This window comes from Tildeniella sp. (assembly GCF_059505325.1).
The window spans coordinates 114,495-169,201 of record NZ_JCACKI010000077.1 but is presented as its reverse complement, the minus strand read 5'-3'; the positions used below and the strand labels follow the sequence as shown (position 1 = coordinate 169,201).

52 protein-coding genes (1 of these 52 only partly in view) are annotated in these 54,707 nt (G+C 50.9%); 24 read left to right on the top strand and 28 right to left on the bottom strand.

All coding sequences use genetic code 11. The features are described from left to right. Nucleotides 1-104 precede the first annotated feature (104 nt). The 5 genes from AC5JO6_RS29660 to AC5JO6_RS29640 form a co-directional block, all read right to left on the bottom strand. Nucleotides 105-509 (bottom strand): NIL domain-containing protein, encoded by a 405-nt coding sequence (locus AC5JO6_RS29660; RefSeq protein ID WP_496084644.1) that lies wholly within the window; start codon nt 507-509, stop codon nt 105-107. A gap of 195 nt (nt 510-704) precedes the next feature. Then, the gene (locus AC5JO6_RS29655; protein WP_496084643.1) at nt 705-1,118 is read right to left on the bottom strand and encodes a hypothetical protein; all 414 of its coding nucleotides are present in this window, start codon (nt 1,116-1,118) and stop codon (nt 705-707) included. Nucleotides 1,119-1,233: 115 nt separating this feature from the next. Continuing rightward, complete coding sequence (locus AC5JO6_RS29650) at nt 1,234-2,808, bottom strand: carotenoid oxygenase family protein (RefSeq protein ID WP_496084642.1); 1,575 nt, start codon at nt 2,806-2,808, stop codon at nt 1,234-1,236. A 121-nt stretch (nt 2,809-2,929) separates the two neighbouring features. Beyond that, nucleotides 2,930-4,387, bottom strand: coding sequence for a folate/biopterin family MFS transporter (locus AC5JO6_RS29645; RefSeq protein ID WP_496084641.1), 1,458 nt, complete (start codon nt 4,385-4,387; stop codon nt 2,930-2,932). A 223-nt stretch (nt 4,388-4,610) separates the two neighbouring features. After that, entirely contained in the window at nt 4,611-5,171 is a 561-nt protein-coding gene (locus AC5JO6_RS29640) for a nucleotidyltransferase family protein (protein WP_496084640.1), read from the bottom strand. Nucleotides 5,172-5,511: 340 nt separating this feature from the next. Here AC5JO6_RS29640 and AC5JO6_RS29635 point away from each other — a divergent pair, with 340 nt between their 5' ends. From AC5JO6_RS29635 to AC5JO6_RS29605, 7 genes are all read left to right on the top strand, one after another. Then, complete coding sequence (locus AC5JO6_RS29635; protein ID WP_496084639.1) at nt 5,512-7,059, top strand: ferredoxin--nitrite reductase; 1,548 nt, start codon at nt 5,512-5,514, stop codon at nt 7,057-7,059. A gap of 139 nt (nt 7,060-7,198) precedes the next feature. Next, nucleotides 7,199-8,533 (top strand): CmpA/NrtA family ABC transporter substrate-binding protein, encoded by a 1,335-nt coding sequence (locus AC5JO6_RS29630; protein WP_496084638.1) that lies wholly within the window; start codon nt 7,199-7,201, stop codon nt 8,531-8,533. Between the two features lie 137 nt (nt 8,534-8,670). Continuing rightward, complete coding sequence (ntrB, locus tag AC5JO6_RS29625) at nt 8,671-9,498, top strand: nitrate ABC transporter permease (RefSeq protein ID WP_496084637.1); 828 nt, start codon at nt 8,671-8,673, stop codon at nt 9,496-9,498. A 107-nt stretch (nt 9,499-9,605) separates the two neighbouring features. Further along, nucleotides 9,606-11,612 (top strand): ABC transporter ATP-binding/substrate-binding protein, encoded by a 2,007-nt coding sequence (locus AC5JO6_RS29620; protein WP_496084636.1) that lies wholly within the window; start codon nt 9,606-9,608, stop codon nt 11,610-11,612. 81 nt (nt 11,613-11,693) lie between these two features. Further along, nucleotides 11,694-12,536: a nitrate ABC transporter ATP-binding protein gene (locus AC5JO6_RS29615; RefSeq protein ID WP_496084635.1), complete on the top strand. Its 843-nt coding sequence runs from the start codon at nt 11,694-11,696 to the stop codon at nt 12,534-12,536. Between the two features lie 196 nt (nt 12,537-12,732). Further along, a complete protein-coding gene (locus AC5JO6_RS29610) occupies nt 12,733-13,038 on the top strand; it encodes a DUF1830 domain-containing protein (RefSeq protein ID WP_496084634.1) in 306 nt (101 codons plus the stop codon). Beyond that, on the top strand, nt 13,031-15,340 hold the full coding sequence (locus AC5JO6_RS29605) for a molybdopterin oxidoreductase family protein (RefSeq protein ID WP_496084633.1): 2,310 nt from the start codon (nt 13,031-13,033) through the stop codon (nt 15,338-15,340). Before AC5JO6_RS29610 ends, AC5JO6_RS29605 begins: the two co-directional genes overlap by 8 nt. 307 nt (nt 15,341-15,647) lie before the next feature. Here the strand turns inward: AC5JO6_RS29605 and rbp are convergent, their stop codons facing one another. The 3 genes from rbp to AC5JO6_RS29590 all read right to left on the bottom strand — a co-directional run bounded on the left by rbp (nt 15,648) and on the right by AC5JO6_RS29590 (nt 17,987). Next, nucleotides 15,648-15,947: an RNA-binding regulator gene (gene rbp, locus AC5JO6_RS29600; protein WP_496084632.1), complete on the bottom strand. Its 300-nt coding sequence runs from the start codon at nt 15,945-15,947 to the stop codon at nt 15,648-15,650. A 397-nt stretch (nt 15,948-16,344) separates the two neighbouring features. Next, a complete protein-coding gene (locus tag AC5JO6_RS29595; protein ID WP_496084631.1) occupies nt 16,345-16,551 on the bottom strand; it encodes a hypothetical protein in 207 nt (68 codons plus the stop codon). A 491-nt stretch (nt 16,552-17,042) separates the two neighbouring features. After that, the gene (locus AC5JO6_RS29590; RefSeq protein ID WP_496084630.1) at nt 17,043-17,987 is read right to left on the bottom strand and encodes an alpha/beta fold hydrolase; all 945 of its coding nucleotides are present in this window, start codon (nt 17,985-17,987) and stop codon (nt 17,043-17,045) included. A 129-nt stretch (nt 17,988-18,116) separates the two neighbouring features. On the opposite strand from AC5JO6_RS29590, the gene AC5JO6_RS29585 reads away from it, so the two are divergent. Continuing rightward, nucleotides 18,117-18,992: an SDR family oxidoreductase gene (locus tag AC5JO6_RS29585; protein WP_496084629.1), complete on the top strand. Its 876-nt coding sequence runs from the start codon at nt 18,117-18,119 to the stop codon at nt 18,990-18,992. A 114-nt stretch (nt 18,993-19,106) separates the two neighbouring features. Here the strand turns inward: AC5JO6_RS29585 and AC5JO6_RS29580 are convergent, their stop codons facing one another. Together AC5JO6_RS29580 and AC5JO6_RS29575 are read right to left on the bottom strand one after the other, a co-directional pair. Then, complete coding sequence (locus AC5JO6_RS29580) at nt 19,107-19,589, bottom strand: glutathione peroxidase (protein WP_496084628.1); 483 nt, start codon at nt 19,587-19,589, stop codon at nt 19,107-19,109. Between the two features lie 139 nt (nt 19,590-19,728). Then, the gene (locus tag AC5JO6_RS29575) at nt 19,729-20,778 is read right to left on the bottom strand and encodes a potassium channel family protein (protein ID WP_496084627.1); all 1,050 of its coding nucleotides are present in this window, start codon (nt 20,776-20,778) and stop codon (nt 19,729-19,731) included. A gap of 369 nt (nt 20,779-21,147) precedes the next feature. Between AC5JO6_RS29575 and AC5JO6_RS29570 the strand changes: the two genes are divergently transcribed. Next, nucleotides 21,148-22,533: an S-layer homology domain-containing protein gene (locus tag AC5JO6_RS29570; protein ID WP_496084626.1), complete on the top strand. Its 1,386-nt coding sequence runs from the start codon at nt 21,148-21,150 to the stop codon at nt 22,531-22,533. 142 nt (nt 22,534-22,675) lie between these two features. Here the strand turns inward: AC5JO6_RS29570 and apcB are convergent, their stop codons facing one another. Continuing rightward, the gene (gene apcB, locus AC5JO6_RS29565; RefSeq protein ID WP_496084625.1) at nt 22,676-23,185 is read right to left on the bottom strand and encodes an allophycocyanin subunit beta; all 510 of its coding nucleotides are present in this window, start codon (nt 23,183-23,185) and stop codon (nt 22,676-22,678) included. Nucleotides 23,186-23,946: 761 nt separating this feature from the next. Here apcB and glnA point away from each other — a divergent pair. From glnA to AC5JO6_RS29540, 5 genes are all read left to right on the top strand, one after another. Then, nucleotides 23,947-25,383: a type I glutamate--ammonia ligase gene (gene glnA / locus AC5JO6_RS29560; protein WP_496084624.1), complete on the top strand. Its 1,437-nt coding sequence runs from the start codon at nt 23,947-23,949 to the stop codon at nt 25,381-25,383. A 232-nt stretch (nt 25,384-25,615) separates the two neighbouring features. Then, nucleotides 25,616-26,737, top strand: coding sequence for a class I SAM-dependent methyltransferase (locus tag AC5JO6_RS29555; RefSeq protein ID WP_496084623.1), 1,122 nt, complete (start codon nt 25,616-25,618; stop codon nt 26,735-26,737). A gap of 21 nt (nt 26,738-26,758) precedes the next feature. Further along, nucleotides 26,759-27,676 carry a ferritin-like domain-containing protein gene (locus AC5JO6_RS29550; RefSeq protein ID WP_496084622.1) on the top strand — a complete coding sequence of 306 codons (918 nt, stop codon included), beginning with the start codon at nt 26,759-26,761 and terminating at the stop codon, nt 27,674-27,676. A 3-nt stretch (nt 27,677-27,679) separates the two neighbouring features. Further along, nucleotides 27,680-27,889: a hypothetical protein gene (locus AC5JO6_RS29545; RefSeq protein ID WP_496084621.1), complete on the top strand. Its 210-nt coding sequence runs from the start codon at nt 27,680-27,682 to the stop codon at nt 27,887-27,889. A 326-nt stretch (nt 27,890-28,215) separates the two neighbouring features. After that, nucleotides 28,216-28,920: a PHP domain-containing protein gene (locus AC5JO6_RS29540; protein ID WP_496084620.1), complete on the top strand. Its 705-nt coding sequence runs from the start codon at nt 28,216-28,218 to the stop codon at nt 28,918-28,920. 43 nt (nt 28,921-28,963) lie between these two features. Here the strand turns inward: AC5JO6_RS29540 and AC5JO6_RS29535 are convergent, their stop codons facing one another. The 3 genes from AC5JO6_RS29535 to AC5JO6_RS29525 form a co-directional block, all read right to left on the bottom strand. Beyond that, a complete protein-coding gene (locus tag AC5JO6_RS29535) occupies nt 28,964-29,479 on the bottom strand; it encodes a nuclear transport factor 2 family protein (protein WP_496084619.1) in 516 nt (171 codons plus the stop codon). Nucleotides 29,480-29,711: 232 nt separating this feature from the next. Continuing rightward, complete coding sequence (locus tag AC5JO6_RS29530; protein ID WP_496084618.1) at nt 29,712-29,867, bottom strand: hypothetical protein; 156 nt, start codon at nt 29,865-29,867, stop codon at nt 29,712-29,714. A gap of 117 nt (nt 29,868-29,984) precedes the next feature. Then, a complete protein-coding gene (locus AC5JO6_RS29525; RefSeq protein WP_496084617.1) occupies nt 29,985-30,674 on the bottom strand; it encodes a hypothetical protein in 690 nt (229 codons plus the stop codon). Nucleotides 30,675-30,865: 191 nt separating this feature from the next. Between AC5JO6_RS29525 and AC5JO6_RS29520 the strand changes: the two genes are divergently transcribed. The 6 genes from AC5JO6_RS29520 to AC5JO6_RS29495 all read left to right on the top strand — a co-directional run bounded on the left by AC5JO6_RS29520 (nt 30,866) and on the right by AC5JO6_RS29495 (nt 36,843). Next, on the top strand, nt 30,866-32,011 hold the full coding sequence (locus tag AC5JO6_RS29520; protein ID WP_496084616.1) for a glycosyltransferase family 2 protein: 1,146 nt from the start codon (nt 30,866-30,868) through the stop codon (nt 32,009-32,011). Nucleotides 32,012-32,153: 142 nt separating this feature from the next. Next, the gene (locus AC5JO6_RS29515) at nt 32,154-33,008 is read left to right on the top strand and encodes an ABC transporter permease (RefSeq protein WP_496084657.1); all 855 of its coding nucleotides are present in this window, start codon (nt 32,154-32,156) and stop codon (nt 33,006-33,008) included. Nucleotides 33,009-33,208: 200 nt separating this feature from the next. Next, nucleotides 33,209-34,807, top strand: coding sequence for a 2,3-bisphosphoglycerate-independent phosphoglycerate mutase (gene gpmI, locus AC5JO6_RS29510; protein ID WP_496084656.1), 1,599 nt, complete (start codon nt 33,209-33,211; stop codon nt 34,805-34,807). Nucleotides 34,808-34,983: 176 nt separating this feature from the next. Further along, nucleotides 34,984-35,217: a preprotein translocase subunit SecG gene (secG, locus tag AC5JO6_RS29505; RefSeq protein ID WP_496084615.1), complete on the top strand. Its 234-nt coding sequence runs from the start codon at nt 34,984-34,986 to the stop codon at nt 35,215-35,217. Nucleotides 35,218-35,261: 44 nt separating this feature from the next. Continuing rightward, nucleotides 35,262-36,182, top strand: coding sequence for a peptidase (locus AC5JO6_RS29500; RefSeq protein WP_496084614.1), 921 nt, complete (start codon nt 35,262-35,264; stop codon nt 36,180-36,182). 22 nt (nt 36,183-36,204) lie between these two features. Continuing rightward, on the top strand, nt 36,205-36,843 hold the full coding sequence (locus tag AC5JO6_RS29495; RefSeq protein ID WP_496084613.1) for a Uma2 family endonuclease: 639 nt from the start codon (nt 36,205-36,207) through the stop codon (nt 36,841-36,843). A gap of 17 nt (nt 36,844-36,860) precedes the next feature. Here AC5JO6_RS29495 and malQ read toward each other — a convergent pair whose 3' ends face one another. Continuing rightward, the gene (gene malQ, locus AC5JO6_RS29490) at nt 36,861-38,396 is read right to left on the bottom strand and encodes a 4-alpha-glucanotransferase (RefSeq protein ID WP_496084612.1); all 1,536 of its coding nucleotides are present in this window, start codon (nt 38,394-38,396) and stop codon (nt 36,861-36,863) included. Nucleotides 38,397-38,487: 91 nt separating this feature from the next. Here malQ and AC5JO6_RS29485 point away from each other — a divergent pair, with 91 nt between their 5' ends. Together AC5JO6_RS29485 and AC5JO6_RS29480 are read left to right on the top strand one after the other, a co-directional pair. Then, nucleotides 38,488-38,919: an NUDIX domain-containing protein gene (locus AC5JO6_RS29485; RefSeq protein ID WP_496084655.1), complete on the top strand. Its 432-nt coding sequence runs from the start codon at nt 38,488-38,490 to the stop codon at nt 38,917-38,919. Nucleotides 38,920-39,014: 95 nt separating this feature from the next. Beyond that, nucleotides 39,015-39,401, top strand: coding sequence for a RidA family protein (locus AC5JO6_RS29480; RefSeq protein WP_496084611.1), 387 nt, complete (start codon nt 39,015-39,017; stop codon nt 39,399-39,401). A gap of 120 nt (nt 39,402-39,521) precedes the next feature. Here AC5JO6_RS29480 and AC5JO6_RS29475 read toward each other — a convergent pair whose 3' ends face one another. The 4 genes from AC5JO6_RS29475 to AC5JO6_RS29460 form a co-directional block, all read right to left on the bottom strand. Further along, nucleotides 39,522-40,742 carry an STAS-like domain-containing protein gene (locus AC5JO6_RS29475; protein WP_496084610.1) on the bottom strand — a complete coding sequence of 407 codons (1,221 nt, stop codon included), beginning with the start codon at nt 40,740-40,742 and terminating at the stop codon, nt 39,522-39,524. Between the two features lie 30 nt (nt 40,743-40,772). After that, nucleotides 40,773-41,738 carry a DnaJ C-terminal domain-containing protein gene (locus AC5JO6_RS29470; RefSeq protein ID WP_496084609.1) on the bottom strand — a complete coding sequence of 322 codons (966 nt, stop codon included), beginning with the start codon at nt 41,736-41,738 and terminating at the stop codon, nt 40,773-40,775. Between the two features lie 140 nt (nt 41,739-41,878). Then, the gene (gene dnaK, locus AC5JO6_RS29465; RefSeq protein WP_496084608.1) at nt 41,879-44,311 is read right to left on the bottom strand and encodes a molecular chaperone DnaK; all 2,433 of its coding nucleotides are present in this window, start codon (nt 44,309-44,311) and stop codon (nt 41,879-41,881) included. A gap of 126 nt (nt 44,312-44,437) precedes the next feature. Further along, nucleotides 44,438-44,581 (bottom strand): hypothetical protein, encoded by a 144-nt coding sequence (locus AC5JO6_RS29460; RefSeq protein ID WP_496084607.1) that lies wholly within the window; start codon nt 44,579-44,581, stop codon nt 44,438-44,440. 5 nt (nt 44,582-44,586) lie between these two features. On the opposite strand from AC5JO6_RS29460, the gene AC5JO6_RS29455 reads away from it, so the two are divergent. Beyond that, nucleotides 44,587-45,477 carry a bestrophin family protein gene (locus AC5JO6_RS29455; protein WP_496084606.1) on the top strand — a complete coding sequence of 297 codons (891 nt, stop codon included), beginning with the start codon at nt 44,587-44,589 and terminating at the stop codon, nt 45,475-45,477. Between the two features lie 138 nt (nt 45,478-45,615). On the opposite strand, the gene AC5JO6_RS29450 is transcribed toward AC5JO6_RS29455, so the two are convergent. The 9 genes from AC5JO6_RS29450 to AC5JO6_RS29410 form a co-directional block, all read right to left on the bottom strand. Continuing rightward, nucleotides 45,616-47,214: a peptide ligase PGM1-related protein gene (locus AC5JO6_RS29450; RefSeq protein WP_496084605.1), complete on the bottom strand. Its 1,599-nt coding sequence runs from the start codon at nt 47,212-47,214 to the stop codon at nt 45,616-45,618. Between the two features lie 131 nt (nt 47,215-47,345). Next, a complete protein-coding gene (locus AC5JO6_RS29445) occupies nt 47,346-48,113 on the bottom strand; it encodes an MBL fold metallo-hydrolase (RefSeq protein ID WP_496084604.1) in 768 nt (255 codons plus the stop codon). A gap of 130 nt (nt 48,114-48,243) precedes the next feature. Further along, on the bottom strand, nt 48,244-48,843 hold the full coding sequence (locus AC5JO6_RS29440; RefSeq protein ID WP_496084603.1) for an anthranilate synthase component II: 600 nt from the start codon (nt 48,841-48,843) through the stop codon (nt 48,244-48,246). A 250-nt stretch (nt 48,844-49,093) separates the two neighbouring features. Beyond that, nucleotides 49,094-49,558: a diacylglycerol kinase family protein gene (locus AC5JO6_RS29435; protein WP_496084602.1), complete on the bottom strand. Its 465-nt coding sequence runs from the start codon at nt 49,556-49,558 to the stop codon at nt 49,094-49,096. Nucleotides 49,559-49,720: 162 nt separating this feature from the next. After that, nucleotides 49,721-50,275 carry an rRNA maturation RNase YbeY gene (gene ybeY / locus AC5JO6_RS29430; protein WP_496084601.1) on the bottom strand — a complete coding sequence of 185 codons (555 nt, stop codon included), beginning with the start codon at nt 50,273-50,275 and terminating at the stop codon, nt 49,721-49,723. A 38-nt stretch (nt 50,276-50,313) separates the two neighbouring features. Next, entirely contained in the window at nt 50,314-50,469 is a 156-nt protein-coding gene (locus tag AC5JO6_RS29425) for a DUF3285 domain-containing protein (RefSeq protein WP_496084654.1), read from the bottom strand. 292 nt (nt 50,470-50,761) lie between these two features. Beyond that, nucleotides 50,762-52,081: a glycosyltransferase gene (locus tag AC5JO6_RS29420; protein WP_496084600.1), complete on the bottom strand. Its 1,320-nt coding sequence runs from the start codon at nt 52,079-52,081 to the stop codon at nt 50,762-50,764. A gap of 216 nt (nt 52,082-52,297) precedes the next feature. Further along, a protein-coding gene (gene prfB / locus AC5JO6_RS29415) for a peptide chain release factor 2 (RefSeq protein ID WP_496084599.1) occupies nt 52,298-53,411 on the bottom strand; the annotation gives its coding sequence in 2 pieces (ribosomal slippage) (nt 52,298-53,338 and nt 53,340-53,411; 1,113 coding nt in all). 228 nt (nt 53,412-53,639) lie between these two features. Beyond that, the gene (locus AC5JO6_RS29410; protein WP_496084598.1) at nt 53,640-54,368 is read right to left on the bottom strand and encodes a Bax inhibitor-1/YccA family protein; all 729 of its coding nucleotides are present in this window, start codon (nt 54,366-54,368) and stop codon (nt 53,640-53,642) included. 277 nt (nt 54,369-54,645) lie between these two features. On the opposite strand from AC5JO6_RS29410, the gene AC5JO6_RS29405 reads away from it, so the two are divergent. After that, nucleotides 54,646-54,707, top strand: the 5' end (the start) of a protein-coding gene (locus AC5JO6_RS29405) for an RNA polymerase sigma factor SigF (RefSeq protein WP_496084653.1). It continues 721 nt past the right edge of the window; the window shows 62 of its 783 coding nt (coding positions 1-62); its start codon is at nt 54,646-54,648; the stop codon falls past the right edge of the window.

Here is a 54,707-nt window from a genome sequence, read left to right as displayed (position 1 = left end):
GCTGACCGCTGACCGCTGACCGCTGACCGCTAACTGCTGACCGCTGACCGCTGACCGCTAACTGCTGACCGCTGACCGCTGACCGCTAACTGCTCTTGCCTCTACTAAAAATTCGTCGAAATCGCCTGCACTGGACAGGTCGGAATGCACTGTTCGCAGACAATGCAGCGCGATCGCGTAAAGGTAAGTTTGAACGACTCTGGGTCAAGCTTTAAGGCTTCCGTTGGGCAAACGCCAGTGCATAAACCACAGTGAACGCAGGTGTCTTCGTCAATCATGATTTCACGGTTGGAGAACGACACGCCGATGTCTTGCGATCGCATCCAGTCGAGTGCCGCATCAAGCTGATCGATGTCGCCTGACAATTCAACGACCAGTTTACCGACTTGATTGGGCGCAACCTGAGCACGAATGATGTTCGCTGCCACGTTAAAATCTTTTGCCAGTCGGTAGGTGACTGGCATCTGCACCGAGCGTTTCGGAAAGGTAAGTGTGACCCGTTTTTTCACAGGCTCGAAGGTAAAGTAACTTTATCTTATCGATTTTTAGCAAAAGACAGCGGAGGAGAGTTTTGAGTTTTAAGTTTTGAGTTGAAACAGTTGTTGGTTGTTAGTTTTTAGTTATTAGACGAAGAGTTTTGAGTTGTAGAATGGGTTAGCGTGAGCGTAACCCATGCGGACAAGAGGTTTTGTGCTGTAGAGAGGCTAGAGACAATAGCCCCCGGTTGACGCATAAACACTTGTAACTTCATCCTTGATGTAGCGAACAGTGGTGGCATTAGTTAATGCACACACCAAATAAGAGTGTGTTCGTCCACAGGAAAGATAGTCTCCATCTTTACGGGTTATCCTTGTATCCCAATGAGCCCAAAGTTCGGACTTCTTGCCATAAACGCATTCAAATCCATTAAATTCCAAAAGCAATTTGGCAAATGTGATGGAACTACCGATTGGAATCATGCGGCGAACCTCATTTCTCAAAACACTATCGTCTCTATGTAGCCAAATCTTTTTCCCAATTAGGATTGGTAGTGGATTGCCAACACTACATTGAGCGAGAAGCCAAACTAACGGAGTCGCAATCAGCAGGGGTTTCACAAACCTTTTCAGTTTCGTCATGAGTCGATGATGCGATTTTCAATCAACCCTAGCGCTAAACCTCTGCCCTCCTCGAATCCCTTAGACCGCTTCCTTGACTGCCCTGCTTCCCTTATTTCTCCCTACTCCCCACTCCCTACTCCCCAAAAACTTGTGGCGTAAAGCTACCGTGCAAGCCATACGGAACGTGGTGCTTCAGGTGCAAACGGGCAACAGGCTCCCGATTCAAGTCGCGTGCGTCTAAAATGACGACATCCGATCGCTCGTGGGCAGCATCGTAAACCAGCGTTAGCAGCCAACCGTCATCTTCAGCACCCGCCATATCTGTAGTTGGGAATCCGTTTTTGAAGGCAGCAGGCGATCGTGGCACAAAGATTGGCTCACTCACATAGCCCTGTGGTGCTGCACTCCAAAGCTGACGATCGCCAGACTCAACATCAATCTTGATGATCGCCTGCAGGGGTGCATTCCCCTCTGGTGCATGAGCCGCTCCCATAAAGATGTAACGGTGCGATCGTCCCGCCTTCGCTGGATGCACGTAAGGAAACTCACAACAGCGACGTTCCAACAACTCTCGCTCTACTGTTTGAGTGGTCAGATTGAGCCGAAAACGCCAGAGTTGCCCTGGTGCCAACGTCTCAAAATCCGTCTCGCGGAAATCAGCGTTTGCCTCTACCGCTGGCAACGACCCGTAGCATACCGAATCAATGACCACCTCATCGCCCTGCTCAAAGGCATTGGCGTGATGAAACACAAAACCAGCGTGAATTTCAAAGGCTAACGGCTCAGGGCTTAAAGCTAAATCCGAACTTTTATCCTTTATCCCTAAGCCCTTAGCCTTTCTCGGTATCACGACAATCTGCGTTGGCTTTTCAGGGTCGAAGGTAATGCATTCGCCAGCACCGCGCTTGCCAAACAGGAATGGTAGTGGGTTGAAGCTAACGGGATTTTGGAAAAAGATCGCGTAATTTTCTGTGATGGCAAAATCGTGGATGAAGGCAAAACCAGGCGTGGCATGGGCATGTTTTCGCAACAGTTTACCGTCTGGATCAAACTCAAACAGCGTAATAGTCGAAGACAGCCCCGGCTTGATGGAGAAATTGACCAGACAAGGAGCGCCCTCATCTTGATTACAAGCAGGATCAATCCAGGGGTGTGCGGCAAAGGCTTCACCGGGTTGCAACACGCCGTCCAGTCGATCGAGTCCCAGCGTTTCTAACGTCTCAGGATCAAGGCGGTGGGGTTCAGCGGCTTCCCAGAGTGCCAGTAGTTTTCCACCCCAGTAGAGAATATTGGTATTTGCAATGTTTTTGAGGCGAAAATCGAGGGCGTTTGCCAGCCAGCCACCTGGCTTTTGAGTCCCAAAAACGCCTCGATAGAGAATGCGTCCTGCTGCTTGTTCGGCAACGTAGCCTTCAGTGCGAACGAACCGATTGCGGAAGTGAGCACGCCCATTGTCAAAGGCGATCGCGCAAATCATTCCATCCCCATCAAACGGATGCTGAAGCGACTGCCCGTTTACATCCAACATGCCGGGACCGTTGCGGAACAGTGTGCCATGCAGGTCTGGTGGAATCGTGCCCTCAATATCATCAATCCAGTATGAGTGTTCCTCTTTCAAAGAGTTGTAGCCTTTCTGCCATCCTTTGCGATCGTAAGAAAGTACGGGAGGCACTGTAGCAGCACGTTCATTGAGCTGAAAGCTTTGCATACACTGGTAACGTTTTTGGTTGTAGTGGTTAGTTTTTGAAGAAGAAACGATTAGACAGCTAGGAAATGACCAACACAGCTCACTTAATTCTTTAGCCTTCCTTCATCCTTTAGCCTTTTTCTCACTCTTCCCCCACTGGCTCAACCTGACGTGGCTGGGATACAAACTCAGTCATCAGATCTGGCAGAAACGGTTGACCTAAATGTCTTGAAGCAGAAGAATCAGCGTCAATAATTGGAATTGGCTGGAGCGTTGCTGTAGACGCGCCTTCAGTCGCATTATCAGCACCAGGAAGCCAGCCTAGAAACGGCAGCGGCAGCAGCGTTGAGACGTTGGTTAGCACGACTAAAAGTGCCAGGTTGCTAAAGTTAGTATCGGTAATGCCAAGCCAGTGCATGAGCAATGCCCCAGATTCGTAAGATAGCAAGCCAGCCAGGTTAACCACCGACATCAGCAACGCGAAAAAAGTTGCTTCAACCCCAGGCGGGCAGAGCCGTGCTGCCAGCACCAGAATGGGCATGTAGGCAATCTGTCCCATGACGGTCAAAATCAAGCTGTCGCCCAGGCTAAACCAGCGATCGTCAATACCCAGCGCGCGATTTGCATGCGTGACAAGTAACAGCGCCGTCATCCCTAGCACAGCAGAAATCACTGTAGACCAGCCAAAGATGACTCGGAACGGTACGGTTTTGAGAAAGCGTTGAAAAAGCCAGATGCCCGCTAGAGAAGCGAGGCTCGTCACCAAACGCACCCGACCGAGAAACTCTGGTTCAAAGCCCAGTTCGTTTGTGGTGAAGAAGAAAAAAGCAGATTCAGCCGTTGGCATTGCCTGCCACAGGAAAAGAAAAGCGGTCGGCATCCAAATCGATTTCTGACTGATCGCTTGACGCAGTTGCCCCAGTTGATCGGTGACCACTGCCCAATTCATGCGATCGACGACACGAGTTTCAGTAATCAGCCATGCTATGAGCGAGACTATCAGCGGAAACGTTGCCGTAATGGCGAAAACAGTCCGCGCGCTGAAGTTTTCTAGTAAGGAGCCGCTGAAATAAGCAGTGAGGATGCCGCCCAAGGCTGAAGCGCCCCAGCATAGTGACTGGAGTGAGCCAGCTTTGCCGATTAATTCTCCCCGCGCTCGTTCGACTACTAACGAATCAACAATGACATCGCTAAAAGCTACCGATGCAGAACCAAGGGCGATCGCGGCGGTAGCTGTCCAGGCAGACTGCACCACGGTTGCCAGAGCAACCCAAGAACACGCGCCTAAAAGACCTGACAAAATTAGGTAAGGTCGCCGCCGATAGCCAAAAATTGGTAAACCGTCTGAAATAAAGCCAAATAATGGCTTGATCATCCACGGGAGTGCAGCCACTCCAACCAGTGCCGACACCTGAGCCGGACTCAGCCCTAGTTCATCCTTGAGGAAGAAGCTGACCGCCAAACGTGCAAGACCCAGGATGCCCTGCACAAAATACACCAGCAAAATCGCAACCAACTCGGCGCTTGGCTCGTTGCCGAAAAGAACTTTCTCAGTGAACGATGCCTTAATTCTGGCAATACCTGTGGGAGAAACAATCATTGATAATTTGTTACAAACGTTTATCAATCAGCCCCTATCATAACGCTTGCTTTCGAGAGAGGCACTGTTTATAGCTGTCGCCATAGAAGTTGGAACAGTGGGATGAAAGGGGTGTGGTGGCTTCGTCCCCAGCCAGGGGGTTTCCCCCTGCACCCCGTCCTAACCCGTGTGGCTACGGCTATACACACTCAGTGCTGTTCCAGCAACCCCGCGCTGTCTGCCATTAGGCTAGACGCAGAGAGGCACAGCGCTGTAGAAATGACGCAGCTTTCCGCTCTGCATCTAAATTCTGCCCATGCGCTGGAGTCGATCGAACAATGCCGTTAAACAGGTCATTCAATCCGTAAGGCGTAAAAAACTCCCAAGCGGCGCTGGTATCACAGCGGACACCTACAGCAGTTGCGGTATGGAGCCAATCAGCAATGCCGTCTTCAGTGCTGCTGTAGGGTCTACGACCGGAACGCCAGCGGGCAAAGCTCGCTTGATTTTTAACATCAAACACATAGTCAGGAAATTGAGCGGTGAGGGTTGCCTTTGCGATCAGTTCTTGTTCTCGATGCTCTTGCAGAGAGGCTGCACCAACGCCGTTCGCATCGAAAAACGCGAGGTCAAAATCTTTAATGATCAACGCACATTCGTCTCCGAACAGCGATCGCCACACCGTGTTTCGCACTGCACCTCCTGCCAACCACCAGTTAGGGAGATTGAGTTGAGCCATTGCTGGAAGCACGTCACCGACGGGTGAGGCGACAAGAATTTCCTGGAGACGATCGGTCAGTTCCATACCCTTTGGTTGCAGTTAGACGTGGTCAATGGTTGCTGACTTCAGTTAGCTGACTTAAAAAACTGCAAGATCACAAGGATGCCAGCGTCTGCGATCGTATGGTCAGTGCTGTAAAACAGACGAACTGAGACCAGACGTTTAATCCGCATCACATCTATGCGTAAACGTCATGATTGGAAATATTTTGTAACCAAAGATACTAATCTCTGTGGGCAGCCCGCTTACTTTAAGGACTACGCACCGTCTCATACAGGCTTTGTTTTGGTTGAACAGTCTTCAACCGCATTAGCTGATTCCATATCAGAGCATAGCTTGAAGTGCAGTCTGCAAAGAGGGCAATATGACCAGCACGGTTCCAGCAGTCACCAGTCTAAATAAGTTTGAGAAGCTCAAAGCCGAGAAGGATGGGTTAGCCGTCAAGGCGGAACTCGAGCACTTTGCTCGGATCGGTTGGGAGGCGATGGACGAAACCGATCGTGACCATCGCTTGAAATGGATGGGCGTGTTCTTTCGTCCAGTCACGCCGGGTAAATTTATGATGCGGCTGCGCTTGCCCAGCGGTATTGTCACAAGTGCTCAGATGCGCGTCTTGGCAGAAATTGTGCAGCGCTACGGTGACGACGGCAACGCTGATATTACAACTCGCCAGAACCTTCAGCTACGCGGCATTCGGATTGAGGATGTGCCGGATATCTTCCGTCGCCTTGAGTCTGTTGGGCTGACCAGTATCCAGTCTGGAATGGATAATGTTCGCAACATTACAGGTTCCCCGGTTGCAGGCATTGATGCTGACGAGTTAATCGATACACGTGACTTGATTAGTCAGGTTCAGTCTCTGATTACCAATAACGGTAAAGGGAATCCAGCCTTTTCTAATCTGCCGCGGAAATTCAATATTGCGATCGCGGGTTGCCGCGACAACTCGGTTCACGCCGAAATCAATGACATCGCGTTTATTCCGGCTTATAAGGACGAGGCACTGGGCTTCAACGTGCTGGTGGGTGGCTTCTTTTCGGGCAAACGCTGTGAAGCGGCAATACCGTTGAATGTCTGGGTTGCGCCCGATCAGGTTGTGGCACTGTGCGAAGCGATTCTGCTGGTTTACCGTGATCACGGCTTACGGGCAAACCGTCAGAAAGCGCGACTGATGTGGCTGATTGACGAGTGGGGCGTTGAACGGCTCCGCTCTGAAGTGGCAACACGGATGGGACAAACGCTGGAAACTGCCGCTCTCAAAGACGAAATTCTTTGGGAGAAGCGTGACCACATCGGGGTGTATGCCCAGAAGCAGCCCGGACTGCACTATGTCGGGCTACACGTTCCAGTGGGTCGTCTCTTTGCCGCCGACATGTTTGATCTGGCGCGTCTGGCTGAGGTCTATGGCAGCGGTGAGCTTCGTCTCACGGTGGAGCAAAACCTCATTCTGCCCAACGTACCCGATTCTCGCCTGGAGTCGTTGCTGCAAGAACCGCTGCTGGCAAAGTTTTCTACCCAGCCTGCAAATCTTTTGCGATCGCTCGTCTCTTGCACAGGCAGCCAATTCTGCAACTTTGCGCTGATCGAAACCAAAAATCGTGCCCAAGCGCTGATCAAAGAGCTAGAAGCGGAACTCGATTCGCCCAACCCTGTCCGCATTCACTGGACAGGGTGCCCCAATTCCTGCGGTCAGCCTCAGGTTGCCGACATTGGCTTGATGGGCACAAAAGTTCGCAAGGATGGCAAAACCCTTGAAGGCGTGGACATCTACATGGGTGGCAAAGTTGGCAAAGATGCCGAATTGGGCACCTGTGTCACCAAAGGGATTCCCTGTGAGGATCTCAAGCCCGTTCTGCGAGCGTTACTCATTGAGCACTTTGGCTCCAGACCGCGCCCGGAAGTGACTGCCTAACGTTCGGGGCGATCGTGCCAAGTCCGAAAACGGGCACAGTCTCACTTGACTGAACGGTTAAGTGAGACTCATCCAGTCAGACTGTGCCTGTGTTGATATACACCTAAACCTACCTCTACAAAGACAAGCGAAATAACGTATGACTAACTTTTCCAGACGGCAGTTCATCATCACTTCAGGCGTTGCAGCAGCAAGCACACTTCTGGCACATGGCTGTAGCTCCAGTTCCAACACGGCTTCGACCAGCGCCAGTTCACCCAGTGCTGCCCCTGCTGTCAACGTGGGCGCAGCCGATGCGCCAGAAACCACAACGGCAACCCTGGGCTTTATCGCATTGACTGACTCTGCGCCTTTGATCATTGCCAAAGAAAAAGGCTACTTCGAGAAATATGGCATGAAGGATGTCAAGGTCGTCAAGCAGACTTCCTGGGCAACGACTCGCGATAATCTCGCCACTGGTTCTCAAGGTGGTGGCATTGATGGGGCACACATTCTGTCTCCCATGCCTTACCTGCTGACAACGGGCAAAATCACCGATGGCAAGCCTGTCCCAATGTACATCCTGGCGCGTTTGAACGTAGATGGTCAGTGCATTTCGGTCTCGAACACGTACAAAGATGCCAACGTTGGCTTAGAAAGCGCACCGCTGAAAGATGCCTTTGCCAAGACAAAAGCGACGGGCAAAGAGACGAAGTGCGCGGTAACGTTTCCTGGCGGTACGCATGACCTGTGGATGCGCTACTGGCTGGCAGCGGGTGGGCTGAATCCTAATAAAGATGCTTCATTGATTGTGATTCCACCGCCTCAAATGGTTTCCAACATGAAGGAAGGACAGATGGAAGCCTTTTGTGTGGGTGAACCCTGGAATGCTCAATTGGTGAATCAAAACGTTGGCTTTACCGCTTTGACCACTGGTGAGTTGTGGAATAACCACCCTGAAAAAGCCTTCACGATGCGTGCCGACTGGGTGGATAAGAACCCTAAAGCAGCCAAGGCAGTGCTGATGGCGATCCAGGAAGCGCAAGTCTGGTGCGACAAGATGGAAAACAAGAAGGAGATGGCAGATATTGTCTCTAAGCGCGAATATTTCAAAGCGCCTGCGAAGGATATCGTCGATCGCGCGATGGGCAAGATTGACTACGGCAACGGCAAGGTCGTGGAAAACAGCCCTCACGTGATGAAGTTTTGGACGGCAGGCGCTGGGAGTGCGTCCTATCCTTACAAGAGCCATGACCTCTGGTTCTTAACCGAGCATAAGCGCTGGGGTTTCTTGGCTGCGGATGCGGATACGAAAAAACTGGTTGATAAAGTCAACCGCGAAGATATCTGGAAGGAAGCGGCGAAGGGTATTGGGCAACAAGCAGCCATTCCTAAGAGCACCTCACGCGGCGTGGAAACGTTCTTTGATGGCATCAAGTTTGACCCTGAGAACCCAGAAGCCTATTTGAAGAGCCTCAAAATCAAGGCTGTATAACCTTTTGGTCGATCGTCGGCTCTCAGATTGTGCATTGAAGACAGTTTCAGTCTGAGATCCGGCGTTTAATCACGTTCAGTATCGACTCTCACAGTCTCCGTGAATCACCTGTCAATGTCCCAGAGGAATCCCTAAAAATGGCAGTTAGAGCACACAGTGGCAATCTTGCCTCTCTTCCATCCAATCTAGTGATCCAGGCTCGTAAAAATATTAGAAAGATTGTGGCACCGATCGCAGCCCTCATCGTTGTGCTGGCGCTCTGGCAGTTGGGATCATCCGTGTTTCAGGACACGCTACCGGGACCGATCCAGGTAGTGGAAGAAACCTGGGAGCTGATCATCAATCCCTTTTTGTCAGACGGTAACGATAAAGGCTTGGGCTGGCAAACTTTGGCGAGCTTGCAGCGCGTGGCGATCGGCTATTCCCTCGCAGCCGTAGTCGGTATTCTTGCTGGCGTGCTGATTGGTGCCATCCCCTTGCTTTACGATGCCTTCGATCCCATGTTCCAGATTCTGCGAACGGTGCCGCCGTTGGCATGGCTGCCGATCGCGCTGGCAATCTTTAAGAACTCCGGTCCAGCAGGCTTGTTCATCATTTTTGTCACTGCCATCTGGCCCATTCTCTACAACACGGCGGTTGGCGTTCAGCAGATGCCGCAAGACTACAAGAACGTGGCGAAAGTCCTGCGTTTGTCGAATCAAGAGTACTTTTTCAAGATTCTGCTGCCGTCGATCGTGCCCTACATGTTCACTGGGCTGAAGCTAGGGATTGGTCTCGCATGGTTGGCGATCGTTGCCGCCGAAATGCTGCGTGGCGACACAGGCATCGGCTTTTTTATCTGGAACTCCTACAACAGCGGCAGCCTCAGCGAAGTCATCCTGGCGCTGGTCTACATCGGCATCGTTGGATTCTTGCTGGACAAAATGATTGGGTTACTTGCCAAGTTGGTCAGCTCGGATAAATAGTTTTGCGTTTTGAATGAGCGGTCAGCGGTCAGCGATCAGCTTTCAAACAGTTGACTTGAACTCAAAACTCATCCTTTAGCCTTCATCCTTTATCCTTATCTCACACCATGTCTTTCTTCGTTGAAGTTGATCACATCGATCGCACGTTTGAGTTGTCCAACGGAGGCAGCTACACGGCGCTGAGGAACATTAGCTTGAAGATCAAACAGGGCGAATTTGTGTCGCTGCTGGGGCATTCTGGCTGTGGTAAATCGACCCTGCTTAACATTATCGCAGGACTGGATCGCCCCACCCAAGGTGGCGTGGTGCTAGAAGGACGGCAGGTGACCAAGCCGGGACCCGATCGCATGGTGGTCTTCCAGAACTACTCGCTGCTGCCCTGGCTAACCGTGCGGGAGAACATTGCGCTGGCGGTCAATCGGGTGTTGAAAGATCTGCCTGCTGAGGAACGGAAGGATATTGTTGAGCGCCACATTGATCTTGTTAAACTGCGTCCCGCCGCAGACAAGAAGCCGGGACAGCTTTCTGGTGGCATGAAACAACGGGTGGCGATCGCCCGCGCCCTATCGATTCGTCCCAAATTGCTGCTGTTAGATGAACCGTTTGGAGCGTTGGATGCGCTTTCTCGCAGCAGTCTGCAAGACCAGTTGATGCAGATTGCCGAAGAGCATCAGCTAACCTGTGTGATGGTGACGCACGATGTGGATGAAGCGCTGCTGCTGTCCGATCGCATCGTCATGCTGACCAATGGACCTGAATCCTATATTGGGCAAATTCTGGATGTACCGTTTGTGCGTCCGCGCGATCGCTTGAAAGTAGTCAATCATCCCAACTACTACGCGCTGCGGGCAGAAGTGGTTTATTTCCTGAATCAGCAGAAAAAAGCAAAACTGCGTCAGGCACCCCAAACAGCGGCGATCGCCCGCAATGGGCTGGAAAAAGTCAACCTGGAACTTGGCTTTGTACCGCTGACTGACTGTGCACCACTGGTCATTGCGAAAGAAAAAGGCTTCTTCCAAAAATACGGCTTAGAAGCGGTCACCCTTTCACGCGAACCAAGCTGGAAAGCGATCTCTGAGGGCGTGGCATCGAAGCGTTTGGATGCGGCTCAGATGACAGCCGGAATGCCGCTGGCAATGACATTGGGCATGGGCGGCAAAGACCCTGTCCCCACAGTGACAGGGTTAGTGATCAGTCGCAACGGCAATGCGATCACGTTTAGCAAGCGTTTGTATGATGCTGGGGTGAGGACGCTGGCAGATTTCAAAACGGCGATCGCACAAACTCCCGATAAAGTTCATACGCTGGCAGTTGTGCATCCATCCTCCATGCACAATCTGATGCTGCGTCACTGGCTGGCATCAGGCGGCATCGACCCCGACACAGATGTCAACCTGACGGTGATTCCCCCCGCGCAAATGGTGGCAACCCTGAAGGCGGGTAGCATTGACGGCTACTGCGTTGGAGAACCCTGGAATTCTCATGCTGTACAAGAAGGACTGGGCTTTATTATTGCAACCGACTTCGATATTTGGGCAGGGCATTTAGAAAAAGTGCTGGGCGTGCGCGAAGATTGGGCAAACCAGCATCCCAAAACGCATCTGGCACTGGTGAAAGCATTACTGGAGGCGTGCGAATACTGCGACGATCGCCGCAACCGTGAAGAACTGGTCGAACTATTGAGTCGCCCTGAATACGTAGGTGCCAAGCCTGCATATCTTCGTCCTGGTTTGCTTGATCCCTACAGTCGCAGCCTCGACTCGGAGCCAGAAAACCTGCCCCGCTTTAATCAGTTCTACGTCGATCAGACCAACTGCCCCTACCGCACTGAAGGGCTGTGGATCATGACCCAGTTTGCCCGTTGGGGACTCACCCCCTTTCCCAAAAACTGGCTAGAAATTCTCGATCGCGTTCGTCGGGTCGATGTTTTTGGTGAAGCCGCACGCGATCTGGGGTTGTTAGATATTGAACCCAATCGCGGTCCACTTCACTTTGCCGATGGCAGCGTGTTCAACCCCGATGACCCCATTGGCTACCTCAACAGCTTGGCAATCAAGCGCGATCTGCGGATCGAAGAAGTGGCGATCGATGCCCCTGAACCAGTAGCCGTTTAGTTTTTAGTTGTTGGTTGTTAGTTTTTAGATCTAAAAACCAACAACTCTCCCCTCACTCCTCTCCCCTCACTCCTCACTCCTATGCAAACAATCAACAGCACAACCATCGAACCTAAACTGTCGCCACCATCAGAGCCGTTTTTGGTGATTGAGCAAGTGACCAAGTCTTATCCGATCGCGGGTGGTGGAGAGTACATGGTGCTGGATGGCATCGACCTCTCAGTGAATGAGGGTGAGTTTGTTTGCGTCATTGGTCACTCTGGCTGTGGCAAATCGACGCTGCTGGACATGGTATCGGGTTTTCGACAGCCCACCACGGGTGAAGTACGACTGCAAAACAAGCGCATTACGGAGCCGGGACCCGATCGCATGGTGGTGTTCCAGAACTACTCGCTACTGCCCTGGATGAGCGCGTTTGAAAATGTTTACCTGGGCATCCACTCGGTCTTTCCCGATAAGCCCAAAGCGGAGAAAGAGCAGATTGCTCACGATCATCTGGCGCTGGTAGGGCTAACGGACGCTGCTCACAAAAAACCAGGACAGTTGTCTGGTGGTATGAAGCAGCGCGTTTGCATTGCCCGTGCGCTGGCGTTGCGTCCACAGGTACTGGTTTTGGATGAGCCATTTGGAGCACTCGATCCCATTACGCGCGAAGAATTGCAGGAAGAGCTGCTAAAAATCTGGACGGAGCATCGTGTCACGGTCTTGATGATCACCCATGACATTGATGAAGCACTGCTGCTGGGCGATCGCCTGGTGATGATGACGAACGGTCCAGCGGCAAAAGTAGGCGAAATTTTGACGATTCCCTTTCCGCGTCCGCGCGATCGCACCCACGTGATGGAAGACCCCAAGTACTACGAACTCCGTAACTACGCGCTCGACTTCCTGTATCACCGTTTTGCTCATGATGATGTCGGTTAGCCATCATAGTTTGCTGTTCAGTAAAGTTGTGGTACGTCAGCCCGAAAGCCAAAGCTCGCCCCTTTTTCACACCTGACTCCTCAATTCAGCAATCTACGCTCATACCCGGTCACCATCCAGCCCGTCCAACGTCTTCGCCTACCTAGTGTGTTTGCCTGTCCGCGGTTCATGCCCCCTTTCGCAACGAATCTCAGCTATGGCTCAAACCTCTACATCGCTTCCTGGCGACGTGTCTAAGCGTATCCTTTGCTATTACGAGAATGCCACCAGCCAGGTGCAGACTGTTCGCATTGCCAATCTTCCTAACGGGTTATTTGAGCGTGTGGTCTTTTCCAAGCAGCGCATTCTATTTGAGGCATTGCCTGACGCGTTGCTCGAAATCCGTACCAGCGGTAGCACCTCGCTGTTAGACCAGATTCCCTGTCTGCGTTTACAGGTTAGAGACGGTAGCCGCGCTGAATTAAACCTTGCCGATGCCAGGATCGATAGCGCCTATGACTGACCCTATTAAAACCCTCTGCCCGTATTGTGGCGTTGGCTGCGGTCTTGAAGTGTCGCCTCCTGCTGCACTGAGTCGGGGCACCACTCGTGATAAGCAAGGCACTCCGATTTGGCAGGCAAGGGGCGATCGTGCTCATCCTTCCAGCCAGGGCATGGTCTGCGTTAAGGGTGCCACAATTACCGAGTCGCTCCATAAAGATCGCTTGCTCCATCCCATGATGCGCGATTCGCTGGACGAACCCTTTCGCCGCGTTACCTGGGATGAAGCTCTGGGGCGAATCGTCGATCGCATCCAAACTGTTCGCCAGACGAAAGGTGCTGATGCCCTCTGTATGTACGGTTCTGGACAATTTAACACCGAGGATTATTACGTCGCCCAGAAGCTGATGAAGGGTTTTCTCGGCACCAATAATTTTGATGCCAACTCGCGGCTGTGCATGTCGTCTGCGGTGGCTGGCTATGTGCAAAGCTTTGGCGCAGATGGTCCACCCTGTTGTTACGACGATTTGGATGTGACCGACTGTGCTGTTTTGATTGGTACAAACGCGGCTGAATGCCATCCCATCATTTTCAATCGTTTCCGGAAGCGACACAAGCAAAACAAGCAGGTCAAGCTGATTGTGGTCGATCCGCGCAAAACTCAGACGGCTGAGGTTGCCGATTTGCATCTGGCAATCAAGCCCGGCACTGATATTGACTTGCTGAATGGGATTGCCTATCTACTGCTCTATCGCGGCTATCTGGATTCGGTTTTTGTCAGTAAGCACACGAACCACTTCACGGCGTTTGCCGAAGTAATTGAGGACTATAAGCCTGAGATCGTCGCCAAACGCTGTGGCATTGCCGTCGAAGATCTGGAGACAGCCGCGCAGTATTGGGGTAAATCGAAGCGGGTGCTGTCAATGTGGTCGATGGGTGTGAACCAGTCCAGTGAAGGAACGGCAAAGGTGCGATCGATCATCAACCTGCACCTGATGACAGGACAAATCGGCAAACCGGGTGCGGGACCGTTTTCGCTCACAGGACAACCGAACGCGATGGGTGGACGGGAAGCAGGTGGCTTGTGCAATCTGCTGCCAGGCTATCGTTCCGTGAAAAATCCTCAAGACCGCGCTGAAGTCGAACAGTTTTGGGGTTTGGAACCGGGACAAATTTCCGCTCAACAGGGGCGTACTGCCTGGGACATGATTACAGGTTTAGAGGATGGAGCGGTTGAGTTTCTCTGGATTGCGGCAACGAATCCCGTTGTAAGTATGCCGGATCTGGAGCGCACTAAACGAGCACTGCTGCGATCGCCCTTCACGGTTTACCAAGAAGCCTACTATCCCACCGAAACGTCTCCCTATGCCCACATTCTGCTGCCTGCTGCCCAGTGGAGCGAAGCACCCGGCACTATGACCAACTCCGAGCGACGTGTGACGCTTTGCCCTCAGTTTCGCACACCGCCTGGTGAGGCACGCGCCGATTGGGTTATTTTTGCGGAAGTGGCGCGTCGTCTAGGCTTCAGTAAGCCGTTTACCTTCAATGGTGCCGCCGATGTTCATGCCGAATTTGTGCAGCTTACTCGCGGTCGTCCGTGTGATATGACCGGTATGAGTCACGATCGCCTCCGCCATGAAGGTCCGCTACAGTGGCCCTGCCTTCAAGGTGAAGATGAGGGCGATCATGTGCAGACTGAAAAAGGCAGATTTCGCTTTCCCTCCTTTATACGAAATCCACAGAAGCTCTCAGCCTCTCGGTTGGCGGCAAAGCGACTGTACGTCGATCGCCAGTTCCACACCCCCGATGGTCGTGCCAATTTTGCTGCCCATCATTCGCGCGGCTTGGCAGAACCAGCGGACGACAATTATCCTTACGTCCTCACTACGGGCAGGCTATATGGGCACTGGCATACACAGACCCGTACGGGGCGAGTCGATAAAATTCGCCAGATGTACGATGGTCCCTTTATCGAAATTCATCCCCGCGATGCCGCTGCGATCGCTATCAAAGACGGCGAATGGCTAGAGGTGCGCTCGCGTCGTGGCTTTGCCCGCTTTCCTGCCAAAGTCACCACTGCCATTGCACCCAAAACGGTCTTCGTGCCTATGCACTGGGGCGCACTGTGGGCGAACAACGCTGAGGCAAATGCTCTCACGCACGCGGCATCCTGCCCAGACTCCTTTCAACCCGAGTTGAAAGCCTGCGCTGTACAGCTAGTGCCAGTCGCACCGGAAGCCGCTATTTCTGAGCCAGTGCCTACCGCTAGGTCGTTCAGCCCGGTGATGCGGCGCGCTGGATCACCTTGTGCGCAACCTCTGTAGACTGTTCATCTCGACCTCATTCGTTTGCGGCTGTTGACGCATTTGGTCGGGTAGGTAGACTCACCTGATACCCATTTAAAGAATGAAGGTTGTAGATGGGGGTGTGGGGGCTTCGCCCCCAGCCAGGGGTTCCACCCCTGCACCCCGTCCTTAATCTGCCGTGTTTGCCCTTTAAATTGGTGTGACAAAAAAGCTCAGACATCAATGCCTGAGCTTCGTGAGTCAAACTTTAAGGTGTATAGCGATCACGGCTGGCGCGATCGTTACACTCATCAGAAAGCTTAGAAGGCTAACTAAAGAGCAGCCATTAGTTGAAGCTATTGCTGCGACGACCGCCACCACCACCAAAGGAAGAACCTCTGTCTTCGCGGGGCTTCGCTTTGTTAACTTTCAAATCACGACCCATCCACTCAGCGCCATCAAGCGCTTCGATAGCAGCCGCTTCTTCAGCATCTGTACCCATTTCAACGAAGCCAAAGCCACGTGGACGACCAGTTTCACGATCGGTGGGTAGCTGGACTCGCTTAACTGAACCGTACTCTGCGAAAATAGAGCTTAGATCAGCTTCTGCAACATCATAAGAGAGGTTGCCTACATAAATCGACATAGATTGTCTCCAAAATCAGAAGGTCGTAGAGAGTGAGATTTCGGAGAGAAGCCTGCCAATACAAAACGCGAAAAACCCGTCAAGACTAGAAACAAATTCTGCAACCGATTACTTATTCTCACCGAATATTATAACACTTCTTTAAGTGTTCCCCGTTCGTTTAGGCGGCAGCATTGTAACAATGTGTAATATTTAGCGTTTGAGCGAAGGGACATCAGTGTGTGAGAAAGCCTACAGCCCACCATCATGACGCTTGGGATCTTTCTTTTGCTTCTTCGTGCCGTCAGATTCCTTCTTTTGCTTCTTAGACTCTTTATTGCCTTTCTGTTCTTTTGCCATGATGACCCCGTGATTATAGATTCTCGCCTAAAACTGAATTCACCGAACACAAATGCGTTCAACTCGCCAAATCAACCAAGGCATCGCGCTGAAAGCGAATGACACGCGAAAAGGAGCTTCGGGAATGCTCAGACGTTGAAACGGACAACGTGATATTAACTTGACCGGGATCAAGAATTTGTCTCACTGTGCAGATCTGCATTTTGTTATTGCAGTAGGCGATGATGCGATCGCCCATCTGGATGTTTAGCGCTTGAATTTTCAATTAAGACTCAACTTAGTAATAGATTGACTGGAGCGAGTTACGCAAGAGCAAAAGTTTTTGGGTGCACATCTAAACGTAGTTTGATGTCGATGATGGGAGAAAGCTCACACTTTTCGACTTTTGCATTTCAGTTTGCTAAGAAAGAAGGCAGCTAATCCTGCAACTACTCATCTTTCGTTTGATGTAAATTGTTCTTTTATCGTATCACAAATTTCGAGTAATGCCTACCAAATATTATGTTTTCTTGTCAAGAGGATTCATGCTCAACTTGTGATTTGTGATGGAAAATGAGCCTTTATCGCCTCGTAAAGCCTCGTTTTGGTACCGCTCAACCCGAAGTGATGGCGCTCTCACTAAGCAAGGCTCTTTCCAAAAAACGAGTTGTTCATGCGGCTGTCTTCAACTTAGGTATCATTTTGCTGCTGGTTTTGCAGTGAGAAAAGCCACCTTAATAAGGCGGTTATAGAGAGCAATTAGGTGCCTTTTAACCATCAATTTTGCATTAATGAACGATTAGATTGTGCAAGAAACGAGAGGATGGCGGTGTTCACAAATTGAGGCTGACCGCCAGCAGCGTAATGCCCACAATGAGGAATAATTTGTAGTTTGGCGTTTGTCAGCCGATCGCGCAGTTTCTCTCCATCGCTGACTGGAAACCAACGATCCTGGTCTGCCCACAAAATGAGCGTTGGGCATGTAATTTTAGAGAGATTTTGCTGCACTGAATGAATGAAATTGGGCTGCCCCCGCTCCAGTAGGCGGATTTCACGGGCGGCAAGCTGAAATTCTGCTGCTAGCTTAGTGATAGTGCCAGGAAACTCAATTTGAGGGTAGGTACTCCAGTAAACATCGTCGGTTGTGACCTGGCATGGGTCAGCGACGACTTCATCACGCAAGCTGTAAACAAGTTGGCGGATAACCGGATCGAGCAGCTTTGGTAAACGGAGCTGATCCGCTAGTTCGATCAGACTCAGCGGTAGTTCTGCGAGCAAACGCATGCCCCAGTTTGGCAACTGCCTGGGAAAAATCGGGACATTGAGCAGTACTAAGCGATCGCACAACTCTGGGTGAGCCTGCACAACTGCTAGTGCAGCCAATGCACCGAGCGACTCAGCCACAATGGTCACGGGTTCCTCGCACAGTGCCCGGATAACCCGCTCTAGTTCCACCACCTTATGATTCGGTTGCTCTGGCTGCAACGGTTTATCCGAAAACCCACTGCCTTTCGCATCAAAGCAAAGCACACGAAAAGACTGTGACAATGGCTCGATGTTGGCGTGCCAGCAGTAGCTCCAACTAGCGACCCCGTGAACTAAGACCAGCGGCTTGCCCACTCCCTTTTCACCGTAAGCGATGGCAACGGAACGATCGTTCGCATCCTGAATCATCAACATCTGTCGCCCTTTGGGAAAGGTCGCCTGCCACCAATCTTGCATTACTATATCCTTCAAAAACCGTTAAGGCAGTAGGGTGAGTGTGTCTGTACTCCCTTTGCTTTAGGATAGTGGCATTGCATAGCAGCGAGAGAGTCTCGCTCTCCGCTCCCTAAACTGGCATAAGCAGGTATGCAAAAACTTCTCGTCACTGGAGCCAGCGGTTTTCTTGGTTGGAACCTTTGTCAGGTGGCAGCCAACGACTGGAAGGTCTACGGAACTTCTTTTGCAAAGACGATCGCCATTCCTGGTACGACCATGTTGGCGATCGACCTCACCGACTTTGAGGCACTCAAGCAACTCTTTCAAGACGTGCAGCCCGATGCTGTGATTCATTTAGCGGCACAATCCAGTCCCAACGTTTGCGAAACCCAACCAGAGGCATCGTATCGTTTGAACGTTACTGCTGCCGTACAACTTGCCGCACTATGCGCTGATTGCAACCTTCCCTATGCGTTTGCCTCTAGCGAGATGGTGTTTGATGGGTTGAAGGCACCGTATAAGGAAGACGATCGCGTCTCGCCCATTAACCGCTACGGTGAGCAAAAAGCGCTAGCAGAAGTAACCGTGCTCGATCGCTACCCAAAGACTGTCGTTTGTCGGATGCCGCTGATGTTTGGTGCTGTACCGCCGACTGCCAGTAGCTTTATCCAACCATTCATTCATGCCTTGAGAACCGGACAGGAACTCAAACTATTTATTGACGAGTTTCGTACGCCTGTTAGTGGTGAAACAGCAGCGAAAGGCTTGCTGCTAGCGCTTCAAACGGCACACGGACGGCTGCATCTTGGCGGCAGAGAACGAGTATCGCGCTATGAATTTGGTTGTTTGCTGGCGGCAATCCTCTCCCTGCCAGCAGAACGCATGATTGCCTGTCGCCAAGAGGATGTGCCGATGGCAGCCAAACGTCCGCCTGATTTGTCATTGGATAGTTCTAAGGCATCTGGTTTGGGCTATGCGCCACGATCGCTCTGTGCCGAGTTAGAAGCGTTGGTTGGCAAGGTTTGAGCATTAGCGGTCAGCGATCAGCGATCAGCTATCAGCGGTCAGCTAAAAGGCTTACTTTTGGCTGACCGCATCCCTTCATCAGAATACTACTGGCTTAAGCTGACGGCTGAATCGCTATTTTACTAACTCTTGCTCGATCGCACTCACTAACTCAGGCGCATCTGGCTTTACCGCACTCTTGAATCGCGCTACGACTTCACCCTTCTTATTCACCAGAAACTTTTCAAAGTTCCAGGATACATCACCAGCAGAATCTACAGCAGTTAGGCGAGCGTATAGCGGGTGCTGTTGCGCGCCCTTAGCATTAACTTTGTCGAACAGTGGAAACGTCACGTCATACTTTGTGCTGCAAAACTGTGCAATTTCTTCATTGGTGCCTGGTTCCTGCCCACCATAGTCATTGCAGGGGAATGCCAGCACTTCTAGCCCTTGTGTATGATATTTCTGATAAAGTGCCTCCAAGCCAGTGTATTGCGGCGTAAAACCACAGCGTGAAGCCACGTTGACAATGAGCAAAACGTTGCCAGCATAGTCTGCCAGGGGCTTGTCTTTGCCATCGATCGTCGCTACAGACAAATCAGTAATCGTTGCAGTCATCTCAGTTCAATCATGAAGAGTGTCATCACTATAGTAGAGAGAATCGATCGTAATCGCAGCCTGAAGCAGTCAAGAGTCAGCATTTAGATTCAAAGTTTCATCCCTTAGCCTTTAGCCTTCAGCCTTTAGCCTTTAGCTTTCACCCTCTCGCTCCCCATCGCATTTGTCGCTTCAGGTCATAGTGATGCGCGAACTTCGGAATATCTCCCTTATGCCCCATCACAATCACGGTATCGCCTTCGTCAAGTGGTACGTCCTGACCAGGATTGATGATGGTCTCGCCATTAGCTTTGCGGAGCGCTACAACAATGAAAGTGCCTTTACCGCGTATTTGCACCATGCTAATCGTACTGCCAACTAAAGAAGACCCTAGCGGCACGGCTAGTTCATCCACTTGCACATCAATTTGCGAGAGCAATTCATTGAGGCTACTGCCATCAACCGTATCGTCTAAAAAGCTGAGAGCTGCTGGATGAGTGATGATGTGCGACATCCGCAGTGCTCCAATTTCAGCGGGTAAAACGACGTGATCAGCGCCAGCTTGACGCAGTTTTTTCTCGGTGGAAGGATATTCGCCCCGCGCCATGATAATCAAATTGGGATTCAGTCCCCGTGCTGTGAGGGTAATGAAGACATTAGCGGAGTCGTCTGGTAAAACGGTCGCCAAGACTTTGGCATGTTCAATCCCGGCAGACTCCAAAATGCCTTCGTCAGTAGCATTGCCGAGACGGACGAGATAGCCCATCGCTTCGGCGGTTTCAATGCGTGCCAGATTATTGTCAACGATGACAAATGGTTGATTTGCATCAACCATTTGACGTGCCAGAATTTGCCCGATCCGCCCATAGCCGCAGATCATGACGTGCTGCTTGAGGGTTTTGATCTCCTTTGTCATCCGTCTTGCTCCCAACGCTCGATTGATTTCGCCCTCGGTAATCATTTGGAAGAAACCGCCGAAGATGTAGCCCACGGAGGTACAGCCAGCAATAATCACAAACATCGTGAAGATTCTGAGCTGCGGGGACATCGGTCCGATTTCGCCAAAGCCCACACCAAAAACAGTGATGACGACCATGTAGATGGAGTCGAGCATACTCCAACCGGCAAGCATGTAGCCCGTCACGGCTATTACCAGGGTCAGGGTGAGAAAACCTGTGCCAGTCAGAATGCGTTTGAGTGAGCCGTGCATACGGTAAGGCGATCGCAAAAAAAGTCAATAACTACATACTTAGCCCGACAGCGAAAACAAGATAGTGCTTGCTACCTGACCGTTTCTGATGTCGGAGCGCCATCACGATTAATGAGATTCAAACGCGTCTGTGGAGCTAGTTCGTTGATAGTACTGTAGGCGATCGCACAATCAATGTAGCGTCCGAAACCGATTGTCTGAATGCAACTGATCGATCCAGGTAGTCATCAAGGTGCTGCCTGACGCTAACAGACACACTCTGCTCCCAAAGTTGTGCCAGTCATTCTACTGCCATCTACTGCACTCAGTTTGAGGAACACTCTTCACTTCTGGGCATCGTAGTAGATAGTTGTTGTGGTGATTACATTTATGCTTCATACGCCAAAGGTTCGATCAATCTCCGCTCTCGTTGCAGCGCTGGCAACTACGACCAGTGCTTTAGCGCCTCTGCTGACAGTGGCTCCCGCCTCTGCTCAGGCTAGTTTTGCCGATGTGCAAGGTAATTGGGCGCAGTCGTGTATTGCCTCACTGACTCAGCAGGGCATCATCAGTGGCTATCCAGATGGCACGTTTCGCCCCAGTGCGCCAGTGACTCGTGCTGAATTTGCGTCAATGGTGGGCAAAGCGTTCCCCAACGTGGCGCGATCGCGAAGTGCAGTTCAATTCGTGGACGTGACTTCTAACTACTGGGCGTATAGTGCGATTACAACCGCAACCCAAACAGGCTTTTTGTCTGGTTATCCTGGAAACGTTTTCAACCCTGCGCAAAATATTCCTCGTGCTCAGGTGCTGGTTGCATTGGCAAGTGGGCTAAATTATGCGCCCACTCAACCAACCGCTAATACGCTGAATGCTAGCTTCTCTGATGCTGCTGCCATTCCAGCTTATGCTGAGACAGGCATTGCAGCGGCGACCGAAAAGCGCCTCGTGGTAAACTATCCCAACGTGAGTACGCTGAATCCCAACCAGCTTGCTAGTCGGGCTGAAGTCTCCGCCTTTCTCTGCCAGTCGCTTGCAGGCACTGGGCAAACTGCTTCCACAATCTCGACTCAATACATTGCGGGTGCCACGCAGTCTCAACCGAATCAAGCGCAAGGCAACCAGGTTTTAGCGGGCAGCACGATCGCGGTGAGGTACTCGGCAGCACAGCGAATCATTGTCTCACCCAATGAAACCGCTCCTGTGGCGCTGACGGTCGCTCAGGATGTGCGAAATAGCCAGGGTTTTGTGGTCATTCCAGCGGGTAGCCAGGTCATTGGTCAACTGCAACCCGCGCAAGGTGGTTCGCAGTTTGTCGCTAATCAAGTTGTGGTGAATGGTCGGCAGATTGCCTTCAATGCTTCATCCAATATCATTACCGAAACCCGCGATGTGCGTGATCCCAATTTTGGCACCATCTTAGGCGGCGCAGCGTTAGGCTCAGCGGCTTCGGCTGTGATTCAAGGGGTCACGGGCGATCGAGTCATTTCAGGGCAGACGACGGTTTTAGGTACTGTGTTAGGCTCGGCGATTGGGGCGAATCAGAATCGGAACCTTGGCAAAACCGTTCGTGATGCTGCGATCGGTGCCGTTTTGGGTGCTGGTGTAGCTGGAATCACGGGTAATCGCACCATTACGCCACAAAAAGTGACCACTGGTGCTGCGGCTGGTGCAACGCTGGGTGGCATCCTCGATCGCACTGGCAACAGCAAAGTCATTGTTATCAACCCAGACTCAGACTTGACGCTGACCGTGAACAGCAACGCCACACTTTAGCAGACTACCAATCGCTGCGAAGGCGGTAGCTGAACTTACAAAAGACTGAATCACACAGTATCAGCACTTAATAATGAAAGAGGGGCAACGCGATCGCGTTGCCCCTCTTTCCTTTGTTCGATCCGCTACGTCGTTCGCAGACCTAAATATTTTTCTCGCTCAGTTCACGTGCCATGTAGTCAAACGGCTGATCCAAAAAGGCGGTGTTGCTCATACCTGTTTCAGCTACCGTTGCTTGCACGATCGCCTTCAAAATTTGAATGCCACGCACGGTAGGACCCGGAGGCACACCCAGCGAATTGTACGTTTCCCGCAAGCCTTCCAGCACACGCTCATCCAGCACATCGGTATCACCTGCCACAAGTGCATAGGTTGCATAGCGCAGGTAATAGTCCAAATCGCGCAGACAGGCTGCATAGCGACGAGTGGTGTACGCATTGCCACCAGGACGAATCAACTCTGGTAGTTCATCGAACAACTGTAGACCCGCTTGCTTGACGATCGCCGCTGCATTGGCGTTGATTACCGCCGATGCCTGCACCCGCGCGATGCCAGTATCAAAATACGATTTCAGGCTATCGATGGCGTTCCGATCGAGATAGCGACCTGTGACATCGTAGTTTCTAATCAAACTCGTCACTGCATCCCGCATAAGATTCTTCTCCCAATGATCCTTATATACACGTTTGGCTATTTCTGATCCGTTCGACGAGGGGATTCAACCAACACCAAAGTCAGACCAACACAGGCGCAAGGCAACTCAAAGCATGTTTCGCTTCGCAATGACCGCGATCGCAAAAACAGTGCAGTGATCCACGACCCATGCAGCAGTCTTAAGTCCAGAGCGGACGGCTCTTCAAGTCTAGACGCATGGTCAAGTTTATCACGTGCCTGAAACGGAAGCGTGTTGCAGTGCGATTGTAAACATGAACTGTTACAAGCTTTTGAAGCTGGCTCAGACAACCACTTTCGCCTTATCTAAAGATGTTGAGCAATCTTAATCTAAGCTTAAGACCAGAGAGACAGCCTATGTTTGTAACGGTTGATACAAAAACCGCCTAAGCCTGTCTCTAGGATGGTTCAGATACAACCAAGACTCAAGCTCAGAGTGCGATTGCTGAAGAGCTTTTCTCTCAAATCGCTCTTATTGAGCTTCGGGTTTTGAAGGAGTTGGTTGAGTCGGTCGGTTATGACTAAAGCTGAGCAGATGACAAGTTTATGTATCGTACAAGCAAGTTTATGTTTCGTACAAGGCTTATGTTTTGTCTTTAACACTTCAGCTTGTGAGTCGATCGTGCGCGAATCGATAGCTTGAGTGCCTCTCATTCAAATCATTCACCAGTCAGTCAAAACCGTCGCGATCGCCCTTTCTCTTCTCCCACTTTGAGACAGTACCGCAATAAGGAGTAATACATGGCAACCCCGCAGGAAATCCTGGAATGGATTAAGCGTGACAAGATTCAGATGATTGATCTGAAGTTTATTGACACCCCAGGAACGTGGCAACACTTGACGCTGTTCCACGACATGATTGATGAAAGCAGCTTTAGCGATGGCGTTGCCTTTGATGGCTCCAGCATCCGGGGTTGGAAAGCCATTAACGACTCAGACATGGCAATGGTGCCCGATCCAGACACTGCCTGGATTGACCCCTTCATGGCAGAGCCAACCCTGAGCATGATTTGCAGCATCAAAGAGCCACGCACTGGTGAGCCATATAGCCGCGACCCGCGATCGATCGCCCAAAAAGCGATCGACTACCTGCAATCAACAGGCATTGGCGACAATGCGTTCTTTGGACCCGAAGCCGAGTTTTTCTTGTTTGATGACGTACGCTACGACCAGACCCAGAATTCTGGCTACTACTACGTCGATAGCGACGAAGGCGTATGGAACTCTGGTCGTGAAGAGTTTGATCAAAGCACGGGCAAGGGCGGCAACTTAGGCTATAAGCCGCGCAATAAAGAAGGCTACTTCCCTGTTGCACCCACCGATACGCTGCAAGATATTCGTACTGAAATGCTGCTGGCAATGAAGCATTGCGGTGTGCCCATTGAGAAGCATCACCACGAAGTTGCAACGGGCGGACAGTGCGAATTGGGCTTTCGGTTCGCATCCCTGGTGCAGGCAGCCGACTATCTGTTGACCTACAAATACTGCATCAAGAACGTCGCGAAGAAGCACGGCAAATCTGCTACTTTCATGCCCAAGCCCATCTTTGGCGACAATGGTACCGGGATGCATTGCCATCAGTCCATTTGGAAAGGCGGTCAACCCACGTTCTTTGGCGAAGAGTATGCCCAACTGAGCAAGACCGCGATGCACTACATCGGTGGTCTGCTGAAGCATGCGCCCGCACTGCTGGCGTTCACTAATCCCACAACTAACTCCTACAAGCGCCTGGTGCCCGGTTTTGAAGCGCCTGTAAACCTGGCATATTCGCAAGGCAACCGTTCTGCTTCCATTCGGATTCCTCTCACTGGTGGCAATCCTAAAGCGAAACGGTTGGAATTTCGCTGTCCCGATGCGTCTTGTAACCCTTACTTGGCGTTTTCAGCGATGCTCTGTGCGGGCATTGACGGCATCAAAAATGAGATCGATCCCGGTGCTTCATTGGATGTAGATATCTATGAACTCACCCCTGAAGAGTTGGCGAAGGTGCCTTCGACTCCCGGCTCTCTAATGGACGCGTTGAAGAATCTGGAAACCGATCATGAGTTCTTGACGGTTGGCGGGGTTTTTACTGAAGACTTCATTGAAAACTGGATCAGCTACAAACTCGATCGCGAAGTGATTCCAGTCAGCATTCGTCCTCATCCTTATGAGTTCGCGCTGTACTACGACTGCTAACAGGGCACCTGTCAGCAACGACACATCTACCTTACATAGCTTGCGGCGATCGTGTCTCCTATGCCTAACCTTAGGCAGTGAAAACAGGAGAAGGCGATCGCCGTTTTTTGTCATCGACAGCGGTAAAATGCGATCGTGTGCCATTCAAACTCAGGTTTATTGACCAAGCTGCGGCATTCGTTGACTGAATTCGTTACAATCGTTTACAGTCGATCGTGATTTCACGCCTCCCATGTCCGACACACTCACCAAACTGGCTTACCAGACGTTTCAGCAAGGTAAAAGCTATTTCGGTCTGGCACACAAAACTGTCAGCACTCAGTTAACGAATCTGTTCGTTGAGTCGTCACAGCGTGCAACCAAACCGATACAGGTTGACTTACTGCTCAAGATTCAGCAGCAGCTCAGCCAAATCATTGAAACCGACTGGCGCGATGCAGAACAAGGCATTTATCCAGCGTCTTTACTTTTTGAAAATGATTGGTACGATTTCTTTCGCCACTATCCACAGGTCTGGTTTGATCTCCCCCTAATTTGGGGACGTGTCAATCAGAAGCGCCATCAAGAATTTTCTGCCCAGGTTGAAACAAGTGGCTACCCAAGCTATTACTTGCAGAACTTTCACCACCAGACAGACGGCTATCTAAGCGATACTTCAGCCAATCTCTATGATTTGCAAGTGGATATTCTCTTTAACGGTGCAGCTGATGCCATGCGTCGCCGTATACTTGCTCCCCTGAAACAGGGACTGGCTAAGTTTGCTGACATTGCGCCAAAACAAATCCGAGTGCTAGATGTTGCCTGTGGCACAGGACGTACTCTAAAGCAGATTCGCGCCATGTTGCCCAAAGCGTCTTTGCATGGCATTGACCTGTCAGAGGCGTATCTGCGGAAGGCAAATCAGTCTTTATCGCAAAAGCCGGGTGAACTACCACAGTTGGTGCAGGCAAATGCTGAAGCCTTGCCGTTTCTAGACAATTACTTCCATGCGGTAACGAGCGTGTTTTTGTTTCACGAACTACCGCCTCAAGCGCGCCAGCAAGTGATTGAGCAATGCTTTCGAGTGCTGAAACCAGGAGGAACTTTTGTGATTTGTGACTCCATCCAGGTAATGGATGCACCCGACTTTGCTCCTGTAATGGAGGGGTTCGTAGAGACGTTCCACGAGCCTTACTACCGTCATTACACCACAGACAATTTAGTCGATCGTCTGGAACAGGCTGGGTTTGCAGATGTCTCAGTGGAGGTTCATTTTATGAGCAAATATCTTATTGCCCGTAAGCCGATCGCCCCGACTCCCCTTGTGGCAACCCAAACGGACGACGCAAAACAGCTCAGCTACGATCGACCCTAGTTAACAAAACGAGATTAAACCATGACCGTCGCTTATCCCCGCAAGCTCAGTAAAACTCTAGGCGCACGCGAGATTCTCAATCAGGTCGTGCGCGATCGTGAGATTCACCTCATTACCCTCAATCGTTACCGTTACAGCGAACAGCGCAGTTGTAAAGATCTCACAAATTTGATTGAGCAGCTCGATGGCAAGTCGCCAGAGTTGATTCGGGATCTGTCGCGCCATATTTCCGATGAAGCACGCCATGCTATGTGGCTGACCGATTTGTTGGTTGACCTGGGTTCCAGCGTTGGCACACCGCCCGGCTCTTCTTATATCCAAGAGTTTGAGCGCCTGCTTGATGCCGAACTCCACGATGCAGAAAACGATCTGGATGGGTTCCTAATTTCGACGCTGGCAGCTATCAATGTCACCGAAAAGCGTGGCTGCGAGTATTTTTCGGCTCATATCTATGCGTTGAAGCAAGCGCCTCAAACCGACGAAAACATTAAAATCCGTGAGACGATCGAGCGTATTTTCCCAGAAGAAGCGGGACATGTACGCTGGGGCAATCGCTGGTTGGCAAAACTAGCGGATAAAAGTCCAGAGCACCGTCGCAAGGTAGAGACTGCCAAGCAACGGTACTCGGCGATCGAGCAAGCCGCCTTTGAGTCTGGGATGGATATTACGCTCGGAGCTGAGCTGCGTCGCGTTACCAACTTGCTTGATATTGCTAACACGATGTCGGTTTGGGAACGTCCTCAATACTTGATGGAACGCCTGCCCCAAACGCTGCTGTCACCCGATCTTCAGCTCACTCGCATTGATGTTGTCCAACGAGCCTGGAAGCGCGACCCCAAGGCGTTTATGGAAAAGTTTGTGCCGATGTTTTTGGGCGGGCTGAACCGCAACAGTGTGGAGCAAATGAAACCGAAACAGACCGCAAAGACTTCCGTTTAACCTGTGAACGCTAGCGCGGAGCAGTCAGCGGTTAGCTTTGTCGTCGTCACCGATCGTTGCTGGCACAACCAACGCCTGGAACTTCAAAACTTAGATGAGAGAGATACCTTTGATCTGGTGTCTCTTTCGTCTTTGGTGAAACTACTTGTCTACACCATTCTGGAATTACGCGACACCAAACGGTGGTTAAGCATGACTTGGCATCAGAATTAATCCCAATTCTATAAAATCGCCCTACAGATTCGTTTTCGCTGCTGACCGCTGACCGCTAGCCGAAGCTTGCCTGTGTAGCCAGAGTTTCGTGAAATGGCATGGGATTTCCGACAGAGAAACTAACCACTAGCTTCGACTTCGCTCAGCCAGCTTGCACCCTGAGCGAAGTCGAAGGGTAGAATCTCTTCTGGAAATCGCCTAGGTTCTTTGACGGTTGTTTCGAGCTGCTATGTGTGGAAAATGCGGTAGCCAAAACGACTCGTGATGAACAAAGGTTAAAATATGTATAGTAGACAAGACAAGCCCATCTATTTTCTGAGGCACTTATGGCTGTCGAACTGGCTCCAGCGTTCAATCCGTTAGTCCCTGCCGCACGTGATGTTGTTGCACTGAGACGGGTGTTTGAGCAGATTCACGCTAACAGTTGCCCAACATCGTTTAACTTTCACATGCACACCGTTAATTCTGACGGGCAGTTGCAGCCAGAGATGCTGATGCAGCAGGCGATCGCGATCGGTCTTCAAGGGTTTGCTATCACAGACCATCACTCCGTTAATGGCTACCGTATCGCGCAGCGTTGGCTGGATGAACAGCACTCAGAGCAAGACCGTCCACTGCCGCACCTTTGGGTTGGTGTTGAAGTTACGTCACGACTGCTGGGTACGGAAGTCCACATTCTCGGTTATGCGTTTGATCCCGAAAGCCCTTCGATGCAGCGTTACCTTCAACGTCAGGCACCGCAAGGAGGAGAGGCAGACGCTGAGCAAGTGATTAGTGCCATCCATCAAGCTGGCGGCTTAGCCATACTGGCTCACCCAGTGCGTTACAAGCGATCGCCCGAAGAGTTAATCCCTCAGTCAGCACGTTTTGGTATTGATGGCGTTGAAACCTACTACGCTTACAACAACCCTAATCCCTGGCAAACCAGTCCTGAACAAACGAAACGCGTACAGCATTTGAGCGCTAACTTTGGTCTGCTTAATACCTGCGGCACGGATACTCACGGTTTGAGCCTACTACAGCGACTGTAGTTGGAAACACCTGGCGATCGTGAGCGATGATAAAGCCTTGCCCCTAGCCCATTCGGGGCGTTTCGCTGTCGATGTATTCCCGCCAGCGCTTGATGCGACCGTCCGCAAAATCAACGACGATCGCATCGTCAGCCCGACTATGCTTCCCCGTGCTGTTTTCAACGTCTTCCCATTGCCATTCGACCACAGCTTGTTGGCGATCGATGATGATGCGCTGAATCTTGATGTTCACTTGGGCGTGGCTCTTGGCAAAATCTGCCGCTATCTTCTCGATCGCTGAAACACCTACCAGTTTCTGACCGGGCACCACAAATTCACCGTCAGACGTAAACAGTGCCGCAAATGCTTTGGCATCGCCTTTGATCCAGCTATCTGCTGCTCGCTCAATGAGCGATCGCGCTGCTTCAGGTGTCATTCGTAGCACCTCGGTTTCAATGGTTGGCGCTGATCGCGGCTCGGCTAACGTTTTTGCAGAATAAAACGTAAATGACATGGCGATCGATGCCATCAGCACCAGCGATACTAATAAGGAAGCAATATTGCAATACTGTTGAGACACAACAAGCCGCTCGGCGAACTTGCTAAACCAATGAGTGCTAAACCAATGAGTAGCCTTACGAACCTGTAGGTGAAAGCGACAGAAGTTAAGTCTTGGGATCACATAAACCCCAAGACCCAATTCAAATTTAGCCCATTGGCACAGCGTTTCCTACCTCTGACCGCTCTGATGGAGGGTTTCACCTCCCGTTGGTAGGAGCAAAGTGGAGGACGCGACAAAAACTCCACAACCGCTAATATCGCTTGACTTTTGCACTGCCTTCGCCCTTGCGATCGCTCTCCTTGGGGGCAAAGTTCTGAGCCACAGCGGCACAACACTCATACAGTGAACCGTCTTTACCATGTATGGGTTCAATATATCGATTGAGATTTTGAATTGTCTCACTCATAGGGTCTAAGTCTGGCTCACCCGATTGGAGGAAGCTACGAATCAGAAAGCAATTCTTTTGAGGGAGGTTCTGTCGGAGAGATGAAACGGTACAAATTGACTGCGTTTGATACGCGCCCTAGTTGGCTAGTCTCCGCTGGTATTGTTCGAGGTTGAATTGTTGCTGCTCAACCGTCAAGAGTGCTGTTGCAGAAGGTGGACGCATGTCCCACTGCACCTCGGCTAGAAACAACAATGTGCCAGCAATGACAACACCCGTTGTAGCAAATGACCACTGAGCGCTGTAAGGCAGCACAGCTACTCCCAATAAATGCATAATACCCGCCAGCATGAAGGTTCGCGATCGCACACCCCAAGCAGTACAGAAATAACCGATCGCGCTTAGCCCTAACCACATCGGACAGAGCTGCATTAACACCTGCCCCCAACTGAGAAAAATGCCGCAATTCGTCAAACCCAATCCAACCAGCATGAGTGCTGCCCACAGATAAACTAACCAACAAAGCTGCTCAACCCGAACCCAAAACCAGGCTAGAGTTGCCATCATGACCGTGCCAGCCAGCGTTAGTGTAGTCCACAAAACTGCTTGTAGCTGCCAGCTCAGCGGCAAAAACTGAGCCGTAATGAAAATGAGTCCCGTAATCCAACCCCAGACGACAAAGACCTGATCGATACGAGTGTAGAGCAAAGACAAGAGATTAACCCGACCCACTCGCCAACGAAGCCTCAGTAGCCCTTGTAGGTCTTGAACATCCAATGCCTCTTGCTTTCTACGAATCAACGGTTCACTAACGTTAAAAAAGCTCATGAGTTGAATGAAGAAAATGTCCTCTATCTTTAGACATGGTTTATCCACTTTAACTAAAATCAGCAGCGTAGGAGTAGATCATTTTTTGTGATTCGGGTGAGCCAGGGTTTGCCAGCATTCTTGCTGATCCCAGACTATAAACTTGGAGTACGTTCGATGATTTCTATTGCTTTATAGGCGTTTGGCATCCTATGACATCAATGACTCGATCGAAACCGTTTCTGTCCCTGTGCATGATTGTCAGAAATGAGAGTGAGCATCTGGCACGCTGTCTCGCCAGTGCCAAAGCCCACGTTGACGAACTCATTGTGGTGGATACAGGTTCTCAGGACGATACTGTGGCGATCGCGCAACGCTACGGCGCAACGCTGTATCACTTCGATTGGTGTAATGATTTCGCTGCCGCCCGAAATTTCTCTCTCGGCAAGGTTACAGGCGACTGGATCTTGATTCTTGATGCCGACGAAACGTTGGTTGTTGAAACTAATGCATTACGCCAGCAGTTAAGTGCCTCGCCATCCGAGCTAATGGGCTACGCTCTAAGCCGTACAGAAATCAACCTGCTAGAAGATGATCTCAGCGGTGGCTTGCACGTTCGGCTCTTCCGCAATGATCCCAACTTGCGCTACGTCGGTCGCTATCATGAGCAGTTGCGGCACGAGGCTGGCAAACCTTTAGTGGTTGATGCCCTGAGCGGACTCAAGATTCTGCATTATGGTAACAGCGACGCACAGGCTGTTTTGCAGAAGACGATCGATCGAGACATTCCGCTGCTAGAAAAAATGCGAGAGGAGCAGGAGTTAAACCTGTGGCTGCTAGATTGTCTCGCACGAAATTACAACCGCATTGGGCAACCAGATCATGCTCACGAGTGCTACACCGAAGCCTTCGATCGCCTTCTGCCGCACCTTCTTAGCGGTGAGCCTCCCGACCCTTTCTTCTGGGTACCCACGTTGATCTGCGAACTGGGTTGGCGATCGCTCGACGCAGAAGACCTGGAAACCACTCGCCTACTTTGCCAACGTGGACTGGAGTGGTGCCCCAACCATGCGCCATTACATTGCCTTGCAGGTGAAGTTTTGTTGATGCTCGGCTTTCCACTCGGCGCGATCGCGTACTTTGAAACTGCCCTCCGTTTAGGACAAGAAGGGAGCTACTATCAAACTGATCCCTGCCCCAAAAGCGCTCTCACCGTTGATCCCGCCTGCGGTCTTGGTCGAGCCTACGAACTCCTAAGACAACCACAGCAGGCGATCGCTATGTTTGAACTGGCACTCTCCTTTGATGCAAATTGCGCGATCGCCCAACAGCATTTGAGTGAAAGGAGTGAAGGCTAAAGGCTAAAGTATGAAGGCTAAAAGTTAGTCATACTACCGATTTATTTATCCTTTATCCTTTAGCCCTTATCCTTTCTTACTTATGTCCCTCTCTTTGCCACAGCTTTTTCGCTTTACCGATCGCCCCTCACTCTCAACGCGGATGACCCAGGTGGGGTTTGTCATCACAGTGTTTTTTATTGGTTTAGTGGTGCTGGCTCCAGTGTTGCAAAGCGTTGGCTGGCTTCAAGACCCCACTGAATTTTTAGCGAACCCGATTCAAGAACCACCGTCATTAGGACATTGGTTTGGCACCACCCGTTTAGGCTATGACGTGCTTTCTCGCACCGTGTTTGGTAGTCAGGCAGCGTTGCAGGTGGTTCTTTTAGCGACTACATTGAGTCTGGTCATCGGGGTGCCGTTGGGCATGGTAAGTGGGTATCTGGGCGGCAGACTCGATCGTCTCTTGCTGTTTTTGATGGATACAATCTATACATTGCCGGGGCTGTTGCTATCGGTAACGCTGGCGTTTGTGGTCGGTCGTGGGGTGCTGAATGCGGCGATCGCGCTGAGCATCGCTTACGTACCGCAATACTACCGGGTTGTGCGAAACCACACGGTCAGCGTCAAAACAGAGCTATTTATTGAAGCCGCACAGGCGATGGGTGCCTCTACCTGGGCAATCCTCAGCCGCTACCTGTTTCTCAACGTGGTGCAGAGCGTACCAGTACTGTTCACCTTAAATGCTGCTGATGCCATTTTGACATTGGGCGGTTTGGGTTTTCTAGGCTTAGGCTTGCCAGAAGAAACCGCCGAATGGGGCTACGACCTGCGACAGGCACTGGATGGTCTCTCTACAGGGGGCATCTGGTGGACAACGCTGTTTCCTGGGCTGGCGATGACGATCATGGTCGTAGGCTTATCGCTGCTAGGTGAAGGGCTGAATGAGTGGCTGAATCCAACGCTGCGAGTGCGATCGAGCGAGACTGGCGGGCTGAAACCGGGCAGTGAGGGGTGAGGAGTTAGAAGAGAGGAGTCACCTTAGAGGAGTCACCTTATTAGTGCTACCAATCTGCAAAACGCTGCTAGAAGCATAAAATGCTTCATCAATACGTCAAGAGTGTAAAAAGATTGGCAATCCGGACTCATTACAGCTTTAAGGATAAAGACGGCAATGCTATTATTTCGGAGAACTCATTCATGGAAGGGCGAGTTTCTATGGCGCAAGCGCCCGTTTCTCCAGTAGTACTGGTGATTTTAGACGGCTGGGGATACCGAGAAGAGACTGAATGTAACGCCGTTACAGCAGCGCATACTCCTGTCGTAGATAGCCTTTGGGCTGCTTACCCTCACACCTTGATTCGCACCTCGGGGAAGGATGTTGGGTTGCCAGAGGGACAGATGGGCAACTCGGAAGTTGGTCACCTCAATATTGGTGCTGGACGAGTCGTGCCTCAAGAGCTGGTGCGAATTTCTGATGCGGTGGAAGATGGCACCTTACTCAGCAACCCAGCGTTAGTAAAAGTCTGCCAAGAAGTGAAGCGCAACGGCACTAAGCTGCATCTAGTCGGTCTTTGCTCGGATGGCGGTGTGCACTCGCACCTGACGCATCTGTTCGGCTTGCTCGACATGGCGAAGGCGCAACAGTTGAGCGACGTCTGCATTCATGTCACGACCGATGGTCGGGATACACAACCGACCGCAGGCAAGGTTTCGGTCGAAAAGATTCAGAACTACATTGCCGATCGCGGTATTGGACGCATTGTCACACTGAGCGGTCGCTACTACAGCATGGATCGTGACCACCGTTGGGATCGGGTGCAGCTTGCTTACGATGTCATGACGATCGATGGTGAAGGCGACGGTCAATCGGCTCTGGAGGTACTACAAGCCGCTTATGCAGCCGACAAAACCGATGAATTTGTACTGCCAACGCGGATTGCGCCTGGTGCCATACAGCCCGGAGATGGCGTGATTTTCTTCAACTTCCGCCCCGATCGCGCACGGCAACTTACTCAGGCACTCGTCGATCCTGCCTTTGATGGCTTTGAACGCAAGCAGATTCAGCCCTTGTCCTTCGTCACTTTTACGCAGTACGTCTCGCATTTACCAGTCTCTGTTGCCTTTGAGCCACAGGATCTGACGAACATTCTGGGTGAAGTGATTGCCAACAGTGGGCTGCGTCAATTCCGCACTGCCGAAACTGAGAAATACGCCCACGTCACCTACTTTTTCAACGGTGGCATTGAAGACCCTTTGCAGGGCGAAGATCGTGAGCTAGTGCCCAGTCCCATGGTCGCCACCTATGACAGTGCCCCTGGAATGTCTGCCGAAAAGGTCACAGATGTGGCGATCGCCGCTGTCAAAAAGCGCATCTACTCTTTGATTGTGATCAACTATGCCAATCCCGATATGGTGGGGCATACCGGTAAGATTGAGCCGACGGTGAATGCTCTTGAGACGGTCGATCGCTGCCTCGGTCGCTTACTAGAAAGCATTATTAGTGCGGGTGGTACAACGATCGTTACCGCTGATCACGGCAATGCCGAGCTGATGTGCGATGGGCAAGGCAACCCCTGGACGGCGCATACCACTAATCCTGTGCCGTTCCTTCTGGTGGAAGGCGAAGGACGTAAGATTCCGGTGCATGGTACTGAGGTGCCGCTGCGAGAGGATGGTCGCCTCTCCGACATTGCTCCCACCATTCTAGAAATTCTGAAGCTGCCTCAACCACCTGAAATGACGGGTCGTTCAATGATTCAGCCCGCTGAATTTGACGTAAAGCCTAACCGGACTCCGGTGCAAGTGTCGCGTTAGGCGTAGCTGGACTAAAGCGGTTAGACTGGATGCTGTCGATTTTAAGCGACTATTGCTTAAGAAGTTTACAGTGAAGAGGCTTCGGGCTGTAAGATAGAGGTTGGGCTTGAGTCTGAAGTCCCTTATTTAGAATCGACAGTCCTCAATCTTTCCACTCTGTTACGAAGGGTTTCACGATGACGCTTAACTATGTTCTGGAAGCGATCTGGGCGCTTTCTGCTCTGGGTCTGATTATTCTGGTGCTGCTGCATAGCCCCAAAGGAGATGGGTTAGGCGGATTGGGCGGTCAGGCGCAGCTTTTTACCAGCACGAAGAGCGCTGAAACCACGCTGAACCGAGTCACATGGGCACTCACCGTGATTTTTATGGGTCTCACGGTTGTTCTCAGCGCCAACTGGTTGCCCAGGTAGAGTCCAATGTCGGCTAAGGCTCAGGGAAACTTTGTAGGCGGCTTATGAAGTTTAGGCGATGGGTTAGTTGGGGACGATCGCCCGCCAAAGTGGTGCAAACATTCCCACTTCTAGCTGTCCTTGGAATCGTTCTAGCACTCGCTGCCCACCTGCTGGGTAATTTTCCACTCAGCGCACAAGCAGCCTTTGCCGATCAGCCCGCGCAGACGATCGCCCAGAACCCTGCACCCGATTTCCCGCTACAGCCTCACCCGCTGCCGTCAACGCTGGCGCAATGGCATAGCCCCAACGCGGGCGATTATTTTGATCAAATTGAAGTGGTGCCCGTAGGCTATTTGGTCTGGACACGGTTCCCGGTAACGGTTTACATTCAGCCACCAACTGCAACAGAGCTTGCGCGTCCCTTTACGGCTCAGCGATCGCGCGTTTGGATTGCGGCTGTATCACAAGCAGTACAAGAGTGGAAGCGCTACTTACCGCTAACCCTGGTTGATCAAGCTGATGGAGCAGATATTACAGTTTTGCGATCGCCCCCTCCGTTACAGGTTGAAGCATCCCCAGCACCGAATCAGGACGATGTCTCTGGGCAAATACAACGCAACCCGCGACCAACTCTACAGATTGGGCGGGCGCGATCGGCATTAACAAGCTACAAAGTCTACGCCAAGAGCTTATCTAAAGATGCTGGATCGAAGCCGATGCTGGCTCATCGCTGCACGATTCAGCTTCGTCCTGACCAAGCACCGCAGTATCTACAGGCAGCCGCCCGACATGAGTTGGGTCACGCGATCGGCATTTGGGGGCACAGTCGATCGCAATCCGATGTCATGTACTTTGCTCAGGTACGTCAGCCACCACCCATTTCTGCAAGAGACTTGAATACGCTCAAGCGGATCTACGAACAGCCAACACGTCTGGGTTGGTCGTTAGCTGAATCAGTTAAGATGACCAAAAGCAGCTCATAGCTATGACTCGAAGGGCACACCGATGAGTAACCTGACCACTCAACTACCGACTGATACCTGGGTCGTTGCGTCTTGGGACGAGTACATCAAGCAGATCGAAGACCCTGCGTATGAAAAAGCGAAAGGGTATTACTACAACGGTCAAATGAGGGTTGAGATGCTACCTGTTGGCTCTGACCATTCTTGCGATCACGCAATGCTAATTTTCGCAATTACTCTTTTTGCAACGCTACGAGGTATCCCGCTTACTGCAAGAGATAACTGCACCTACCGCAAAATTGAGAGTCGGGAGTGTCAGCCAGATATTTCGTACTATGTCGGCGATCGCGCACGCCTGATCCCACGCGGTACGTCAATTATCGATCTAGATCGCTATCCCGCTCCAGACTTAGCAATTGAAGTTGCCGATAGTTCACTACTGACTGATCAGGGCGCAAAGCGGTTACTGTACGAAGATTTGCAGGTTGCAGAATACTGGGTTGTCGATGTGCAGAAAGCTCAAATTCTTGCCTACAGTGTTGCCGATCGCGGCAGCAAGCGCATTGATGTCTCCCAGGTGTTACCAGGACTGGCGATCGCGCTTTTAGAAGACACCTTGCGCCACAGTCAGGAAGCCGATCAAACGCAAGCAGGAGCCTGGTTGTTAAGCCAACTTCAGTGAATCAATGACACTCTGCTTCAGGTGATTGGAGCGCGACCAAAAAGTTTAGTAAGGGTTTTGAGGCGATCGCTCGTTTCTCCGTTGAGCGCACCACCATGATAACGCCACTGCCAGTTGCCTTCATTCGTACCAGGAAAATTCATCCGTGCTTCTGTACCTAAACCGAGAACATCCTGAAGCGGGATGATGGCAAGATTCGCAACTGAACTGAGCGCTAGTCGAATGAGATCCCATTGAATGCCATCAGGACTCACACTGCCCAGATAGTTCCAAACATTGCCCTTCTCGTAATCAGAGAGCTGATTGAACCAGCCAATCGTGGTGTCGTTGTCATGAGTGCCTGTATAGACAACGCAGCGATGAGGGTAGTTGAACGGTAAGAATGAATTGGTAGCGTCAGAGCCAAAGGCAAAATGCAGCACCTTCATACCTGGAAACTCAAACTCATCGCGCAGTGCTTCCACTTCGGGCGTGATGACACCCAAATCTTCAGCTAGAATCGGCAGCCTGCCCAATTTTTCACGTAACACTTCAAAGAACTCCTTGCCCGGGGCTTTTAGCCACTCCCCATGTAGAGCAGTCTCTTCGCCTTGTTTGACTGCCCAGAATGCTTCAAAGCCTCGGAAATGATCGATGCGTATCAAATCCACATAGTCCAACATGGCGCGAAACCGTCCGACCCACCAGCGGAAATCAGAGTTTTGTAAATGCTCCCAATCGTAAACAGGATTGCCCCACAGTTGCCCGGTCGCGCTGAAGTAGTCGGGCGGCACACCTGCCATTAACGCAGGCTCACCTGTTTCGACATCCAGGCAGAAGTTTTCGGGATTTGCCCACACGTCAGCACTGTCATGGGCGACGTAGATGGGAATGTCACCAATAATTTGAATTCCCTTGGCGTTGGCGTAGTGCTTAAGGTCAGACCACTGATGGAAAAACTCATATTGCAGGTACTTCTGGTAAAAGATTTCAGCCGTTAGACGGTGGCGACATTCTTCGAGTGCATCGGGTTTGCGCCATGCGATCGCGGGTTCCCAGGTATGCCAGCTTGTACCACTCAACGTTTGCTTCAACGCCATAAAGAGCGCGTAGTCCTCTAACCAATAGGCTTTGTTCTCACAAAACGCCTCAAACTGCTGCTTTTGCTCATCGCTGGCACAGTTTTTAAAGTTTTCGCACGCCTTCTCTAGCAGTCCCATTTTGACTGGGGCAACCTGATCAAACTGGACGCGATCGCTGGCAAAATCTGGTAATCCGTTGAAATCAGCTTCGTTGAGCAACCCATTGTCTCGCAAGCGTTCTGGGCTAATTAGCAACGGGTTGCCCGCCAGCGCTGAGTAACACATGTACGGCGAGTTGCCAAAGCCAGTCGGTCCCAACGGCAGCACTTGCCAAAGCTGCTGTCCTGTTTCAGCCAGAAAATCGACAAATTCACGAGCCTGATAGCCTAAATCGCCGATGCCAAAGCGACTGGGAAAGGACGTTGGATGCAATAAAATACCACTTGCTCTGAAGGGTGCCGCAGAAGCGTGTGAGTCGGAAGAACCAGTCATTACGTTAGGGTAAAGTGGGAGTGCAATCGGCGTTGGTTTGACTCTATCATGGTGTTCCAAGGTTAAAACCTATCGGATGAAAGACCTGACTGTGGCGTACCGTAACCCAACTCCGACTGTTGACCTCATCATTGAACTGACCGATCGCCCACATCGACCGATCGTGCTCATTGAACGGCTGAATCCACCGTATGGTTGGGCACTCCCCGGCGGTTTTGTCGATTATGGAGAAGCTGTAGAAACGGCTGCCCGACGAGAAGCCAAGGAAGAAGTTGGCTTGCGGGTTGAACTCATTGAACAGTTTAATGTGTATTCTGATCCCAACCGCGACCCGCGTCAGCATACTCTAAGCATTGTATTTCTGGCGATCGCGCAAGGAGAACCAAAGGCAGGCGATGATGCCAAGCATCTGGACGTGTTTGAGCCGTGGCGGCTACCAACGAACCTGTGTTTTGATCACGATCGCATTCTGCGGGACTATTGGTGCTATCGGCACTACGGCATTCGACCGGGAGTGGTGTAGGAAAGGCTAAGGGATAAAGGCTAAGAGATAAAGGCTAAAATCAGCTTGCCTTCAACTTTTTATCCTTCAGCATTCATCCTTTATCCTTCTTTCCTATGCCTCGTGAAATTATTCGTACCGATCGTGCCCCTGCTCCTGTAGGTCCTTACAACCAAGCGATCGTTGCCAGTGGTCGCTTCATCTTTGTAGCAGGGCAAATTCCACTAAGCCCGACAACGGGCGAAATTGTGGGTGCAGATGTGGCAGCGCAGACTGAGCAAGTGTTCGCTAACCTGAAGGCGATTTTAGACGCAGGTGGAGCAACCTTGACTGATGTCGCAAAAACTACCGTGTTCCTGAAAGACATGAATGATTTTGCAGCGATGAATGCCGTTTATGCAAAACATTTTGATGCCGCGATCGCGCCTGCCCGCGCATGCGTTGAAGTGGCTCGCCTACCCAAAGATGTTCTGGTCGAAATTGAGTGCATTGCAGTGGTCTGAACAATCTACTTCCGAACGTCTATGCACTCACCGGACACAGATGAATTTGGCATCTTGGCTAACCATATTAAGTCATTCAGATGTAACGCGATTGCTACACTGCATAGCTTTGAGAATCTTTTAGCTAACACTTAGACGTTGAAAAACGGAGCGATTAGTAATTGCTTGTATAGTCTCGTTCATACCGGACAGCCGAAAACGTTGTGTAAATCCAATAAACCCATATTCAACTACGAGTTTGCCGATTAATTCATCTGCAAATGAAGAAGATATTAATGAAACACCATTGAAATCTAAAACAATCACAGAAGTTGTCTGATTAGATATGTTGATGATTTCGTTTCGTATTGCGACACCAGACTGCCGTGTGCCAGTTCCTGAGCTTTTTTCAGTGAGTTTATAAACTACGTTATTTCTTTCGTCTTCAAGATTTTCAATACGAAAGTTTACTGGTTCATAGCCACCTAAAGCATTGGCAATTGAAATTCCTTTATCAAAGTCAATTTGGAAATCAACAGTAGTACAATTGTTTTCGGAGCTAAGGTATGGAACAGTAGTTGATGTTTTCGTTTCATGAACTCGTATGCCGACGAAACCTGAACCTGAAGTAATATTGAGCAACCCTGAATTTGAACGGACAATATTGTTTAACCCCCACATACCGTTACCTTGTCCAATATTTTTATCGCGGGTAATTCCTTCCTTAAGTGAAATAGTGATTGCATCTACTGCATTAGTCGGCGCATGCATTGAAGTGCGGAGTGAGTTGAGAATACCTTGTCCGTGATCGTAGATGCAAACTGCCATATGCTGCGATGTACTGTGAATTTGCCCCATGACATATCCGTGTGTTGTGGCTGCGTGCTGCAAGACGTTATCCATGATTTCGTTCAAACACCATTCGATTCCCTGAATTACCCCTCCTTGACAAACAGCAGAACGCGACACAGCATCAAGATACGCATCGACAAGAGAATTAACTTCTTCTGCACTAGAGAATTTCCAGACCACATTAAGTGGAAATCTGCGGTGGGTATCATCAGATTCAACAACAGAAGGCGCAAGCGTTTTTGTACGTGAGAGAAAATCAGGAACGTTATTGTATGTGAATGAAAACCTCCGGTTTTCTTTGTAATACTCAATTAGTCCTGCGAATGGTGCACAAACGTTTGGATAAACACCTTCGATGTTAGAGAAGTCTAAAACGAAATCTGTATAGCCACACTCATTACCCTGATAAATTGCTCGAATAAAATTGCCAATAACAAACGGCGAGCTCAGCGACAGGATAGTAAGAATGTTAGCGTTTCGATTTACAGTGGCAGGAATTTCTGATGGCATAAAGTATCAAACCTTGCTGTAAACAACCTGTTACACAGGGAGATCAGCGCGGGGATTAAACGTTTCGAGTTGACGAAGTTTTTCGTATAGGTCGCGTTCCTGTTGGCTTGGGTCACGCGGCACCATAATTTGAATTTCCACAATTTGGTCACCACGCCTACCGTTAGTGGTGGGATAGCCTTTGGCAGCGAGTCGCAGGCGTTGCCCGGTTCGCACACCCGCCGGAATGGTCATTTTGACTAAGCCATCCAGAGTGGGGACTTCAAGCTGACCACCTAAAACGGCTTCGCTGGGCGTAACGGGTAATAAACATTGAATATCAGAGCCTTCCAACCTGAAGAACGGATGAGGCACAACGTCAATTTTGAGGTAAAGGTCGCCGCCTGCAATACCCTGTCCCGTCAATCGGAGGCGCTGTCCTGTTACCATTCCGGCTGGCATCTTGACTTCGAGCGATCGCCCATCTTCTAGCTTAACCCTCTCCTGCCCACCTGTATAAGCTTTCTCCAGTGGCACATCTAGGCGTGCTTCGGCATCGCGACGAGTAGCACGCGGTACGGTATAGGTTGTTTTCGTTGTACCAGGCTGGTAGTAATCGCGGGTGCTGGTGCGAGATGAACTGGTATCTTTGTTTGCACGACGATTCAAGAGTTGATCGACAAAGCTGTTGAAGTCGGCAAATTCACCAAAATCAACATCGTCGCCCGTGCGATCGCTGCGCCCATCCCAGCCGCGTGACTTTGGCGGTTGCCCACCCTTAAAGCCTCGCTGCTGCCAGAACTTACCGAACTGGTCATACTGAGCGCGTTTAGTGGGATCAGAAAGCACTTCATACGCTTCATTGATGTCTTTAAATTTCTCTTCTGCCTGCTTGTTTCCAGGGTTTAGATCGGGGTGAAATTGCCGCGCCAGTCGCCGAAATGCCTTCTTGATCTCGTCAACAGTCGAGTCTCTGGCAACTCCTAGAATGTCGTAATAGTTCCGAAAGTCTTGCATGTAAGTCCGTGAATAGTTGTTAGTTGTTAGTTGTTAGTTGTTAGTAAATTGCTAAGAATTAACAGCTAAAACTGAGTTTTATTGATGCTTAGCTGTTAGAAATAAATGCTAAAAACTAACAACTAATGACCAAAAACTGCTCAAAGCCACTCATCTTCTTCATCCCAGTTATCTTGATAAAGGTTGGGGCGGGCATTTTTAGGTGGACGAGAGGGGCGACGATCGCTGCGATCGGTAGGGCGGGAGTCAGCGGGAGGACGCGGCTCACTGCGAGGGGTACTGCCTTCGGGGTAGGGGGCACGCGGCTCATTGCGAGGTCTGCCAGCGTCGCGGCTGCGCTCACTATCATAACCGCGCTCGTCGTCGTAGCGAGAACGTTCAGTAGGGCGTTCATCAAAGCGATCATTTGGGCGATCGATGGGTCGTTCTCTCGTCCGATCGTCAGGGCGACGAGTATCAAGACGATCGTCATCCCAGGATGAATTGCTGGCACTTGAGTCTCGTCCAGCGTACCTGCTGGCGCTGTACCGATCGCCAGTGTCGCGTCGATCGTCCGAATAGTAGGGACGATCACGATTCCAGGAGTCGGGTCGTTCCGTAGCCCCACCGCTATAAGGAGTACGGGGGGAGTTAGGACGGCGAGACGCACCACCAAAATTATCGTAGTCGCGCCGATCGTCCTCGTAGTAGTCGTCATCGTCATCGGTAAAGAAGCTTTTGATGGCTCCAAAGATGCTGTCGTTCTCTTCGTCTTCTTTGTTGCGCTGGTAAACTTCGCGGCGCAGATCGTACAGAGCATCATCCAGATCGGCTTTGGCACGATCGATACCGCGATCGTCGTTCTGGGTCAAAGCCTCGCGTAGCAATTGAATGGTGCGTTCGATTTTAGACCGATAGCTGCTGACAAACTGCATCCCAAAATCCAGGGTTGCTTCTCGCAGTTGGCGCTCTGCCTGAAGAATTTGAGATTCTGCCTGGTTGCGCTTCTCGACTTTTTCCTTTTTCTGGCGATCGACATCCGCATATTCCTGCGCCTCACGCATCATGCGCTTCACTTCGTCTTCGCTAAGCGTTGAGGCATCCTGGACGGTGATGCTTTGTTCGCGTCCAGTGGTGCGTTCCATCGCGGCAACCTGCAAAATGCCGTTGGCATCAATGTCGAAGGAGACCTGAATTTGAGGGAGACCGCGTGGTGCAGGCGGAATGCCCACAAGCTTAAAACGCCCGATCGACTTGTTACCTGCTGCCATATCTCGTTCGCCTTGCAGGACGTGAACTTCCACTAGCGTTTGATTATCTTCCCCGGTAGAGAAAATATCGGAGCGGCGAACAGGAATAGTGGTGTTGCGAGGAATCAGCTTTTTCATCACGCCACCAACGGTTTCTAACCCTAGCGAGAGGGGCGTAACATCCAGCAGCAAGATGTCTTTCACCTCGCCAGCCAGAATGCCTGCTTGAATGGCAGCGCCCACCGCAACCACTTCATCGGGGTTCACGTTCTGGTTTGCTTCGCGATCGATGAGACTCCGTACAAGTTGCTGGATCACTGGAATGCGGGTAGAACCACCGACCAGCACTACTTCATCGATTTGACTCGGACTCAGGTTGGCATCACGAATTGCCTGCTTGACAGGGTTCCGCACCCGACCGATCAAATCACTGCACAAGCCTTCAAATTGCGATCGGGTCAGGCGCGTCTCCAGGTGTTTTGGACCGTCTTCTGTCGCCGTGATAAAGGGCAGGTTGATATCGGTGACAGTCACACCCGACAGCTCGATTTTAGCTTTTTCAGCCGCTTCGCTAAGGCGTTGCAGTGCCTGACGATCGCGCCGCAAATCCACCCCTTCGGTTTCTAAAAACTGCTCTGCCAGCCAATCCACAATCTTTTTGTCGAAGTCATTGCCACCGAGTTGCGTATCGCCGCTGGTCGCTTTAACTTCAAACACACCGTCGCCCACATCCAGAATGGACACGTCAAAGGTGCCGCCGCCCAAGTCAAACACGAGAATGGTTTGGCTCTCGCGGCGATCGAGTCCATACGCCAGAGATGCAGCAGTCGGTTCGTTTAAGATGCGCTTCACTTCTAGCCCTGCAATACGTCCGGCATCGCGCGTTGCCTGTCGTTGAGAATCATTAAAGTAAGCAGGGACTGTAATAACCGCATCCGTAACAGGTTGCCCAAGGTAGCGGCTTGCCTCATCCACCAGCTTTTGCAGCACCATCGCAGCAATTTCTTCAGGAGCAAATTCTTTTTGCAGACGAGGGCACTTGAGCTTGATGTTGCCCATATCGTCTTTACGAACGGTGTAGGGCACGCGCTTAGATTCTGGGCTAAGTTCTGCATACTTGCGCCCGATGTAGCGCTTCACGGCGTAGAACGTATTCTGTGGGTCAGAAATTGCCTGTCGTCGTGCAAGTTGACCCACCAGGCGTTCGCCATCTTTGCTAAAGCCAACGACTGATGGCGTTGTTCGCATCCCTTCGGCATTGGCGATCACGACTGGCTTGCCGCCTTCCATTACAGCGACCACTGAGTTGGTGGTTCCCAGGTCAATGCCGACTACCTTGCCCATGCGTCTCTGATCTCCCGTAAGCTGCTGGCGCGACGTACTTTTACTGATACGTTATGTTGAGTTTATTCTATCGTGTGGATGCAGCAGACCCCGGTAATTGCTGTGAGGAAGGTGTGTAAATAGCTTTCAGCTTTCAGCTTTCAGCTTTAAGAAGTCCATCCTCTCAGCACTGGAGCCTTCGTTGAAGCTTTCAACTTCTGACCGCTGACCGCTGACCGCTAAAAGCTGACGGCTGACCGCTCTCTCAAACCACAAACTTTTTTTTAACAAACCCTATGGCTAGCGAACGCAAGCAATGGTTTCAAACTGCCTTTCAAATCAAAGGGTCAGTCATTCCATCGATTTTAGGGCGAACGGTACTTTGTGGTCTGTTTGGAGTCGTCATTTCGGTACTGTTTTACCTTAGGCTACCCGTAGCGATGCCAACGTTAGCCAGTCTGATTCCTAACATTGTGCTGGGACTGCTGCTCGTCTTCCGGACAAATACGGCGTATGAGCGCTTTTGGGAAGGACGGAAGTGTTGGGGCACATTGATCAATACGGTGCGTAACCTGTCGCGCCAAATTTGGCTGGCGATCGCCGTTGCAACCCCAGAAGCCCGTCACGAAAAAATCGTGGTGCTACGAATGCTAGTTGCCTTTTGCGTTGCCACCAAGCTGCATTTGCGGCAGGAAGCCATCAACGATGAGCTAAATGTACTCTTGCCGCCTGCAAAATACGACACGCTCAAAAAGATGCATCATCCACCCCTGGAAATTGCGTTCTGGATTGGGGACTACTTGCAGCAGGAGTACGAGCAAGACCACCTGAACGCCTACCAGCTCAGCGCTATGCACAAGTTGCTTGATACCCTTGTCGATATGCTGGGAGCCTGCGAACGCATTCTCAAAACACCGATGCCGATCGCGTATGCTATTCACCTCAAGCAACTGTTGCTGCTCTACTGCCTGTCTCTGCCCTTTCAAATGGTAGAAAGCGTTGGTTGGTGGACTGGTCCAGTCGTGATTCTCATCAGCTTTACCCTCTTCGGCATTGAAGAAATTGGCATCGAAATCGAAAATCCGTTTGGACGTGACCCTAATGATTTGCCCCTGGACACCATTTGCGATACGATGCTCCGCAACATTGAGGATTTGATCACTCTGGCTCCGGGCGAGGCGGGATAAAGGCTGAGGGATAAAGGATAAAAAGGTTTGGGTTTGAGGCTTGAGTTAGTTCAAGTTCCCCTACCCCCTTTATGCCCCTGACGACTAACTACTGATCACACTTTTAGCCTTTAACCTTGATCCTTTAGCCTTCTCCCCTTACCATCCCATCGGCAACCCTACGAATGCCGATCGCGCCTCCTCGCTCGCCCATCCTGTCTCCTCGTCTAGCGCACGGGTGAGGCGATGGTACATTTCCTCTGCCTGCTGGGGCGAATTGCCAATGCTCGTTACACCCACCTTGCCAAACTCTGAAAGGCAACCCATCAGGTGAAAAACAGTGCCGGTTTCAGTGCTGGTATCAAAGTGAAGCTGGTGCTGGGCGATAATATCCATTAAGTCGTTGGGCAGCAGCCCGCGATAGCGCTCTTTTTGCAGGTTGTCTGTAGCGACGTAGTACTTCGGTCTCCCCTGCTGGCTATAGAACAAACCACTCGAAAGGTCATAACGCCCATTAGTCAGAAACTTCAGCGTCATGAAGGGATGGGTAGTGCCACCTTTGCGAAGGTTGATTTCGATCGCCTGAATATCCCATTCTGGTTTTCCTGGTTCATCGGGTTGATGCACCGCCACAAAATCGACACCAAAGCGTTCCATTGCCCCTTTGGCAGCAAGATTCTTCCCGATCCGCAGACCCAGATCCTGCAAGCGCAATCGGTAGGCTTCATCGGCGGGAAAACTACAGCCCAGATAAATCTGTCCGCTGGGTCCACCAAGAATTTGATCGTGTGTAGAAAGGATTTCCACTTCACCAGTCGGCGTGATTCTGCCCTGGACGCTGGGCGATCGCTTCTCCTCACCTTCTAGAAACGCTTCAACGATCGCGCCCAACTCGGCAATGCGGTTGCTGAAGTTGTCCCACGTTTCTGCTTTTGCTTCAAACTTGAGGGAGCTAAACTGTTCGTGTAGAGCCTTCACTCGCGCTTCAAAGTCTGCTGCACCTGGTTCTACCGCTTGCAGTGGACGCAAATCCAGAATGGCGTTTCCTTCGCCTGAAAAGCCCTCATTCAGCTTCACGACCATCCGCTTGAGCGTTGGCTGACGCTCCCAGAGTGCCGCTGCTGCTACTGCCAGTTCGTCAGCATTCCAGAGGCTATTGCTGCCGTCGGGGTAGGGTACTTCAGCTTCGGCAAAAATCTTGCGACTGCCGCTCTTAGTACCCCATTGCAGTAACGCTGGATCGAGCGCATAGAGGGGAATATCGAGCTGAACCGACAAATCTCGTTCCGCCTTAGTGGAGTTGTAGCAGATCATGTAAGCGCGATCGTGCTGTACCGCTTGCCGAATGCGCTCGATTAAGCGGGGACGATCCAGGATTTTCTGGCTCAAGGGATCGAGTGACGAATCGTAGGTTGATAGCAACAACAGGCGATCGCGGGCATGAGAAAATGGAATGCCTGGTAACAGTTGCAGATAGTAATCGATGACGCTGGGATGTAGCGGCTGGGAGGTGATATAAACCAGCCGCGTACGAGGATTCCGCAGCCGAATCAGCGAGAACAACAGGCGTTCTTCGTAGTGATGCACCCCCTCAATCTTGAGCAATTCCCTCTGATCAAGGCTGAGCGATGGAATCACCACGATATCGGCATCGCTGCTGTCAAAGCGTTCGACGGTGTGCCAGCGATCGCGCAACTGCATTTGGAGGTCGTGAAACCGCGCCGCCAACTCCACGTCAGAAAGAGTTTTCGTTTGCATCACTAGTTTTCCACCGCACTCTCAGTAGTCTTTATTAAAGACATCTTAAGCGAGCGCGCTAGAAAAGCCGTCTGTTTAACGATGGACTTAGAAAAGCTGCCTGTTTAACGATGGACGGCTTACCGCTGGGCTTAAAACTGATAGTTAAAGACCTGAATCGCCATTCCCTCTTTGGGCACGTCAGATGAGCGCAAACTCACCGTGTCCCCACCTCGACGTACAGGAGTGCCGCTCATTAGGGAAAGAAATTGATCCACACCAACGCTGTCACAGTCCTTGGTTGCCTTCGTGCGGTAATGGGTTGGCACGATTAGCTTTGGGTTCAACACCTGAATTGCCTGCTTAGCCTCTGCTGGTGTGTACACATTGGGTCCACCTCCGATCGGGACAAACAGCACGTCCGGGCGACCCATGAGAATTTTCTGCTCCAGGGAAATGGGCGCAGCAATGCCACCCAAATGCAGCAGGTTCAGTCCACCCTGTTTCCACTGCCACGCCACGTTCGTGCCAAAGCGCTTTCCACCGAGGCGATCGTGCTCCGTCCGAATGCCTTGAATACGCTTTTTATTGAACTGATACACCCCTGGTTCGTACAGCAGCCGAGGATTGCCTGGCACAACGTCCACTGCTCCTTCATCCAGAAGTTGGCTGCTAATCAGCACAATTTCAGCCGCTACCTTCGGCGGACGGTAACTAGCAGTGCAACCCAACGATCGAAACGGGTTGACGAGAATCCGCCGCCCATCGCCTGTGAAGAGAAAGCACGAATGCCCCAGCCACTTCACGGAAAGACTACCCCCCGTCTGAGCGCTGTAGCCCTGCCAACTAGACGTTACTCCCAAACCCACTGTAGACAGTAAGCCTGCCCCTGCATAGCGCATTAACTGCCGCCGTCTCATAAGCTCCTCTCACCAAAACCATCACAAACGAGTGTCGAGTGTTGAGTATTGAATCAACAGGCAGTTGGCATCTGCTTTCTAAACACCAACGACCAAAAATTAACTCAAAACTTTTAACTCTCGACTGTAACTAACCCTGACTGACGATCGACGCTAAAAAGTTCCTTAGTAGCTGCTTACCTGAGGCAGTAAGAACACTTTCGGGATGAAACTGAACGCCTTGAACATGGGGATAGTGCCGATGGCGCACACCCATGATCGTACCGTCGTCCACCCAGGCAGTAATTTCTAACACTTCAGGACACGCCTGCCGATCAATCACCAAACTATGATACCGGGTTGCGGTCAGTGGATTTTCTAATCCTTGAAAAACGCCCGTACCCGTATGGTGAACTGGGGACGTTTTGCCATGCATCAGCATCGGCGCAGCCACGATTTTGCCACCAAACACTTGCCCGATACTTTGATGTCCCAGGCAAACGCCCAAAATCGGCACGGTTGAACCCAACGCCTCAATAATCGACTGCGAAATGCCTGCATCCTCTGGGCGACCAGGACCCGGTGAAATGACGATCGCCGCTGGTTGAAGCTGACGAATGTGCGCTAACGAAATCTGGTCGTTGCGATAAACCTGCACATCTGCTGCTACTGGAAACTCAGCCCCTAGCTCTCCCAAATACTGCACAAGGTTATAGGTAAAGCTGTCGTAGTTGTCGATTACAAGAATCATCAGAAAGAATATTGGGTCTAAAAACGAGAGTCGCTCACTCCTAGTAGAGCATAAGTAGGTAGGTCTAATTAAATGTAAAACCTGTGTAGGTTGGGTTGAGGCACGAAACCCAACGCTCGCATGGGTTACGCTGTCGCTCTTGTATGACGGAACGGCTTTACCCATCCTACATTTGATTCCAACCCCCTACTTACTGCAAACAAAAATGTGGTTCACTGTCGCAGAAGCGCTGTCTGTAGCGGTGCTGGTACTAAAGCAGATGCTTCACTAAAAGCCATAGTTTCGGTAGCAGGAGCGAACTGGCAACACAAACCGCTGCAAGGGATGAAACGAGCACCGCTGCCGCCGCACAGTCTTTAGCAATCTTAGCAAGCTCATGGTAAGACTGTTTCACTGTCAGGTCAACGACTGACTCCAGAGCTGTATTCAGCAGTTCCATCGCTAGAACAGCACCGATCGTTAATCCAACGACGGACATCTCCACTGCACTAAGGTGCAGAAAAAGACCTAACCCGATCGCAAACGTGCCAACGAAAACATGCACTCGAAAGTTGCGTTGCGTTTGAAACGCATAGCTCACACCAGCCCAAGCATATTTAAAGCTAACCAGTAGACTCGGCGCAACCTGCCACGAAAGGTCTCGGTTTAGCGCTGCGATCGGCACCACTTGACCATTCGCACGATCAGGAGTTTGGGCTTGAATTTCAGGAGGCATACACCACAAGGAGAAAGAACCGTGAAGCGACTCAAAGGTATTAACGCACTGTTACTAATACTCTATAGAACCACAGTAAAGATCGATACTTCATCAAGATAAATACCGCTAAGCTAAGCCTCAGTTAGCCCCTAGCCTAAAGCTTAAGGACTACGAAGAATTCTATCCGGTCTTGCCGTTAAGACCAACGATCTCAAGCAAAACTTGCTGTTGCTTTAACATTCGGTTCAGGCTCTCTTCATCAGGATGATCCCAACCCAGTAGGTGGAGTAGCCCATGTGCAGCCAGCCACGCTAGTTCCACATCCAACGAATGTTCCTGCGCGTTTGCCTGCCGTTGTGCTGTGCCCACCGAAATCACAATATCTCCCAGGTACAGCGGTAGTGTAGACTGAAGCGCCTGTGGTTGTACGAGAGCTGATTCGAGAGCCGCAAAAGCAAGCACGTCTGTTGACTGGTCTTGCTGACGATACTGATGATTTAACTGCTGCATCTCACGATCGCCCGTTAGACGTAGGCTTAGCTCATAAGACTCAATGGGAGAAAGGTTCGGCTGCAAGGCGACTAGCCAGGCTTGGAACCAATCTTCCCAAAGCTCAGTCGCAACCGGGCAGGGTAAGGCAGTGAGATCACCCGCCCAATCTCGACGATCGTCATCGCTTAACTCGCCATCGCCTGCCTCACGGCTGCATCCCTGCACGCAGATTTCAACATCCACGGTAAAAATTCCCTCTTGCAACGTTCTGTTCTAGAGCATCAACGGGTCAAGTACGCCAGTCCCACAAAGAATGCTAGAAGACCGATCGTCGTCAGGGTGAAGTGTTGGAGCGAAAGACCGCGTTTACGCACCATATTTCGCATGGCAAGCTTCACGTAGCTTGGTTTCGGCTCAGTCGTCACTGTTGCCCGGATGCTGGTTGCATCTGTGTCAGTTAATGGCGCACCGTCTTCAGCCGTTGGTTCCGCCTGCACAGTGCTTGGCTCAGGTGCGGTTTCGGCAGGCTCAGAAAGGTTAGATTCAGAGCTGGCATTCTGGGTTTCCATGCGAAGTTGCGTTGATGACCTTACCCATCAATAGTAGCAAGCCTTTCATAGATACATATTTTTAGTAGACCGATCATCAGGGACGACGATCGTGCAAGAGAGGCTCAGACCCCTTCAAGAACACCTTAGCCCTCAAGCTTGAATCCCGAGGAACTGCCCATCAGCCTAGATGCGCTTTCATCAACTCACTGCGCTCACGGAAGACACCCTCAGAACTGAATCGCTTCCCGTTTTCACCCGCTTGCTGAATCAGACGTGCAAGATGAGAGCGATCGCGCGCTAAGGTGGCAAGCAAATCGCCCAGAAGTTCCCACTGTCCAACGGGCACAAACTCGCCACCACCAAATTCTTTTGCGAGATCTTCAGCATAATCACTTCGATAACCAACAATGGGAGTGCCGCTGATCAGTGATTCGATCAAGCAGCGCGGCGACTCTGATGTAATGTGTGTGAACAGCATTAAATGAGATTCACGAATTTTCTGAAGCAGCTTATCGCGATCGCTCTCAAAGCCAACTAGCTCAATGACTGAACTCAAACCACGCTCGGTAATCATGCGCTGCATCTCGTCTAGCAGGCTGCCAGCACCTAACCATGTCGCCTTTAAGCCAACACCTAAACGGTGTGCTCTTTCGACCGCTTTAATCCAATCGAGAGGGGCTTTCATCGGCTCCATCCGACCTGCGTAGCAAAGGTGGATCGTTTGCTCTGTCATAACGCGGCTCACTTTTGCAGCGAGTGCTGCTGGGGCAATCACGTCTAGTGCGTTGGTATGAATATCATGGATCAAGAAGCTGTTGCTACAGAGCGGGCTATAGGCTGAGTAACAGTCTGCCCCATGCCATAGACCCAGTGCGGCTCGCCGAATAATCCAGGCATTATACTTTTCCATCAGGACTGAAAAGACGAGAGCTTTCAAGCGCTTTGGCAGTGCCTCATCTTTTGCAACTTGCAGAATATGCTTGTGTTCAACCCAATCAGTATGAATGGCGTAGGCTCGTTTTTGCTGATGCGCCGCGATCGCAGCCACTGCTGCCCAATCACCGATCAATCCACCGATGCAAAACTGCAAATAGCGACTGCGCTCAACCAGTTGACCTAACAAAACCTGAGTTGAGCGATAGTGAGAGAGAAAAAGGGGAATTGAATATGCCCAGGGTAAGGGCACAAATTCAAAGCGCTGAGGATCTGCCAGCGTTGCCGTATCGCGCCAGACGATTGTTTTTTGCTGTGCGACCAGGGGTTCTGGCATCAGTAACGCTGCAACAGTGACAAAGCCAAAGTTATCCGCCCACTGCTCTAAACCATTGCACGCTTGTGCTTCAAAAAATAATTGACCATCGACCGATCGAAAGGGCACCGGAAGTACCAGTAACATCCCTTTTCTTGCATCTTTAGCTGAGGCGTTCGACTCTTTCGCTAAATCCATAGAGTGAATCGAGTCATCTACATCTAACTGATGTCTAGCAAGATTAGCCATAATGCGCCCAGCTTAAAGGTTCGAGTAAAATGGGGGGTCGTGATACAGACTCCTTTGCGTAAGCTATCAAATTTGTTAGGGTGCGTAAACTTTCAACCTCTAGACTTCATGGATTGTGCAATCAGGCTTTGCAAAATCTTTATCTGTCTAAACGGCATCGGCATTGATCTCAGCTACTACGCGTTGGTTTAAGCGACAAGTGTTTGAGCGCATAACTCAAACGTCAACAAGTTGAGATTCCTGACGTAGATAAGCCTGAATAAATGGATCAAGCTCGCCATTCATGACATCCGTGATGGCTGTGGTCTCAACACCTGTGCGGAGGTCTTTTACCATTTGATAGGGATGGAAGACATAGTTGCGGATCTGATTGCCCCAAGCGGCTTCGACTATATCACCACGAATATCGGCGATTTCCTTCGCCTTTTGCTCCTGAGCAACAATCAGCAGCTTTGCTTTGAGAATAGCTAGGGCTTTCTCTTTATTTTGCAACTGCGATCGCTCCTGCGTGCAACGAACCGCGATCCCCGTGGGAATATGCAAAATGCGCACGGCTGTTTCAACCTTGTTGACGTTCTGCCCTCCTTTGCCACCTGCACGCGTGGTGGTGATCTCCAGATCCTTAGCGGGAATGTCAAGCTGCACAGAGTTGTCGATGAGCGGCATGATTTCTACGCCCGCGAAACTCGTTTGGCGCTTATCGTTTGCATTAAAGGGCGAGATGCGAACCAGGCGATGGGTTCCTTTTTCCGATCGCAGATAGCCATAGGCATAGCGCCCGTCAATCTCCAGGGTGACAGACTTGATCCCGGCTTCGTCGCCGTCCGATCGCTCCACTTCATGCACTTTGTAGCGATGATCTTCTGCCCACCGAAAATACATGCGAAGGAGCATTTCAGCCCAATCTTGAGCGTCAGTGCCACCAGCACCAGCGTTGATAGTTAAAACCGCGCCTTTCTGGTCGTAGGTGCCAGACAACAGTTGCTGTAGTTCCCACTGGTCAAGCTCGTGGCTGAGTTGAGTGACGTTTGACTGCGCTTCCTCCAGCAGAGACGCATCCTCCTCCAGCTCTAGAAGCTCCAGTACGGCTCTGGCATCATCCAGGTTTGCCTGCCATTGATCAAGCTGCTGGATATGAGCTTTGAGGTCGTTTAGCTCTTGTAGCGTTTGCTGAGCGCTGGTCTGGTCGTCCCAAAACGCTGGTTGTGCGGCAACTTGTTCTAAATCTTGAATTTTGGCTGTGAGGGCGGGTACGTCAAAGGTAGTCCTGAGTTTTACCCAGGCGCTCAGATAACAGTTCGACTTCTCGTTTGATTTCGAGGGCTTCCATTGCGATCGTTACTCATAAAACAGGTGGATCACCAGTTTAGTGTGAATTCTCGTGCAGAGGCACAAAGTGAGCTGACAAGGCTAACGAAAAAACCGAATTTCTTGACGAGACAATACCGCTTGAGCGTCAAGGTCGCGTTTAGAAACTCGGTTTCTCTAAAATTTCTCGAAAACTCGTTACAGCTTTGTAACAGAATATAACGAGAGAACTACCTGGCATTTTGTGCGGTTAGCGCCGTCCATTTAAGGCAATCAGCAACCGCAGGATAAAGACAAACAGGTTGATGTAGGTCAGATACATTGAAAGCGCAGCAGGCAAGTACTGATCGTCCCGGTAGGTGCGCGGAAGAATGTAAAAGTCTACGACAGCGGCTCCAGCAAACAGAAGTACGCCAATACCTGAGATGGCAACTTCTAAAAATGTAGGCGTGTAGATGCCGAAGAAGCTCAACCCAAACTGCAACAGCACAACAACAAAGAGGGCAATAATGCCGAGACGAACCGTTTTGGCGAGCGCCATACCGTCCGCATCGCTTAGGTTGGAGCCAATCTGACGACCAGCGATGAAAGCGATCCCGCAACCAAGTGCGGCAATGCCAACACCTGTAATACCGACTCCTTCGGTTCTCAGGGCGATCGAAACCAGACCGCTAAGCGTGTAGCCTGACAGCAGACTGTAAGTAGCCAGCAGCGGTAAGGCAACCGCGTTATTACCTTTAGAGGCAACATTAGACGCGACGAAGAAAAGAATGAGTTCCAGAACCACTGCGCCAATCACTGTGGGAAAGAAGATTTCTGGATTATTCTCTAAAACTTTGAGACCACCCAACGTGCCTGCTGCCGTCAGAATGAGTCCGCCACCCAGCCAGGGCAGCGCGTTGGCAATGACGTTAGGACCAACGAGGGCGTGACCTTTAGCCTCACGCATGGCTTGCCGAAAGTTACTGGTATTGCTCACGTTACTTTCTCTCGCTTTAGAAACAGTAATGGATTGTCATACTCTCTATTTTCGCCTGAATTTTGGGAAACCGACCCAGGAAAAACTGAGATTTCGCCGCTGCGATCGCTGTTTTTCTGTAGAGAGCAGTTTGGCTATCAGCTCAAGGGGTTTACGTGTTTATGCCGAACCTTCATCGCAACCTCCTTCGTCAATACCGTAGATCGACGATGGTTGTAACCCCTTTCTCTGAAGAACAATAAGCTCAACTCTAGAAGTGAAAGGTGACCTGCAAATGATGACTACTCAACCTTCGATTCGTACCCGCGGTATGGAATTGCTGATGTCTTACTATCAGCA

Bases quoted from the DNA above. Each gene is read 5' to 3' on its own strand.
- glnA (WP_496084624.1), top strand. From the start codon at position 23,947: ATGGCAACCCCGCAGGAAATCCTGGAATGGATTAAGCGTGACAAGATT.
- AC5JO6_RS29495 (WP_496084613.1), top strand. From the start codon at position 36,205: ATGAGTAACCTGACCACTCAACTACCGACTGATACCTGGGTCGTTGCG.
- dnaK (WP_496084608.1), bottom strand. From the start codon at position 44,311: ATGGGCAAGGTAGTCGGCATTGACCTGGGAACCACCAACTCAGTGGTC.
- AC5JO6_RS29640 (WP_496084640.1), bottom strand. From the start codon at position 5,171: ATGGAACTGACCGATCGTCTCCAGGAAATTCTTGTCGCCTCACCCGTC.
- AC5JO6_RS29645 (WP_496084641.1), bottom strand. From the start codon at position 4,387: ATGATTGTTTCTCCCACAGGTATTGCCAGAATTAAGGCATCGTTCACT.
- AC5JO6_RS29540 (WP_496084620.1), top strand. From the start codon at position 28,216: ATGGCTGTCGAACTGGCTCCAGCGTTCAATCCGTTAGTCCCTGCCGCA.
- ntrB (WP_496084637.1), top strand. From the start codon at position 8,671: ATGGCAGTTAGAGCACACAGTGGCAATCTTGCCTCTCTTCCATCCAAT.
- AC5JO6_RS29650 (WP_496084642.1), bottom strand. From the start codon at position 2,808: ATGCAAAGCTTTCAGCTCAATGAACGTGCTGCTACAGTGCCTCCCGTA.
- AC5JO6_RS29580 (WP_496084628.1), bottom strand. From the start codon at position 19,589: ATGACTGCAACGATTACTGATTTGTCTGTAGCGACGATCGATGGCAAA.
- AC5JO6_RS29450 (WP_496084605.1), bottom strand. From the start codon at position 47,214: ATGCAAACGAAAACTCTTTCTGACGTGGAGTTGGCGGCGCGGTTTCAC.
- AC5JO6_RS29620 (WP_496084636.1), top strand. From the start codon at position 9,606: ATGTCTTTCTTCGTTGAAGTTGATCACATCGATCGCACGTTTGAGTTG.
- AC5JO6_RS29420 (WP_496084600.1), bottom strand. From the start codon at position 52,081: ATGGCTAATCTTGCTAGACATCAGTTAGATGTAGATGACTCGATTCAC.
- AC5JO6_RS29480 (WP_496084611.1), top strand. From the start codon at position 39,015: ATGCCTCGTGAAATTATTCGTACCGATCGTGCCCCTGCTCCTGTAGGT.
- apcB (WP_496084625.1), bottom strand. From the start codon at position 23,185: ATGCGGGATGCAGTGACGAGTTTGATTAGAAACTACGATGTCACAGGT.
- AC5JO6_RS29605 (WP_496084633.1), top strand. From the start codon at position 13,031: ATGACTGACCCTATTAAAACCCTCTGCCCGTATTGTGGCGTTGGCTGC.
- AC5JO6_RS29635 (WP_496084639.1), top strand. From the start codon at position 5,512: ATGACCAGCACGGTTCCAGCAGTCACCAGTCTAAATAAGTTTGAGAAG.
- AC5JO6_RS29570 (WP_496084626.1), top strand. From the start codon at position 21,148: ATGCTTCATACGCCAAAGGTTCGATCAATCTCCGCTCTCGTTGCAGCG.
- AC5JO6_RS29630 (WP_496084638.1), top strand. From the start codon at position 7,199: ATGACTAACTTTTCCAGACGGCAGTTCATCATCACTTCAGGCGTTGCA.
- AC5JO6_RS29530 (WP_496084618.1), bottom strand. From the start codon at position 29,867: ATGAGTGAGACAATTCAAAATCTCAATCGATATATTGAACCCATACAT.
- AC5JO6_RS29590 (WP_496084630.1), bottom strand. From the start codon at position 17,987: ATGCAAGATTGGTGGCAGGCGACCTTTCCCAAAGGGCGACAGATGTTG.
- AC5JO6_RS29435 (WP_496084602.1), bottom strand. From the start codon at position 49,558: ATGCCTCCTGAAATTCAAGCCCAAACTCCTGATCGTGCGAATGGTCAA.
- AC5JO6_RS29470 (WP_496084609.1), bottom strand. From the start codon at position 41,738: ATGCAAGACTTTCGGAACTATTACGACATTCTAGGAGTTGCCAGAGAC.
- AC5JO6_RS29525 (WP_496084617.1), bottom strand. From the start codon at position 30,674: ATGAGCTTTTTTAACGTTAGTGAACCGTTGATTCGTAGAAAGCAAGAG.
- AC5JO6_RS29615 (WP_496084635.1), top strand. From the start codon at position 11,694: ATGCAAACAATCAACAGCACAACCATCGAACCTAAACTGTCGCCACCA.
- AC5JO6_RS29445 (WP_496084604.1), bottom strand. From the start codon at position 48,113: ATGAGACGGCGGCAGTTAATGCGCTATGCAGGGGCAGGCTTACTGTCT.
- AC5JO6_RS29550 (WP_496084622.1), top strand. From the start codon at position 26,759: ATGACCGTCGCTTATCCCCGCAAGCTCAGTAAAACTCTAGGCGCACGC.
- AC5JO6_RS29455 (WP_496084606.1), top strand. From the start codon at position 44,587: ATGGCTAGCGAACGCAAGCAATGGTTTCAAACTGCCTTTCAAATCAAA.
- gpmI (WP_496084656.1), top strand. From the start codon at position 33,209: ATGGCGCAAGCGCCCGTTTCTCCAGTAGTACTGGTGATTTTAGACGGC.
- AC5JO6_RS29500 (WP_496084614.1), top strand. From the start codon at position 35,262: ATGAAGTTTAGGCGATGGGTTAGTTGGGGACGATCGCCCGCCAAAGTG.
- AC5JO6_RS29655 (WP_496084643.1), bottom strand. From the start codon at position 1,118: ATGACGAAACTGAAAAGGTTTGTGAAACCCCTGCTGATTGCGACTCCG.
- malQ (WP_496084612.1), bottom strand. From the start codon at position 38,396: ATGACTGGTTCTTCCGACTCACACGCTTCTGCGGCACCCTTCAGAGCA.
- AC5JO6_RS29515 (WP_496084657.1), top strand. From the start codon at position 32,154: ATGACCCAGGTGGGGTTTGTCATCACAGTGTTTTTTATTGGTTTAGTG.
- rbp (WP_496084632.1), bottom strand. From the start codon at position 15,947: ATGTCGATTTATGTAGGCAACCTCTCTTATGATGTTGCAGAAGCTGAT.
- AC5JO6_RS29575 (WP_496084627.1), bottom strand. From the start codon at position 20,778: ATGCACGGCTCACTCAAACGCATTCTGACTGGCACAGGTTTTCTCACC.
- AC5JO6_RS29555 (WP_496084623.1), top strand. From the start codon at position 25,616: ATGTCCGACACACTCACCAAACTGGCTTACCAGACGTTTCAGCAAGGT.
- secG (WP_496084615.1), top strand. From the start codon at position 34,984: ATGACGCTTAACTATGTTCTGGAAGCGATCTGGGCGCTTTCTGCTCTG.
- AC5JO6_RS29520 (WP_496084616.1), top strand. From the start codon at position 30,866: ATGACATCAATGACTCGATCGAAACCGTTTCTGTCCCTGTGCATGATT.
- AC5JO6_RS29585 (WP_496084629.1), top strand. From the start codon at position 18,117: ATGCAAAAACTTCTCGTCACTGGAGCCAGCGGTTTTCTTGGTTGGAAC.
- AC5JO6_RS29475 (WP_496084610.1), bottom strand. From the start codon at position 40,742: ATGCCATCAGAAATTCCTGCCACTGTAAATCGAAACGCTAACATTCTT.
- AC5JO6_RS29610 (WP_496084634.1), top strand. From the start codon at position 12,733: ATGGCTCAAACCTCTACATCGCTTCCTGGCGACGTGTCTAAGCGTATC.
- AC5JO6_RS29440 (WP_496084603.1), bottom strand. From the start codon at position 48,843: ATGATTCTTGTAATCGACAACTACGACAGCTTTACCTATAACCTTGTG.